A 56,398-nucleotide genomic window follows, 5' to 3' on the forward strand; every position below is an offset into this window, starting at 1 on the left:
CACCGACGGCGCCGGCAACACGCGTCGCCGTCTGGTGGCGCCGGCCAAGACCTATGTCGATGAGGGTGTCTACTACGTCGCCGTCTGGACGGATGTGGCCGCCGCGGCTCCGGAGGACAAGAAGAACCTGGTGTTGCGCAATCCGGCGATCAACAAGGCGAATGGCAAGCCTCGCACATGGCAGGTGCTGCGTATCGCGCGCATCGAGCAGGCGCGGATCGTCGAACCGGTCACGGCGCTCGACATTCCCGACATGCCGTTGAGCGAGTTGCGCAAGTGGAGCTTCGACAACGGCACCGCCGCCACGTTCATCACCGACGCGCCGGGTTCGGCGTTCGTGAAGAATCTACCCGGCGCGAACGTCGAACCGTACGGCAAGGGGGAGAAGGTCAATCTCATCGTGTCGTCCGATTCGTGGTTCGTGGCGTTCTGCATCGCGCACGCGCGCCATATCGTCGCGGTCGCGCCGGAGACGTTGCGCACGATGATCGCCGCCCGCGCGAAGCGGGAACTCAGCGTCATCGCCGGCGACGACGGTACGGAATGATAGGTCTCGGCTCTGCGGACAGTTACTCTGCGGACAGTTAGGGGAGTGATGGGCATGCCTTGGTGGATTTGGCTGCTTCTGGTCCTGTTCATGATCGCCGTGCTCGCCGCCGGAGGCACCTACGCCGCCCGTCGTGCGCTTGCGGCGTTGCACGTCGTATCGCATACGGGCGAACGGATATCCGACAGACTGGAACGGATGACGGCACCCACTGACGACGTGGATGAGACTGCACGGCCGATATTCACCGAGCCCTTGCACGTCGCCGCCGAACGATACGAGCAGGCCCACGCCACAGTCGTCCGGCGCAGGCAGGAGACCCGCGACAGGCATGTGCGGGCATGGAGGCGTTGGAGGGACGCCCTGTAACGGTTTATGACATCAGCACAACACAGCACGCGTACGGCACGGCATGGCGGCTCCCAGGCCGCTTCTTCCCCGGCGGCACGGTACGCTTCGTTCAGAAAACGTCAGAAGCAGCGTTCGAGCATAGCCGCAAGGTTCGCCGCGACGCTGCCTTTCGAGCTTGATGATTTCCAGATTCAGGCCGATGAGGCTCTTGAGGCGGGCAAAAACGTGCTCGTGGCCGCGCCGACGGGCGCAGGCAAGACCGTCGTCGCCGATTTCGCGGTGTTCCTCGCGCAGGAGCATAACGTGAAGGCGTTCTACACGACACCGATCAAGGCGTTGAGCAATCAGAAATACCATGACCTGGTGGACGTGTACGGCTCCGACCGGGTGGGTCTGCTGACGGGCGACACCTCCATCAACTCCGAGGCGGACATCGTCGTGATGACCACCGAAGTGCTCCGCAACATGCTCTACGAGCATTCCACGACGCTTGACGCGCTGCACTACGTTATTCTCGATGAAGTGCATTATCTCGCGGACCGTTTCCGCGGACCGGTCTGGGAGGAGGTCATCATCCATCTGCCCGAACGTGTCCGCATCGTGGCGCTGTCCGCGACGGTATCCAATGTGGAGGATTTCAGCCAGTGGATATCCTCCGTACGTGGAGAGACGGAGCTCGTCGTCTCGGAACGCCGTCCGGTCCCGCTCGAACAGCATGTGATCGTGCAGAAGGACGACCATACCGAACCCGAGATCATCGACCTCTACCGCCGCGACGGCGCCGGCGCGCAGACCACGAAGCTCAATGCCGGTCTGGCGGACAGGCTTGAACAGTTCGACCGCATCGCCGAACGCCGGCAAGGCGCGGAACGTCCCCGCAGACACGGCCGCAAGTCCGCGCGCGGGCAAGGGGACGCACGTTCCTCAGGGGGCAACCGCAAGCCCGAACGCCACGTGCCCCGCCGCTGGGCCGTGGTGGACGAGCTCAACTATCTCGACATGCTCCCGGGCATCTACTTCATCTTCTCCCGCAACGGGTGCGATCAGGCGGTTGAGCAGTGCATCAACGCCGGCCTTGAACTCACGACGGAAGACGAGATGCGGCGCATCCGCAGCATCGTGGACGAGATGGTCGCGGGTCAGCTTTCGCAGACCGATCTCAAGGCGCTGGGATTCTCCCGGTTCCGCTTCGCGCTCGAAGAGGGATTCGCCTCCCATCATGCGGGCATGATCGCGTTGTTCCGCCAGATCGTCGAACGGCTCTTCGAGGAGGGGCTTGTCAAAATGGTCTTCGCCACGGAGACGCTGGCGCTCGGCATCAACATGCCGGCACGCTGCGTCGTCGTGGAGAAGCTCGAGAAATTCAACGGGACCGGGCACGTGGCGTTGACGCCGGGGGAGTTCACGCAGCTCACCGGCCGTGCGGGCCGGCGCGGCATCGACACCATAGGCCATGCGATCGTCGTGGACCATCACGGGTTCGTGCCTGCCACAGCGGCGGCGCTCTCCAGCAAACGCGTCTATCCGCTGCATTCGAGTTTCAAAGCCACGTTCAACATGGCAGTGAACCTGCTCAACTCCAGCGACTATGAAACCTCCCGCATCACACTTGACCATTCGTTCGCGCAATGGGAGGCGAACGCCTCCGCCTGGCAGCTCGAATCGCAGATGAACACGTTGCGGCAGGCGCTGGACGGCTACGAGCAGGCGTTCCGCTGCGATCATGGCGACTTCCGGCAGTTCATGGAACTGCGCATGCGGTTGAGCGACCTGGAGAAGGGGGAGCGCAACGAGCTGAAGCATACGGCGTTCCGAACGGACGCCGAGCGTTCCGCGGCGTTCAGGGATCTCGACAGGCGCATCGGCGAACTGCGCAAGGAGGACCAGCAGCATCCCTGCCGTACATGCCCCGACCTGCAGCAGCACCTCAAGTGGGGGCACCGCTGGGTCAGGGAAATGCGGGAGATGCAGCGCACCCGGGAACGCTACGAATCGCGTACCGGCTCGGTCGCACGCCAGTTCGACCGCATCTGCGGAATCCTCGAAGAACTCGGCTATCTGGAGGAGACGAACTCCGCGGCCACGCGCCAGTCCGGTCCTCATGCGGACGGGAAGGACAGGGACCTGACGCTGACCGCCAGCGGGCAGTTGCTGCGCCACCTGTACAGCGAACTGGACGTCGTGCTCGCGCAGGCCATCCTCACCGGCGCATTGGACCTGTTGCCGCCGGCCGGCCTGGCTGCGGTGCTGTCGTCCATGATCTACGAGGCGCGGCGCGGGGCCGGGGGAGAGCCACGGTACTACCCGGGTTCGGTGCATGGTCCCATCGCCGTCGCCGCGCAGGAGCTCAAGGCGATCCGCAATCAGGTCGACATGCTGTGTGAGGATGCCGGGCTCGACCCGCTGCCCGACATCAATCCGGGCATCCTCGACATCATGTACGAGTGGGCTGACGGACAGGACCTCGCGGATGTGCTTCGTGGCAGCGATCTGACCGGCGGCGATTTCGTGCGCAACGCCAAACGTCTCGTCGACGTGCTGCGCCAGATAGCCGCGGCGGAACCGTATATCGGCGACGATCACGCGGATCTGGCACGCAGGGCCCGTCTCGCGGCGGATATGGTGAACCGTGGCGTGGTGGCGTATTCCGGCGTCGACTGACGGTTCGTCAGCGGTGCCGCATGCGGACGGACTTCCCGCAAGCCTCTTGCGGGAATAACCGGCACGTCCCCACGGTTGCATAATGTGTATATGTCGAAAAACAAGGAGGAACCACCGATATGGCCGAACGCAGTCTGCGTGGTATGAGCATCGGCGCGAAATCACTGGAGTCCGACAGCAATGTCGACTTCGCCGCGCGTGAGGAAGTCGCCTACGTATGCCCGAACGGGCATCGTACGATTCTGCCGTTCGCGGAAGGCGCGGAGATTCCGGACGAGTGGGAGTGCCGTTGCGGTTCCACCGCGCATCGCGAGGGCGAGGACGCTTCCGCCAACGAGATCACCAAGCCCACGCGCACGCACTGGGACATGCTGCTCGAACGGCGCAGCGAAGACGAGCTCAAGGAATTGCTGGAAAAGCGTCTGAAGATGCATCGCGAGGGTTGGATTCCGGATTACGAGTGATGCACAAGTCGGTGGGTGAGTCGGTGAGTGACATGGCCTGCCGGTGAACGACACCTGAATGGTATGCCCGGTCAACTCGACCGGGCATACTTGGCTGTACGTGTGCTTCGCATACGTAACCGGAATGAACAACTATGTCGACCACATCAGCGTCGACCATATCAACGTGTAGGGGAGAGGCACCGATGACCGAACATCCGAGAAACGTGGTTCTGCTTGATTTGGACGGAACCCTGACCGATTCCGCACCGGGCATCTATCTGTCGGTCATCGAGACGTTCAAGTATCTCGGCATGCCGGTTCCGGACAAGGCCGAACTGCAACGTTTCGTAGGCCCCGCAATCATCGAGTCGCTGCGGCGGAACCATGTTCCGGCCGAGCGCCTCGATGAGGCGGTCGAAGTGTACCGTGACTATTACGCGAACCACGACATTTTCGACGATCCGAACAATCCGGGCGGACCGAAGGTGCCGGGACGCTATGTGAACATGCTGTTCGACGGCATCGCCGACCAGCTTAAGGGCCTGCTTGCCGACGGGTATTATCTCGCCGTCGCCACGTGCAAGCCCGAGTATCAGGCGAAGCCGATCTGTGAACGGTTCGGCGTGACGCCGTTGGTCTCGGGAATCTACGGTGCCAGCAGGGACAATTCGAGGCTTGACAAGGATCAGGTCATTCGATACTGCTTCGAGCACATCGGATTCGACGCGGCTGCCGGCGACCGTGCGCTGATGGTCGGCGACCGTTGGACGGATGCCGACGGCGCCATTGCATGCGGGCTCGATTGTCTCGGCTGCGGATGGGGCTATGCGGAACCCGGCGAGCTTACCGGCCACGGATGCTACCGGGTCATCAACGAAGTATCCGAACTGCGCGGAGCGGTGAACGAATACTTCGCGAAGTAGGTTTGCGGCGTCCAACGTAACGGCGTATGGCATGCGGCTTGTGTTCCGGTATGACCGGCGCGAGCTGTATGCCATATATATGCATACGCACATGCATACCGTGCAGATATTGGCATACGTGTGTGCATATATCTTTAGAGCCGATAATGTACGTTATGTCAGATTACGTCTATCCAATAGGATAGACGCCGTTCCGGTTCCCTCAAGTCACATACCTTGACATACTTCAGTACCAGAGTATTTGTTCCAACCATGCACCGCCGGCAATCATCGTCTACCCTGCCGATTGGACTGCACATCTGAAACCAACCGTCATTTACCGATGGCCCTATGTAACCGTTCATCCATTTCGGTGCGCATCGCACGCTTCGCCTGCATATACATGCAGAGAATCTGCACCATGATCAGCAGGATGATGACGCACGCCGACGGCCACCCGTACTGCGAGTAGAAATCCTTGACATCCGCGTCGAATCCGCCATCGGCGAACCACAGGTATGTCAGATATGGTGCAAGTCCCAGCAACGCCGACACCACATGGCATATCACCACCGGCCAGCTGACGCGCGACACATGCAATGCGGATGAATACGGTGCCGTCAATCGGCCGCGGATCACGCACAGACCTATGATGTTCAACGCCATCACCACATCGATGCACCACAACAAGGCGGGGAGCATGTCTATCATGGTCGGAACGTCCTTTCCTCATCCTTCCGGGTCATGACGAGTCTCTGGATCGCACGAAATCGCATCACGAATCGAATCACATCGTCATACGGATTCCATCGGCGCCCATCCTCCGTCACACGCCGCTCCCCTGCCGTTCACGCCGCTTGCGCCGGACCTCAAGGGTTCGCCGCATCCGTTCAGCCGTCAGATCATCGATCGGCCGGCCTGTGGAACGCTTCGCCGGCGAATGCGTCAAATCGACGAAGTCCTCATGTTCCAACGCGTCTTTGATCTGGTGCCACAACGAACCGACCGATACGGCGAATACGGCTTTGCCGCTCTGCAGCAGTTCCAGCATCTGCTCGCTCGTCATGCACTCATGCACCTGCTGACCGTCGCACATGATGGTGATATGTTCAAGCGCCCCCACCGAACGTTGGGTGAGAAAACTGATTGCGGTGGTCACGTTCTGCAGATTCACTCCGGCATCCAGCAGACGCTTGGACACGGCGAGGATGACGACGTCCTTGAACGAATACAGGCGTCTGGAACCGGAACCGTGCGAGGGTGTGATCGACGGTTCCAGAATCTGTTTGCGCGCCCAATAGTCGAGCTGACGATAGGTGATGCCCGCGACTTTGGAGGCGATGGAACCCCGGTAGCCACGGTTCATCTCCTCGTCGTCGGGAGTGGCGAACAACTCCCCTTGCACGGCTTCCTCGTTGAGATCCATACGGTTGCGCAGAGGAACATGCAGATGAAGCTGGAGTCTTTCCTCATTCATAGCCGCTCCCCTGTCGCCCGCATCACGTCGGCTTCGGTTCAGGAGATGACCGCCGACTTCGTGAAGAACACAAGTCGGAATTTGCCGATCATGATTTCGTCGCCGTTCTTCAGGGTCGCCTGGTCGACACGCTGACGGTTCACATACGTGCCGTTCAGAGAGCCGGCATCCACGACGGTGAACACTCCCCCGACGCGCCGGAACACGGCATGCGAACGGGAGACCGTGGAATCGTCGAGCAGGATATCTGCACGGGGATCGCGCCCCACCGTCACCTCATCCTCATCGAGGAGGTATCGTGAACCGGAGACCGCGCCACGCGTCGAAATCAGCAACGCCGTACCCTCCGAAAGACGGGCGATGGTGTCGAGATCCTCCGTGGTGAGCGGACGGTCTCCGGTTGCGGTCACGGGAATGGTGATTGCAGGCAGACCGATGATCGTGGTCTCGCCTGCGCTAGGAATTGGTTCTGTCATAGTTGCCTATTCTACCGTCCTTGCGTACTTATATTGCTTTTCGCCGCGCACGGCCGTGATGACGACATCGTCGGATTGTTCGACGGTGACGCGAGAACCGTACATGACCTTAAGTCTTGAGCCGATGCCGCCCGCGATGTTGACGGCGTTCTGGAGGTCGCCCGGGTTGCCGATGGCGCGGACCACATACGGCGTGTCGAGCGTGATGCCATCGCATTGCAGCTGACCGTCCTGCCCCTGGGTGATCGACGTGGAGGTGATCACCCTGACGTCTCCTACGGAGATGACCTCGGCGCCCGCGTTGCGCAGTTCCTCGATGAGAGTGAACATCGTCGCCGCGTCGATGTTCTGCTTCGAGCCTTTGGTGATGCGGATGACCACGCCCTGGCCTTGCGCGGGAAGTCTGCCGGAGATGATGCCGCTGGTCTCCTCGTTCTGCTTGGCGATCTTCTCCGCCTGGTCGCGCTGGTCCGCCGCCGCTTTGAGGCTGGTGAGCTGACTGGTCAGCTCGTTCTTGCGCTGCTCGAGATTGGTGGCCTGCGTACTGGTCTCGTTGATGAGGCGAACGAGCTCGTCCTCGCTCATCGTCTCGTATGTGGACTGTGTGTTGTTGATCTGCGTCATATAGCCGAAACCGAGCAGGGCGCACATGAGCATGACCAGCAGCGATGAGAACAGTTTGGTCTTCAATCCGCTGCCGGCGAGACCGCGTTTGCCCCTGCGGGAGCCATCCACCTGCGGGAACGATCCGGTCTGCGTGGAGTCGTTGCGTTTCTCGGCGGCATCCCGGGCCTTCATTTCACCGATGGTGCCGCAGTTCCTTCGATTGCGTCTCGCCATGTCAGCCTCTGAAGATGAACCTGCGGATCGCGGAGACGTTCGAGAAGATGCGGATGCCGAGCACCACGATGACGGCCGTCTGCAGCTGCGAACCGACGCCGAGCTGGTTGCCGAGCAGCACCAGGAGGGTGGCGGTCAGAACATTCGCGAAGAAGGAGATGATGAACACGCGGTCGGAGAACCGGCGCTCGAAATAGGCGCGTGCCGCGCCAAGCAGGGCGTCGAGTGCGGCGACGACCATGATGGGGAGATAGGGCTGCACCCAGACGGGTATGTCCGGTTGAACGAACACGCCGATCACCACGCCGATGACCAGTCCAAGCACTGCTGCCATCACTCCGCCTTCCTTGCATAGCTGATGTCGCCGACCACGGCCGCTTCCAGTGTAATCGACTTCGATTGCTTCACCTGCAGCGTGATGCCTGCTCGTTTGTAGACATCGTACAGAGCGCCCAACGTGTCGGGCTCCGCCACCTGCGCGAGCGTACGCCGCTCCCCTATGGCCTCGATGCGATACGGGCTGCCGACGGCGTCAAGACCGACGAGAATCGTTCCTCCCGCCGCACGGATGGAGGTCTGCACGCCCAGTCGGTGACCGTTGATCGCGATGGCTTCGGCCCCGCTGCGCCACAACAGGGAGACGAGCTGCTGGAGATCGGCATCGGTGACGACACGCAGATGGTCGCCCGCCTTCTCACGCGGCGTCGCCCCTGTCGAGGAGTCGTTGGCCGCAGCGATGGGGTTGGCGACGGTGAGCGTGATGCCCTCCCCCGTCACTTTCACTTGTCCGCTGACCATCTCGTCGGCACGGACCGTTTCGGACGCTCCGGCAACATCAAGCCGCTTTGACTGCCGTTCGATGTTCGAACGCAGTGCGGCGACGTCCTTGGTGAGGGAATCCACGTCGTTTCGCGATGTCTCGAGCTGCGAGGCGAGAGACGCCCTGACCGCTTTGCGCGGATCGGAGTGCAGCTGTTGGACGAACAGGCACCCGAGGAATCCGACCGCGATGCACACGATGAAGCATATGATGCGCATCGTCCACTTCGTCACCGGGGACTCGCGATGGGTGGACAGGTTCGAATCCAGATAGATGGGGTCGAGCGGACGGTTCGTCAGGTCATCGATGAGCCTGAGCGAATCGTCCTGACGAATCCGTCTGCGACGTTCACGTTCATTGGCGGTGACCGCGGTCTGCACCGTGTGATGCGACAGGAGGCCGGTGTACGCTCGCGAAAAGACGGATCGTCTTCTGACCGCAGGCTCCTCCTTCCGCTCCTCCACAGGGTAGGATGCCGGCATCCCGTCCGTATCCATACCTGCCGTCATGCATCGGCCTTCTCTCGACGCTCCTGTTCCCTGCGTTCGTGTCGTTGGGGAATCTCACGCCTGAGGACGGTGACGCCCTGCCGGAAGTAGATATACCCGGCAAGCCAGTACATCGCGACGCCCCAGATGCCCGTCGCCAGTGCGGCGAGATGCAGCAAGTGAAACAGGGGCGCCGTTCCCAAATCGGCGACGGTGAGTGCGACGATGGCCATCATCAGCAACGCCGTCCCTGCCTTGCCGACGAAATGCACCGGCAACGGACCGTACCCGTATTGGGCGAGCCACACCACCTGGATCGCCATGAACAGGTCACGCACGCCGACGACGATGAGCATCCACCATGGGATGATTCCTGCCACGCCAAGGGCGATGATCGAGCAGAAAATGAGCAGACGATCGGCCAGAGGGTCAAGGATCTGACCAATCTTGCTCACCTGATTGAGTTTGCGCGCCAGTATGCCGTCAAGCCCGTCGGACACCGACGATATGGCGAGCACCGTCAACGCGGCAACCATCTCGTGGTCCGAAATCAACCACGAGATGAAGGGAATGGAGATGATTCTGAACAGGCTGAGCAGGTTCGGAACCGTCAGGTAGATGTCCCGAGGTTCCGGACTATACGTCGAATTGGCATCATGCTCGGTCATGTCTTCGAATCCACACGTTCACAGTCAGATGCGGGAGGCGGTCAGAGATGTGACGATGATGCCTCGGGCGCCGACCTCGTACAGCTTGTCCATGAGCTGGTTGACCTTCGCCTTGGGAACCATGACGCGCACGGCGTTCCACTGCTTGTCGTGCAGCGGAGAGATGGTGGGGCTTTCGAAGCCGGGCGTGACCGCGACCGCGGCGGAGACCTTCGAGATCGGAATGTCATAGTCCATGAGCACATAGCGCTGCGCGGTGATGACGCCTTCGAGACGGCGGCTGAGGATGGTGAGACGCTCGTCGTTCTCGTCCAGACGCGGGGACCGGATGAGGCACGCCTGCGAATGCATGATCGGGTCGGCGAAGATGCGCAGGCCGGCGTTGCGCAGGGTGGTGCCCGTCGAGACCACGTCGGCGATGAGATCGGCGACGCCCAGCTGCACGGAGGATTCGACCGCGCCGTCCAGGTGGATGGTCTCGGCGTTGATGCCGTGCTCGACGAGATAATCATGCACGAGCTTGTCGAACGAGGTGCCGACGCGCTTGCCTTCGATGTCTTCGAGCTTGGAGAAGGAGGACTCGTTCGGCGCGGCGAAACGGAACGTGGAGGCTCCGAAACCGAGCGGAAGATGCTCGAGCGCCGCGGTTCCGGAGTTCTTCAGCAGATCCTCGCCGGTGATGCCGCAGTCAATGGTGCCGCTGCCCACGTAGACGGCGATGTCGAGCGGACGAAGGTAGAACAGTTCGATCTGGTTGTCCGGATCCTCGACGACGAGCTGGCGCGGATTGGAGCGCAGACGGTAGCCCGCCTCGGAAAGCATGTTCCAAGCGGGCTCGGACAGCATGCCCTTGTTGGGCACGGCGATTCTCAGCATGGTTTTCCCCTTTAATCCCTTGAATAGCGGAATGACGACCCGGGTGTGATTTACGCCCTCACAGGTGCTTGTAGACGTCCTCGAGGCTCAGCCCGTGCTTGATCATCATGACCTGCACGTGGTAGAGCAGCTGGCTCATCTCTTCGGCGGTGCGGTCCGCACCCTCGTATTCGGCGGCGATCCAGGTCTCGCTGGCCTCCTCGACGATTTTCTTGCCGATGAAATGGGTGCCCTTGTCGAGCTCCTCGACGGTCAGGGAGCCTTCGGGCCGGGTCTGGGCCTTCTCGCTCAGCTCGGCGAACAGCGATTCAAACGTCTTCATGTGTCTGTGTTGCTTTCTTCTTTGTGTGGGATTGCAGGAATCCGGGGTCTGAAATTCGTGTGTCGACGGTTCAGTCGCGATACGCGGCAGCGGCTTTCTCGCGGATGGAGTCGATGGCCGCCGCACGATCGTCGGCACCATAGACGGCTGATCCGGCCACGAGCACATCGGCACCGGCCTCGGCGACGATGTGCGCGGTCTTCGGGCTTACGCCGCCGTCGACCTGGATCTTGGTGGCGAGGCCGCGGCGGGTGATCTCGTCGCGCAGACGACGGACCTTGTTCATCTGGTTGTCGAGGAACTTCTGGCCGCCGAAGCCGGGTTCGACCGTCATGATGAGGATCATGTCGAACTCGTCGAGGATGTCGAAGATCGGCTCGACCGGCTCGACCGGACGGACGGCGAAGCAGGCCTTGCAGCCCATGTCGCGCAGCTGGCGGGCGAGACGCACCGGGGCGTGGGTGGCGCCCATGTGGAAGGAGACGGAGGCAGCGCCGAGCTTGGCGTATTCGGGCGCCCAACGATCCGGATCCTCGATCATCAGGTGCACGTCGACCGGCAGGTCGGTCACTTCGCAGATGCGCTTGACGATCGGCTCGCCGAGCGTCAGGTTCGGGACGAAGTGGTGGTCCATCACATCGACGTGGACGAGATCGGCGTTGGCGATGGCCTTGAGGTCACGTTCGAGGTTGCAGAAGTCGGCGGACAGGATGCTGGGGGCGATTTCAATCTTCTTCATGGTTCCATACCTTACTATCAACGGGGACTACGTCCGTGGTTTGGGTGGGTTGCGGCGATATGTTCAGTCGCCGTTCCCCGTGTGTTTGGTCTTGGCTCGCCGTTCCTCGTCCTGGCGTTGGCGTTCGAGCTCATCGGCGGTGATCGCGGTGAGGCGGTCGGCAAGCTCGCCGGTCTCGCGCCCGACGCGGTGCAGCACGACGAACAGGACGCATCCGGCGAGGAACACGAGCATGGCGGTCCACACGTTGGTCCTCAGACCGAGAATCACCGTGGAGTAGTTGATGCGCACGTTCTCGATCCATGTGCGGCCGAGCCCGTACCACATCATGTACATGGCGAACTGCTGCCCGGCCTTGAGCTTCGATGCGAACCTGCGTCCGATCCACACGATGAGCGCGGCGCCGATGAGATTCCAGATCATCTCGTAGAGGAATGTCGGGTGGAACAACGTGCCGGTCGGGCATGCCGTGCCCTGCCAGCACACCTCGGTGCGGCCAATCGCGTCGGACTCGTAGTTGAGCTTCAATCCCCACGGCAATGTGGTGGGCCACCCGTACAGCTCCTGGTTGAACCAGTTGCCGAGTCTTCCGATGGCCTGGGCCACGAGCAGTCCGGGGGCCAGACAGTCGGCGAGCAATGCGAATGGATAACGCTTGTGACGGCACCACAGGAACGCGGCAAGCGCGCCTACGCCGATGCCGCCGAAGATGGCCATGCCGCCTTCCCACACCTTGATGATGTCGGCGGGGTCGCCGGTCGGAGGGAAGTACATGGCCGGTGTGGTGAACACGTGGTAGAGGCGCGCCCCCACCAGTCCGCAGGGCACGGCCACCAACGTGGTGTCGAGCACCTGGTCGAAAGTGCCGCCGACCCGCTTCCACCTGCGGGTGAGAATCCATACGGCGAAGCACACGCCGATGAGGATGCACACCGCGTACATGCGGATGGTCACCGGGCCGATCTCGAATTTCGAGAACGACGGGGAGGGAATGTATGCGAGGTTCATGCTTTCATCCTACGCGTGTCCATGCGGACCGGTGCGGAAGCGATCCCGCCCCACACCGGTCCGCATGGACACGGACATGGTCATCTGTCAGGGTCGTCGTCCGTTTCAGGCGCGCGCGCCATGGATGCCGGCGGCGAGTTCCTCGCTCTTGGCCGCGAGCAGCTTCAGCCCTTCGGCGGCGTCACGTGCGGAACGGTTGTCGTCGGCGAGCAGCGTGTGCACGAGGGCGGAGCCGACGATTACGCCGTCCGCGTAGGAGCCGACCCGCGCACCCTGTTCGGCGGTGGACACGCCGATGCCGACGCACACGTTCTCGGCGCCCGCCTTGCGTGTGCGTTCGACGAGACGTTCCGGGGAGGCGTCGAGCTGTGCGCGTTCGCCGGTGACGCCCATGCGTGCGGCCGCGTAGACGAATCCGCGCGCGTTGCGGGCGACGACTTCGAGACGCTCGTCGGCCGAATCCGGGGAGACCAGGAAGATGCGGTCAAGGCCATGGCGGTCGGAGGCCTCGATCCATTCCCCCGCCTCGTCGGGAATGAGGTCGGGCGTGATGAGACCGGCACCGCCGGCGTTCTCGAAGTCGGTGGCGAAACGTTCGACGCCGTAGTGGTAGATGAGGTTCCAGTAGCTCATGACCAGCGGCACGCCGCCGGCGTTGGCCACGGTCTCGACGGCCTCGAACACGCGCTTGATGGTCTCGCCGTTGTTCAGGGCGATCGACGATGCGGCCTGGATGACCGGGCCGTCCATCACCGGGTCGGAGTACGGCAGGCCGATCTCGACGGCGTCGACGCCGTGCTCGACCATCGTCCTCAGCGCGTCGAGCGAGGTTTCGGGGTCCGGGAAGCCGTACGGCAGGTAGCCGATGAAGGCCGGTTTGTTCTCGGCCTTGAACTTGGTGAACATGGCCTCGGTCTGGCTGGGCTTGTGGCTGATGCCCAGCGGCTGACCGGAGGGTGTGGTTGCGGTGGTTGTCATGATTGTCGTTCTCCTCTTCTCGTTCAGGCGACCGTGTCGCCGTGTGCACCGGTGACTTCGAGCGCCTTGGCCTGGTCGTCGGTCAGGTAGCCGAACCACTTGCCGGCGGTGGCCATGTCCTTGTCGCCGCGGCCGGAGATGTTGACGATCATGACGGCCTTGTCGTAGCCCTTGGCCTTGAGATCCGCAGCGGCCTTGTAGGCGCCGGCGACCGCGTGCGAGCTTTCGATGGCGGGAATGATGCCTTCGGTCTGGCTCAGGTCGCGGAAGGCGTTCATCGCCTCCTCATCGGTGGCCCACGAGTAGTTCACGCGGCCGATGTCTTTGAGCCAGGAGTGCTCCGGGCCCACGGACGCATAGTCGAGGCCGGCGGAGATGGAGTACGTGTCGAGCGTCTGACCTTCGTCGGTCTCCAGCAGGTAGCTCTTGGCGCCCTGGAACATGCCGAGCTGGCCGGTGCCGGGGGCGAAGCGGATGGCGTGTCTGCCGGATTCGGGGCCGTTGCCGCCGGCCTCGTAGCCGTAGAGGTTGACGCGTTCGTCGTCAAGGAAGGCGTTCATCACGCCGATGGCGTTGGAGCCGCCGCCCACGCACGCGCACACCGCGTCCGGATGGTCGATGCCGTACCATTCCTGCAGCTGCTGCTTGGCCTCCTCGCCGATGATCTTCTGGAAGTCGCGCACCATTTCGGGGAACGGGTGGGGGCCCGCGACGGTGCCGAGCAGGTAGTGGGTGTCCTTGACGTTGGTGACCCAGTCGCGCAGGGCCTCGTTGATGGCGTCCTTGAGGATGCGGTCGCCGAGCGTGACCTCCACGACCTCGGCGCCGAGCATGCGCATGCGGGCCACGTTGAGGGCCTGACGGCGGGCGTCGATCTGGCCCATGTAGATGCGGCACTTGAGACCCATCATCGCGCACACGGTGGCGGTGGCGACGCCGTGCTGGCCGGCGCCGGTCTCGGCGATCACGCGGGTCTTGCCCATGCGCTTGACAAGCAGGGCCTGGCCGAGCGCGTTGTTGATCTTGTGCGCGCCGGTGTGGTTGAGGTCCTCGCGCTTGAGGAAGACGCGCGCGTCGAGGCCGGTCCTCTCCTTGACGAGCGCGGAGAAGCGCGGAGCCTCGGTCAACGGGCTCGGACGGCCCACGTAGCGCTGTTGGAGGGTCATGAACTCCTTGTGGAATTCGGGATCGGCCTTGGCCTCATCGTAGACGCGCTCGAGCTCGTCCAATGCGGTGATGAGCGCCTCGGGCACGTAGCGACCGCCGAACTGGCCCCAGTACGGGCCGTGGTGTTCGCTCAACGGGGTGGTTTCGGATGCCTTCACTCTTGCTCCTGCCTTCACTAGTCGTTCGACCGCCAGCTCGTGGTCGTCGGCGGTGGCCACGCCCTCGCCGACCAGCACCGCGTCCGCGCCCGCCCGGCCGTAATCCTCGACCTCGACGGCGCCGAACACGCCGGACTCCGCCACCTTGATGACGTCGTCCGGCAGGTCCGCAGCCAGTTCGTTGTATTTGTTGACGTCCACCCTCAGGTCCTTGAGGTTGCGGGCGTTGATGCCGATCACCTTCGCTCCGGCGGCGACCGCACGCTCGATCTCCTCGCGCGTGTGCGTCTCGACGAGGACCGTCATCTTGAGGTCGTGCGCGAGATCGAGCAGATGCTTGAGCGTCGCGTCGTCCAGCGCGGCGACGATGAGCAGCACCAGGTCGGCGCCGTGGGCGCGCGCCTCGTAGATCTGGTAGTCGGTGACGATGAAGTCCTTGCGCAGCAACGGGATGTGCACCGCTGCACGGACCTTGTCGAAGTCGTCGAGGGAGCCGAGGAACCGGCGGCCTTCGGTGAGCACGGAGATCGCGCTCGCTCCGCCCTTCTCGTATTCGCGGGCCAATGCGGCCGGGTCGGGGATGTCGCTCAGATGACCCTTGGACGGGGAGGCGCGCTTGATCTCGGCGATCACGGGGATGCCGTCGGCGCGCTTGAGCCATCGGGTCGCATCGATCGGGGCCGGGGCCGCCAGCGCGGCATTCCTGATTTCCTCCAATGACACGGCATGCTCGCGAGCCTGCTGGTCCTCCAGCGCGCCCGCCACCAATTCGTCCAGTACCGACATGGTCCTCCCCTTGTATGTGTAAGTCGACCATGCGCCACAATAGGACGGTCGCCGTATCTGCGGATACCCGCGTCCTACATTCTGGGCGATTTCGGAGCCTGTAGAATTCCCCGCCTTCACTCCCCGCGCAGCGCCGCGGTCGGCGCGAGCCGCGCGGCCCTCGACGCCGGATAGATGCCGGCGAGCGCGCCGACGAGCACGGCCGCGCCCCATGCGGCGGGCAGCGTCCCCCAATCCAGCACGGTCGGCTGCCCCGCCCATACCGCGAAGCCGAACACCGTGCCGGCCCCGAGCATCGTACCGGCGAGACCGCCGAATGCGGAGAGCATGGCCGCTTCGGTGACGAACTGCATGCGGATCGCGCTGGGGGTCGCGCCGAGCGCGCGTCTCAGTCCGATTTCGCCGCGGCGTTCCATCACGGTGACGATCATCATGTTGGCGATGCTCATGCCGCCTACGGCCAGTGCGATCGCTCCGATCATCAGCCCCAGCGTGTTGAGGGAGTCGTCGGTGGTGTTGCGTGCTTCGGACAGGTCGACTGACGCGTTGACGGATACGTTGGCGCCGGTGAGGTTCGCCGCGTGGGCGAGCATGCGTCGCAGCGTTTCGGTGTCACCTGGTCTGGTGCGCACGTAGATCGCGCTGATCTGGCCGATCGTTTCGGCCTGGTCCGGGTGGCTCGCCTTCGCCTGTGTCGAGCCGATGATGACCGACGGGTCGAGGTTCTGCGCCTGCGGTGCCGGGGCGAGGATGCCGACGATCCCGTACCATGCGTCGTCGATGAGGATGCGGTCGCCGACCGTGGTGACGCCGAGTCGGTAGGCGGCCTCGGAGCCGAGTATCGCCACGGGCAGATGCTGGTTGTGCTCGTCGATGCCGTGCCCCTGCACGACCCTTGCCCCGACGGCGTCCAGCGCGTCCGGCCGCATGACCGTCAGCGTCAGGGCGTTGCCGTTGGATTTGGGTACGAACTCGTTCTTGAAGATCCTCACGTTCTCGGGTGCCGTGTCGAACACGCCCACCCGTTCCACCTGCGGCTGGCGTGCGATGGTTTCGGGCGCGTATGCGGGCAGGGGCACGGGCTGCTGTGCGGCGTCGCGTCCCGGTGACACGACCTGTAGGTTCGCGCCGAGCGAGTCGAGGCGGGCGAGCAGTGCGGCCTGGTTCGACGCGGCGATGCCGGAGAGTGCCACGTATGCGGCCACGCCGAGCGCGATGCCCAATGCGGCGAGCACCGTGCGGGACATGCGTCCGGTGGCCCCGATCCATGCCGTGTGCATGAGGTCCGCGAATCGTGTGGTCGGTGGGCGTCCTTTCGGCGGCCGCTCCGTTCGGGTGGTGACGGTCATGCGCCTCTTCCCTCGTTTCCGTCGTCGTCCGCGTCGTCGTGCCGTGTGTCCGGCGGCAGTTCGGTCACGACGCCGTCCCTCATGTGCAGCCGCCTCGGGAAGCGCGCGGCGATGGATGGGTCGTGGGTGACGACCACGAGGCTCGCCCCGTCGTCCGCCGCTCCCAGCAGCAGGTCGATGATCGCGTGCCCGGTGGCGGTGTCGAGCGCGCCGGTCGGCTCGTCGGCGAAGATCACGTCCGGGTTTTTGGCGAGCGCGCGGGCGATGGCCACGCGCTGTTGTTCGCCGCCGGAGAGCTGTGGCGGCCGGTGTCGCAGGCGTTCGCCCAGTCCGACCCGTTGCAGGGCGTCGATGGCGCGTGCGCGTCGGGTGTGGTGTGGGATCGTCGTGTATTGCAGTCCGGTCGTCACGTTCTCGATCGCGCAGACGGTGGGGATCAGGTGGAACTGCTGGAACACGAAGCCGATGCGTGTCGCGCGCAGGGCGCTTCGGTGCCGCTCCCCCATGGCCGCGACGTCTTCTCCGTCGTAGCGCAGGGTGCCCGTGGTGGGCATGTCGAGCGTGCCCAAGAGGGACAGGAGCGTCGATTTGCCGGAGCCGGACGGTCCGACGATCGCGATCCGTTCGCCGTGTTCGATTGCGAGCGATGTGGGGTGCAGGATCTCCAGCGGGCTTCCGTCGCGGCCCGGATAGCTTTTCGTGGCTTGGTCGAGTTCGAGCAGGGCGGTCATGAGACGACCACCTTGTCGCCGGCCTTGAGCCCGTCGGCGCGGGTCAGCTGCACCTGCGCGTTCGCGACGAGGCCGAGTTCGACGGGGATGCGTTCGAGCCGCTGACCGCGCACCACGTCGACCGCGTATGTGCTGCCGGCGGAGGCGATGATCGCGGTGACGGGCACGATCAGCGTCTCCGCGGTGTTCGTGTTCGTCGTGTTGGGGATGACGAGCTGCACGGAGGTCGCGCCGAAGCTCGCGACCTGCGTCTGGTCGGGGAAGTCGATGCGCGCCGACGGCGAGGTGACCTGCCCGTCCTTGCCGGTGGACTGGCCGCCCTGGTCGACGGCGGCGAGCGTGGTGTCGATGGTCGTGTTGTTCGGCAGGATGACCTGTACTGTGTCGCCCGCTTTGAACGTGGCTGCCTGTGTGGCGCTGAGCGTGGCCTCGACGTGCAGCGCGACGCCGGTGTAGGTGCCGGGGCTCACGTTGGTTTCGCCGAGTTTGGCGGTGACGGTGTTGATGCGGATGGGTGCGGTCGCGGCGAGCGCCACGGATCCGGGTTCGAAGACGCCGGTCACCTGGTCGCCTGTGAGCCCGAGGGTTCTGGTCTGCCATTGGCGTATGGCTTCGCGGGTGCGCCAGTCGAAATGCGTGTTGGGGGCGGCTTTGAAGTAGCCGAGTTCCTGCAGGTTCGTTTCGAGTTGGGTCACGTCGGGCCCGTCGGGCACGTCCACTTGGAGGGTGCGCCAGAACGGGCGTGTGCCGTGGAACAGCGGCACGGTCACGCCGTCCATCTCGTATACCTGTTGGCCGGTGGCGATTTCGGCGCCGGGTGTGGGCAGTTGGGTGATGGTGCCGGTCGCCGGTTGGAATTCGGATGGTTCGTCGTATTGGAGGGTGCCGCCGAGCCGGGTTTCGGCGTTGAGGACGCCTGTAGTGACCGGTTGGGTGCGCAACGTGCTCACGTCGACGGCAATGCCGGATGAGGCGTGCGTGCCCGTCGCCGTCGCCTTTCCCGTACGGTCGGGGCCGGTCATGTCGGCGATTAGTGTCCATGGTCGGGTGATCGCGCACACGGCGATGAGTCCCGCGACCGTGACGCATGCGGCGATCGTGGCGATGATCCTGCGCACCTTGCCGATCCGTCTTGTTTCCGTCCGTGTCATCGTGGCACCTCCTGTATGTGCTGTGTACAGTCGTCCGTGCGGCCCGCCGCTGCGACCGTCGTTGGTCGTCATCGTGCGGCCGTCGGGCTGCCGATGCCGTATTGCGTGGTCGTCCAATCGGCGGCGCCGTCCGCCTCGTCCATCACCTTCATGTAGTCGTAGCCGAACTCCTCGGGTGTGCCGTCGAATCCGAAGCTGATGCGCGCGTCCCCGACCGGGCATTCCTTGAAGAATCGTCTGAGCTCGTCGGCCGTCACGGTCCGTGGGATGAGAATCGTGGTCGGCTCGTCGCCGCTCGGGTCCGCGACCCAGCTGAAGCCTTTGCCGCGCGCCTTCCTCGCGAAGTCGAGCGCGGCGCGTTTGTCCTCCTCGCTGTATGTGGGTTGCCCCGAGGAGAGGTCCTGCGCGGGTTGGGTGAAGTTCGGGTGTTTCGCCTCGCAGTCCGCGTAGTCGGCCTGTTTCGACTCGTATGGGGTGCCGGCGAGCGCGGTGGAGTCCTTGAAGGCGACCCATACGGTGCCGTAGTCGAGCGCGGTGAACATGGCGTTGGCGTAGAGCTGTTGGGTTGCGCTGTCGGTGCCTATGCTCGTGCCGGTGTCGTCGGTGGTGACGGGGTTGCCGGTGCGGTCGATCATGCGCAGTTCGGCCATGTTCCTGACGGTGGGGGCTTTGGCTTTGCCGGATGCGTCGGGTGCGCCGGGGCCGACAGCGGTTCTCGCGTCGAGGCCTTTGGATGTGAGGCAGGCGACGAATTTGCGTGCGGTTTCGTCGACGGGGAGGTTGCTGGTGGTGTCGGTGGCGTTGGTGTCGGTGCCGTCGCCGGTGGTCGTGGTGTCGGATGCCGGGCCGGCGCAGGCGGCGAGCGTGAGGAGGAGGGTGGCGGATATGATGGCCGCCGTGCTTGCGGTGAGGAGTCGGTTGCGGGTCATCACGAGTCTCCTTGGGTGGTGTCCAGTGTCCGTTGGGACGGGTGGTCGGGTTGTCGCGTCCCATTCAACCGGGTGCTTCGTCGCGTGTCGGTGTGGGTCGGGTTTACCTTCGGCTTACCTGCGTCGGATGGCCGATCGGGCTCAGCCGATCCGGGACAGCTCCTGCTGCACCGAGTGGATGTCGTATGGGTAGTCGCCGTGCCACGAGTAGGTGACCGGCGCGTCTCCGGGGTCGCATTCCCTCAGGAACCGGCGCACGTCGTTCTCCGGCACGTAGGCGGGGATCACGATGCGTAAGGGGTGCTCTCCGCTCGGATCCGCCACCCAGTCGAATCCCTTGGCCCGTGCGGCGCGTGCGAAGGCCAATACCGCGTTCCGGTCCGTCTGGGAGGCGTTCTCGTCGGCGGTGAGGCGTTGCACGCCTTGCGTGAAATCGGGGTCGGCCCGTTCGCAGGCCGCATAGTCCTGCTGCTTCGCCGCGTACGGGGATCCGGCCAGATCGGCGGAGTCGCGTGCGATGATGTACGGGAAGTCGTCGCCGGTAAGGCCGTTGCTGAGGATGCCCGTCGACATGATGTTCGGGTACAGTGCCGGGTCCGTGGTCCAGTCCTGGGTGGTGACGCCGTCGTCGCCGGGGATGAGCCTGGGCTGTTTGGGATTGCCGGCGGCGTCGATTTCGAGCAGTGCGACCTGATCGTTGCGTTCGCCCACGATGCGCGCGTCGAACCCTTTGGACACGAGGCAGGCGGCGAACCTGCGCACGATCGTACTCGCCGGATAGCCGGTCTCTGCGGTACAGTCTGCGCCGGCCGGGGCGGCCCCGCAATCGTCGGAGCCGTCCGACGCCATGGCGTCTCCGCCGACGGCATGCGAATGCGATGATGCCGTGCCGGTCGAATCGGCGTCGCCGCCGTAGCCCGCGCATGCGGCGAGCGCCAGCAGCATCGCCGACGCCATGGCCGCGGCAAGCAGCCGGATGATGATGGAATGGCTCTTCATGATAATGCCCTCCTTCACTTCCCATTGCACTCCGCTGACGGTGCCGTATCGGTGTGAACCCTCCTTACCCTCGCCTTACCGTCGCCGCGGGAGGATAATGACGATACGGAAGGACGGATCGCAAAGTGCCGTCGGAAGCACGGGGACGAGGAGCGTGGGGACGCATGCGAATACTGATCGTCGAGGACGACCGCGATCTGGCGGCCGCATTGGATGACGCGCTGCGCTACGAAGGGTACGCGACCGACGTGGCCATGACGGGAGTCGAGGCGCTCAAGGCACTGGCCGACACGGACGTCGACATCGTCCTGCTCGACCGCGACCTGCCCGTCCTGTCCGGAGACGCCGTGATGGCGACGATCGCCGCGAACCGCATCCCCGTCGCCGTGATCATGCTCACCGCCGCGGCCGACGTCAGCGACAGGGTCAGCGGGCTCGACTTGGGCGCGGACGACTACCTGACCAAACCGTTCGCCTACCCGGAGCTCCTCGCGCGCATCCGCGCCCTGCAGCGCCGCGCCGGCAAGGGCGCCGCCACGGCCGCCGTGCTCACCCGCGGCGACCTGACGCTCGACACCACGCGCCGGCTCGTGTTCCGCGACCACGGACGCACGCTCGTCAAACTCACCCCCAAGGAGTACGGCGTGCTCCTGGAGCTCATGCGCGCCGACGGCGGCTACGTGAGCGTGGACGAACTCCACCGGAGCGTGTGGGACGCCGACCCGGACGTCGAGGCCGCCGACGTGGTCAAGACCACCATGTACTCGCTGCGACGCAAACTGGAGGACCGCGACCTGATCGTCTCCACACGCGGGGAAGGATACCGGCTCGCATGACCCGCAACCGAGACCAGGAACATAACCGGCCGCCGGCCAAGGCACAGACACGGATCCGAGGCCGTGTCGCCCGCCGCCTGCGCCGGGTCGCCGACCGGCTCACCCCGCGCACGTTCCGCGCCAAGCTCACCATCGCGATCAGCGTCGTGTTCCTCATCGCCCTCGGATCGGCGGCCATCGTGCAGACCGTCATCATCAACGGCATGTTCTCCTACGCGATGACCGTCTCCTACGAGAACGGACAGGACGGCGGACAGACCGGACAGCCGAACGGCGGCGACAATACCGGGAAGGCCCCGTCGGACGACGACTTCCTGTCCGTCGAGGGCTGGTCCGTGGACCCCGACCCACGGACATGGCAGGAAACGCACCAGCAACCGTACATGGACGCCCCGCAATTCCTCGGCAGCGCCAGCAACGGCAAAGGGGCCGGCTCCGCCACCGGCCGGACCAACGGCCAACCCTACCGCGTCGAATGGGGCGACGACGGATCGTTCACCATCACCACGCCATACGGGATCTCCATATGGAACCAGGACACCATAGCCAACGGACTGCGCATCAGCGCCGCCGTCATCTTCGTGTTCTTCGGCGCCACCAGCATCCTCGTCATCTGGATCGTCACCTCACGAATGTCCCGCAGGCTCAAATCCATCAGCGAGCAGACGGCCACGCTCGACCCGAACGACCTCGGCACGCGCATCGACACGGACGGGACGGGACGTTCACGCCCAGGCGACGAGATCACCAGCCTCGGCGACTCCATCAACGGCATGCTCGACCGCATCCAGGCCGCCTCCGAAGCCGAGCGACGGTTCGTGTCCAACGCGTCGCACGAACTGCGCACCCCCATCGCCGCCGTCGAGACGAACCTCGACGCGCCCCTGGCACAGGGGAGGTTCCCCGAGGACGTCGCACCATCCGTCCGCCGGGCGCTCGCCGCCAACCGGCGCGGCGCCGAACTCGTCGACGCGCTGCTCACCCTCTCACGCATCCAAAGCGGCGCATACGGCAAACTCGCGCCGGCCGCGACTGGAACGGGGAACGGGACGCACGACGCAACGGGCGCATCGGCAGCGGGGACGACGGACCTCGCCGCATGCGTGGACGACGCGCTCGCCGACATGGATCACGGCATCCGCGAGCGCCGCATCGACGTGACGTTCGACGCCGCCGATCACGTCACGGCGAAGGCCGATTCCGCGCTGATGCGTCTCGCGGTCGGCAATCTCATCCGCAACGCCGTCGTGCACAACACCGACGGCGGGTCGATCACGGCATCCATCGACGCGACCGGCGACGGCGAGGTGACGCTCACCGTCACGAACACCACCGACGAGCGGCTGCCGGACAATCTCGACGACCTCGTCCAGCCGTTCCACCGCGGCGTGAACTCGCGCATCAGCGCCGTCTCCGGCGTGGGACTCGGCCTGTCCATCGCCGACGCCGCATGCACCGCGATGGGCGCGCGGCTGCGCCTGTCTAAGACGTCGTCGGAGCCGCGACCTGGAACCGACGTCTTCAACGCCGGGATAACCGGACTGTCCGCATCCTGAGTGGCGCGTCCTGCCGCTCAAGGACCGTTCGCCGTCGACCGCAATCACATTCCGATGACAATCCAGCTGGCACAATCAGGTGGTATGAGGCAATTCATCACACGTTGGCTGATACTGACCGTTGCGGCGGGCGTCATGGTCGCGCTCTTGCCCGGCATGAGGGCGGTCGGTGAGCCGCCGATCCTCGGCATCGCCGCGTTCTCCCTGTTCATGGCGCTCATCAACGCGTCAATCAAACCTGTCGTGCATCTGGTGGCGCTGCCGATCTCCATCCTGAGTCTCGGCGTGTTCGCGCTGGTCATCAACTGGCTGTTCATGGAGCTTTCCTCGTGGCTGGCGTTCTCCCTGTTCGACGTGGGCGTCGTCATCGACGGGTTCTGGTGGTCGGTGGCCGGTTCGATCATCATGTCGATCGTCTCCGGCATCGTCTCCTCCATCATCGGCGAATAACCGCACGGGCCGGCATTCGATTATGCCGTACCAGGCACGCTCCCCCTACGACGTTTCCTCTCCGCCAGCTTTATGTGCCATATCGGCGCAACACAATCGGAGCGAGCGAGCGAGCGAGCGAGTTGATTCGTCGCCGTACGTCAGGATATAATCGTCTCACCAATGGGAAAACGCCAATGACGGACGTTCCCCGTAAACCCGCATTGAACCGTCGCACTGCTGCTTTCACCGCAAAGAGGTCTTCATGTACCACGTTCTGGTCTCGTTCGCATACGACTAGCAGGAAGGACGCTTCCGCCGTCTTCCCGCCGATCATGCCCGTCCCGCCTGCTATCGGATCGGGCATGTCGTCTTGTCATGCGACATTCCGGAACACCGCCTCGAGAATCAGACGCATCGAGAAACGTCGTCCGTCGATAGGCCATCGAATCCGCTGCCATCGGCGGATTGCCCACCGGCATCATTCCCGCCGGTACTATCCGACCGTTTCCGACCGTCTTGGCTCATCGGGGCACGTCATGAAAGAAGCTCCTCATGCACGCCCGCAATCAACAATCCGACTCACCTGCCCCTGCCGATCCCGCCGGCGCCGCGGCCGGCACCACCGATTCACCGAAAACCGACATCCGAACGCGATCATTGTGGCGTTCGCGAACCTACCGGAACTGGTTCGCCGCCGACACGGCAGACGTGTTCGCGGTCAGCCTGCGCACATTCGCCATACCACTGATCGGACTCGCCGTGTCCGGCTCGCCGTTCGTCGCCGGTCTGCTCGTCGCCGTCGAGTCGACGATCGGGCTGGTCCTGATGACGATCGGTGGAGCGCTCGCCGACCGTCACGACAAGCGGACGCTGATGATCCTGCTGGGCCTGGCAGGACTCGCCTTGTCCTCGATCGCGGCCGTCCTGCTCGCGGCAAACGCGATGGGCACGTCCATGTTCTCCATACTGGTGGTCTTGTTCGCGGTGATGAACGGGCTGCTGGGTCCGGCCAATGACGCGATGCTCAAGTCGATCGTGCCGCAGGAACGGTTCGCGAAGGCGCAAGCCGTCCGTGAGGCTCGCGAATCCTGTGTGGAACTGTCCGGCGGGACGCTCGGCGGACTGTTGTATCGGATCGCCGGCTGGGGTCCGTTCCTCGTCTCCGCCATCCTGTACCTGGTCGCGGCGATCACGGCTCTCACGTTGCCGAAACGCGGCATTCGCGCCGTTGCGGGCATCGAATCGGCGGGCAGGTCCGATGAATCATCCACAAGACCTTCCTCCGGTTCGTCCGACCCGTCGTTTCTCCGCCAGTTCATGGACGGTTGGCGTTGGACGTTGTCCAGACGCATCGTGCTCGCCGCCATCATCCAGGGCGCCGTCATCAACGTCGCCTGTTACGGAAGCATCATCGGCGTGCAGATCATGCTCGCCGCCCGTGGTACGGATGCGGCGCTCATCGGACTGGTAGGCACGGCCACCGGCGTCGCCTCGCTGATTGGCTCGCTGGCCGCCGGAAGACTCGTCGAACACATGCGCACCGGCCGTCTCATCATCCTCACGTTCACGGTGTTCACCATCGCGATGATCCCGCTCGTGTTCACCGACTCCTATGCGGTGGCCGTCATCTGCATGAGCGTCGCGTCCGTGTTGTTCCCCGCATTGAACGCCGGCGAACTCGGCTTCATCTACGGGCGTACGCCGGAGCACATGCAGGGCCGGGTGTCCACGGTGTTCGAGACGACGATCGGCGTGCCCGGCGCGCTCACCCCGGCATTGGTCGGATGGCTGTTGCAGGTACCGGGATTTGGGTTCCATGCGGCCATGCTGATGGTCGTCCTGTGCGCGGCTCTCGGACTGCTGCTCGCCTGTGTCACGCCGACGAGACGCATACCGAAGCCGGACCGCTGGGAGCAGGTCGAACTGTAGCGGGACGGCGGGCCCCCATAACGCGAAAGTGGATGCGGCCCGGTCCTGACGGACCGGGTCGCATCCACTCACATCGTTCGCGGCATATCGTTCATGCCAGGGAGGCGCCCAGCTGCCTGATGCGGTCGAGGTGGCGGGCGGCGGCCTCGCGCTTGACCGGGTCGTCGTCGCCCATCGACAGGCCGTCGACGTAGACGAGCTCGGCATCCTTCACGCCGCAGTACTTCATGAGGGTCTGGCGGCGGATCTGGTTGTCCAGCGCCTCGCCGATGCCGTCGGACTCGTACCAGGATTCCGTGCCGCCGGTCAGGAGGATCACGCGCACCGTCTTGCCGGCGAGCGCTCCGGGGGTGCCGTCCGCGTGGTAGGCGAAGCCGCGGCAGATGACGCGGTCGAACAGGCCCTTGACCATGGCGGGCATGGTGTACCAGTAGACGGGGAACGCGAGGACGATCACGTCGGCTGCGGCGAGCCTGTCCTGGATGGCGGCCACGTCGGCGGGGACGGGCCCCTTGCCGAGGTAGTGGGCGCGGTCGGCGGACGAGTAGACGGGGCTGAATCCGGTGTCGTAGAGGTCGAGGACGTCCGCCGTGCCGCCGCGCGTGCGGAATCCTTCGGCGAAGGCCTTGCCGACGGCGTTGGTGAGGCTGGCGTGTTCGGGATTGGAGGTGATGACGAGTGCGGTGTTGCTCATGCTTCAATCCTTGTCTCCAATCTGGACGATGAGGGGTGTGGGAGGTCGGTTTCGTTCGCCTGCTGGTCACGTGGCTTCCCCGCTTCCCCCGTAATGTGATCGCACCGGCCGAATCGGGAATCACGGCGTCATGACGACGGGTGTCGGGAATATTTCGCCATAAGCAGGATGAATACCGGCATCGGCATAGCGCATGTGTCGAAACGCCATAATGTTGAAGGCAAGGGCGGCAAAGGAACCGTCCGGCACCCGCCGGGGACGACGGGCGAACGAAGGCATGAACTGAAAGGACGATCATGAGCGATACGCGTGTGAAGGTCGGCGACAGCGACCTCGAGGTGTTCCCGCTGGTATTGGGCGGCAACACGTTCGGTTGGACCAGCGACGAGACGACGAGCCGCAAGGTGCTGGACGAGTACGTGGAGGCCGGCGGCAACTTCATCGACACGGCCGACGTGTATTCGGCGTGGGCGCCGGGCAACGCGGGCGGCGAATCCGAGATCATCCTCGGCCGCTGGCTCGCCGTGCGGAACAACCGCGACCAGATCGTCGTCGCCACGAAGGTCAGCGAGCACCCGCAGTACAAGGGCCTGTCCCACGACAATGTGATCGCCGCCGCGAACGAGTCCCTGCTGCGCCTCGGCGTCGACGCGATCGACCTGTACTACGCGCACTTCGACGACAAGGAGACCCCGCTCGAGGAGACGGCCGCCGCGTTCGACGAGCTCGTCAAGGCCGGCAAGATCCGCGCGATCGGCCTGTCCAACTACACGGCCGACCGCATCGAGGAATGGTTCCGCATCGCCCGTGAGCACGGCTACGCGCTGCCGGTCGCGTTGGAGCCGCACTACAACCTCGTCACGCGCGGCAACTACGAGCGCACGCTCGCGCCGGTCGCCGCACGCGAGAATCTCGCCGTGTTCCCGTACTTCTCACTGGCCGCGGGCTTCCTGACCGGCAAGTACCGTTCCGCCGCGGACGCGGAGGGCAAGGCGCGTCAGGGCATGGTCGCCGACTATCTCACCGTCGACGGCTTCGCACTGGTCGACGCGCTCGACGAGATCGCCAAGGCGCATGGCGCGGCGATCGCCACGGTCGCGCTCACGTGGCTGCGCCACCGCCCGCAGGTCGCCGGCCCCATCGCCTCGGCACGTACGCCCGAACAGCTGCCCGCCCTCCTCGCCTCCGCGGCTCTCGACCTGGCCGCGGACGAGGTCGCCGCGCTCGACAAGGCTTCGGAACCGTTCACGAAGTGAGATGCGGGGTGCCGGGAACCGCCGGTTCCGGCGCCATCTGCGCGACCATCGGCGAATAGCGCACGCCGGCGCATACAATGCTTGAGGCCGGCATCCGTCCTGGAACGGATGCCGGCCTCAAGCATGACCCAGGGAGGAGAAGGAAGTGGACAGCGAACTGTTCGAGAAGGCGCCGATTCCGAAGGCGTATTTCGCGCTGACGATGCCGGTGGTGCTCAGCATGCTGGTCACGCTGGTGTACAACATGATGGACACGTACTTCGTGGCGCACACCGGCGACACGAACATGGTCGCGGGCGTATCCCTGACGGCTCCCATGTTCACGGTGATGATCGCGCTCGGCGACATCTTCGGGCTCGGCGGCGCCTCGGTCGTCTCCCGCCTGTTCGGTCGCAAACGGTACGACGACGGCCGACGTCTGAGCGTGTTCTGCTTCTGGGGCGCCATCGCGACCGGTCTCGTCATCGTCGCGCTCGGACTCGTGTTCCGCGACCAGATGCTCACCCTGCTCGGCGCCACGGCCGACACGTGGACGCATGCCAGCGCGTTCTACACGCTCATCATCATCGGCTCCCCGTTCATCATCGTCTCGATGACGCCGACGAACCTGCTGCGCACCGAAGGCCATGCCGTGCCCTCGATGATCGGATCGGTCATCGGCACCGGCGTCAACATGGTGCTCAACCCCCTGTTCATCCAGGGGCTCGGCTGGGGTGCCGCGGGCAGCGCCGGCGCGACGGTGATCGCGAACATCTGCACCGACGCGTATTTCGTCTGGTTCCTGCTCAAGCACAGCCGCAACCTGTCCATCGACCCGCGGCTCATGTTCGGCGACGCGACCGCGCCCGCGCCCGGAGCGACATCCACGACGGGATTCCTCCGCCGTCCCGACATCACGGCGCTCGAGGTGCGCAACATCCTCGCCATCGGCATCCCGTCGGCCGTCACGAACCTCACGCAGAGCGTGGGCATCGTGATGGTGAACCTGTTCCTGCTGCCTTACGGCACGGATGCGGTCGCGGCGATGGGCATCGCGCTGAAGGTCGTCATGATCGCCGTGCTCGTGTTCGTTGGGTTCGCGTTCGGCGCGCAGCCGCTCATCGGATACAACTACGGCGCGCGGGCGATGGCCCGCCTGCACGGCATCATGCGGTTCGCCTACGCGTTCCTATGCTCGTTCGCGCTCGTCATGACGGTGGTGTTGAGCGTGTTCGACCGTCAGCTCATGCGGTTCTTCATCCAGGACGAGAAGGTCGTCGCGCTCGGCGCCGGCATGCTGCGCGTGCAGCTGCTCAGCCTCGTGTGCGTGGCGATCGTGATGGTGACGACGTGCACGTTCCAGTCGACCGGCAAGGCGCTGGGCGCGTTCGTCCTGTCGATCAGCAGGCAGGGCGTGATCCTCGCCGTCACGCTCGCCGTGGGCTCCCGCCTGTTCGGCTACGACGGAGTCATCGCCGCGCAGGCCGTGGCCGATCTGGTCACCGCGTTGATGGCGGTCGTCCTGTTCGTGGTGATGCTTCCGGAGCTGCGTTCAGGCTCAGGCGACGGCAAAGCGCGTCAGTCCGTCTCCGCCGCCTGACGCGTACGGCGTCGAACATGCGTCACTCAGTCCAGCCTGTTCGCGTCGATGACGCGGCCGTCGAGGAACCAGTAGTCGTGGGGGTCTCCGCGCAGGGCGCTGAACGGCACCGGCGTCACCCCCGCAGCCGCGGCCTTGTCCAGCAGATAGCCGCGTACGATCCACGGGTATTCGAGCACTCCGGATCTGAGCCCGATGATGCGTTCGACGGTCTTGCCGTCGACACCGAAATCCGCACCGATGTCGTCGGCGGTCAGGCCGAGCAGACGCATGTTCTCCCGGAACTCCCGGATGGTGTTCTCCCGCTGCTGACTGGTCAATGACATACGCCTGCCTCCTTTGCTCCGAGCCTTCCGCCCGCAAGGCATACGCCCTTCACACGGGAGACGGCCGACGGCGGTCACCCCAACTCCATACGTTCCGCCGTCGCCTATCATAGGCCTCATAAGGGACTCCCGCACGAACGTCCCGCCGCACCATTCGAAAGGAGACGACATGACGAAGAAGGCGTTGATCGTGGTCGACGTGCAGCCGACGTTCTGCGAAGGAGGCGAACTCGGCGTCGAGGGAGGCAACGCGGTAGCCGAACGGATCGCCGCGTACGTCACGGCGCATCGCGACGACTATGCGGCGATCGCCACCACGCAGGACTGGCATATCGAACCGGGCGCGCACTGGTCCGAACACCCCGACTTCGTGGACACGTGGCCCGTGCACGGCAAGGCGGGCACCCCGAACGCGCTGCTGCACCCGGCCATCGCCGCGCTCGGCATCGAGCACCATTTCAAGAAAGGCCAGTATTCGGCCGCCTACTCCGGTTTCGAAGGCGTCGAGGACAACACGGACCGCATCCCCACGCGCGAAGAGGTCACCGCCGCACTGGAGGCGGGTCGTACGCTCGCCAACCTGCTGGAAGCCGCCGGCGTCACGCATGTGGACGTGATCGGCATCGCCGAATCGCATTGCGTCAAGGAGACCGCGCTCGACGCGGTCCGGCTCGGCTACCCGGTCACCGTGTACGAGGACCTCACCGTGCCGGTCAGCGAGGAACTCGGCCGCACGGCACGCCACGAAATGGCCGACGCGGGCGTCACGCTCGCCGATTCGCCCCGGTGAGCATGCGGGCGAAGAATGACCGGAGGAACGGATAGACGGGGAGAGCACGTGAATTCAGGGCATGAGGCGGGGCGTACGGCCTCGCCGTTCATCGGATCGCATCTTTCCACCAGCGGAGGTTGGGACGCGCTCATCGAACGCTCGCATGCGGAGGAAGGCTCCACGTTCGCGTTCTTCCCGCGTTCGCCGTACGGCAAACGGTCGAAGTCACTCGACCCCGCCGGCGCGTTCGCGTTCGGCGAGCGCCTGCTGGCGGAGCGGTACGGGCCGATCGTCGTCCACGCCCCGTATGTGTACAATCTCGCCGGCAAGGACGCGGCCAAACGCGGGTTCGCCATCGAGGCGCTCGCCGATGATCTTCGTCTTCTTGCGCCGATCCGCGCGGCCGGGCAGCCGATTTGTCTCAACATCCACCCGGGATCGCATGTGGGCCAGGGCTCCGAAAAGGGATGTCATCTCATCGCGGACGGATTGAACCAGGTGTTCGACATGCTCGCCGCCGATGGAGGCGTGGACGGGACCGTGCCGGTGCTGTTGGAGACGATGGCGGGCAAGGGCACCGAATGCGGGCGGTCCTTCGAGGAGCTGCGCGAGATCATCGACCGGTTCCACGGGAACGACGACGCCATCGGCGTCACGTTCGACACCTGTCACGTGTTCGACGCCGGTTATGACCTGCTCGACGATTTCGACGGCGTGATGCGCGAGCTGAACGATACGCTCGGATTGGACATGGTCAAGGCCATCCACGCGAACGATTCGATGTTCGGATTGGGGTCGCATAAGGACCGTCATGCGAACATCGGCAAAGGGCTGCTCGGCATCCGATTCTTCACCCGTCTCGTCAACGATGTTCGTCTGTCGTCGCTGCCGATGATCCTCGAGACCAAGGAGCTCACGCCGGACACGCATCGTGAGGAGATCGCGCTGTTGCGAGGGTTGCGAGAGGACTGAACTGCCGGTCGTCAACACCACAGAAGAGACATCTGCTGCCGCATTGACGATCCTGAATGTTCACACGGCTTCGATTCGCGCGCCGAACGGCCAAAGCGCGAGTTTGGCCATCTTGAACGATTGGATCCCGAACGGGATGCCGATGATGGTGATGCAGTTGACCACGCCGGCGGCGAGGTAGCCGAGTGCCATCCATACTCCCACGAGCACCACCCACACGATGTTGGCGAGCAGGGAGCCTACGCCGCCGCCGTAGACCACGGTCCTGCCGAATGGGGTGAGCGTGAGACCGGCCATTTTGAACGCCTGCAATCCCAACGGGATGCCGATGATGGACACGCACAGCACGCATCCGACGACGGCCCACCCGAAGGCGAGCTCCAATCCGCCGAGAACAAGCCATAGGATATTGCCGATCAGTCTCATGCCATCTCCTTCCGATGCCCTTCAAGACCCGTTCGCCCGTACCGCACATCCCGCTTCCCGTATGACGCGAGGATGGGGCCCGGTCTTCCATTATCGCATGCCTCATCCGGCCCGCCATCGGGGGATTCCCTGAACCCACCCCGGGCTTCCCCCGATATCCGGCCGACCGTCCCATCCCCTTTCCTCCGTCGTCATCCGGATGCGGCACGGCCCGCCTCCGTGGCGCACACGAGCTGCTCGCGGACCGTGGCGCGGCATAGACTGGGATGCCATGTGCCGAAGGTTCGCGCTTGATCTGGATTGGGATACGGTCGCCGCTTGGCTCGACGTGGATGCGGGAAACGTGCGTCGCGACCGGCTGCCCACGCCGTCGTACAATATCGCGCCGTCGAGCACGATCGGCGTCGTCGCGCAGGGCCGTGACGGGCACAGGTATCTGACCGGCGCGCATTGGTCACTCATACCACGGTGGAGCCGAAGCATGACGCTCCCCTACCCGACGTACAACGCGCGATGCGAATCCGCCGCACACAAGCCGACGTTCGCCGAATCCACGGCGTCGATGCGCTGCATCATCCCGGCGTCAGGCTATTACGAACGGCAAGGCAAGCGCCCGTTCTACTTCCATGCTCCGGACGGTGCTCCTCTCGCGATGGCGGGCCTGTACTCATGGTGGCGCGCCTCCGACGCATCGCCATGGCGCCTGACTGCGACGGTCCTCACCTGCGCGGCCGTGGACGGGCCGGCGAACGTGCACGACCGCATGCCGTTGCTCGTACCGTCAGACATGAGATCCGCATGGCTGGACCGGACGACGGACGGCGGCACGCTGATCGAACCGTTACGCGAAGCGGGAACCTTGATTTCGTCGGCGTTGCGCTTCCACGAGGTGGCGCCACTGCCACGCGACGGCGATGGCCGCAGGCTCGTCGCCCCGCTCGACCGCACCGAACCCATACGTTTGTTCTAAGACGCATGCAGGAATGGGCCATGTGCCCACTTCCGATATCACTATCGACAACATGGGATATCTCTATTGGTATTACGTGATGAACCGAGGGAACACACGCGCTTGCGGCGCCGCGATTACCGACGGCGTCGCCTGCCGATGCAAGCATGGAACGTTGGATGCCTGCAACACGCATCGCCGCACTCTCATATGATAGCTACTTACATATGAAAGAAAACAACCCGACTCAACGCCGTAACTTCTTGGCACGTATCTGCGTTTTTATTTCATATGTAATCGTCTATCATATGAAATAAACGGCCATCTGACGCCTACGTTGGCACCATTCTTACCACCGCATACCAAGGAAAGTCCGAACGCTTCCCCGCGTGGACAGATGGGCGAGAACCAACGTCACCGCACCGTGCGCATCGCCTCATCGGCCAGATCGGCCAACGAGTCAAGAGCGTCGATGCCGGTGACCACCGCCCCGTCCGACGATGCCGAACCATCATCGCCATCACAACGCCGCGACCATTCCAGCAGCGTCTCGACCACGACTCCGATCACCATGGTCATCTCCAACCGTACGGCGAACACGGCATCCGCGCCCGTATTCGACGTGCGCCCGGACGACTCGCCCAACCATAGCTCCACGCACATGTCCGACCACCGGGGCATGCGCGCATACAACGCAGCAAGCAACGCGGCATCGGACCGTACGACGCGAAGCCGCACACGCAATCCATCCAACTGCTCCGAAGACTCGACCGAGGCGAGCAGATCGGGAATCACATGCCGGGCGAACGCCGTCGGACTCTCGCCCGGCATCCGCTCGGCGACGGCGCGTCTCACGGACACGAACGGTTCGCCGTCCGTCGAGAGCCCGAGGACGAGATCCTCCTTGGAGGGAAAATACCGGAACAAGGTGATGGCGGACGTGCCCGACTCCTCGGCGATGCGCTTCGTGGTGACGGATGCATATCCCTCCTGCTCGAACAGCCGCAAGGCCGTGTCCAGAATCGTCCGCCGGGTGGCCGCCCGCTTGCGTCGTTGCCATCGGGTGCGCGCCACCGTGGCCTTGACCGATACGCCACGTCTTGACGGCGAGCGATCGGCCGCACCAGCCACCGTATCGACCGCCTGCACCACTCCCCCACCATCGGTCGTCATCGCGTCCCCTTCCATCACCATCGTACGGAACGTGCCCGTTCACCATTCTATGCGCGCTCCTGCGGGAGACGGGCACGACCCATCCGATCACTTCGTGGACTTCGCCGTACCGGCATCCGCATGAACCGTCTTCACCGGTTCCCTGCCGTCCTTGGTCTTGACGGTCTTGACTTCCACACGCTCCATGTCCATCGGCCTGTCGACGCCGCTCCAGATGGGCACCGTGTCGATGAGCGGATCGTTGGTCTCCAATCCGAACCATTCGACCGGACGGCTGATGGCGCGTTTGAGCCACTGGTAGCTGCGCAGCAACGTGCGGTCCGCGTCGGGCACGGACGATTCCGGGCTGACCACACGGTGCATGAGCACATAGCGCACGCTGCCGATGCCGAGACGCTCGTTCCTGTTCGCCAGCTTCGGCCACTGCGGTTCGATGCGGGCGATCTCCCCCTTGGAGAGCATGTCAGCCATGATGACGTTCATGTACTGGCGCAGATAGAACTGCGGCTCCTTGTACCCGAGACAGATGACCACACGATGGAGGTTGCGCCCATAGGAGACGACCTTCCAGCGGCGTTCGAACGGACGTTCGGATTGGATGATGGTGACGAGCCAGTACGCGTGCCCGCGATGGTGGATCATACTGACGGCCACGTCCTTCTCCACCTCCTTCATGCTCGGATCCGCCGTCAGATACACGAGATTGTCGGCCACCAGGTCGCGGCGCTTCTCCGCCATGGAGGCGGTGAGGATGTGCGACAAATCCTCCGCGTGCACATGTCCGCGGTCGGAGACTTCCAATTGGCTGCCGCGCGAGCAGATGTGGAACATGCCGAACAGCACGCCCCAGATGGCGACGGTGATGTAGCCGCCGTCCATGAGCTTGGCCGCCGCGGCGGACAGGAACAACAGCTCCACCAGCAGATAGACGAGGCACGGCAGCACGGCGCCGAACCTCCGTCCGCGCACGCGCCACAGGAATTCGAACAACAACACGGTGTCCATGAGCATGGCGATGGTCAACGCCAGACCGTAGGCGGCCTCCATCGCGGACGACGATCCGAAGTACAGCACGACCATCACGGTGAGCACGGCCAGCAGACCGCACGCGGAAGGAATGTAGATCTGCCCTTTGCTCACGCCCGGGTAGCGCATGTTGAGACGCGGCAGCCAGCTCAGACCATCGGCCGCGGCGGTCAGGGTGAACGCGCCCGCGATGAGCGCCTGCGACGCGATCACGCCCGCGAGCAGGGCGAGCACCACCCCCACCGGGCGAATCGTCTCGGGGATGATGTAGAAGAACGGCGCGGAATCCGCCACCCCGATATGATGCCCCTCAAGCATCCACGCACCCTGACCGAAGTACGAGCAGATGAGCATGACGTTGACCAGCGGCCAGCTCGCGCGAATGTTGCCGCGTCCCACGTGTCCCATGTCCGAATACAGCGCCTCGGCGCCGGTCAGCGCGAGGAACACGCTGCCCATGAGCGCCACGCCCGCCTTGTTCTCGTCGGAGAACAGGAACCGTATGCCGAGGGTCGGGTCGAGCGCCCGCAGGACGCTCCAGTCATGGCTCAGGTTCATCACGCCGATCACGCCCATGAACACGAACCAGATGGTCATGACCGGCCCGAACAGGGAGCCCAGACGATTCGTGCCGGCATGCTGGATGAGGAACAGCACCGCGATGATGGCGATGGCGATCATGATCGACAGTTCCTGCGACCAGTAGACGCTGCCGCCGATCACCGGAATCGACGCGAGACCCTCCACTGCGGAAGTGATGCTCACCGCCGGCGTGAACACGCTGTCCGCGAGAAACGCGGCCGCGCCGACCATCGCGAACACGCCGGCGGGTTTCCAATACCGGCGGACTGCGGCGAACAGGGCGAACACGCCGCCTTCGCCGTCGTTGTCCGCCTGCATGGCGGTCCACACGTATTTGATGGTGACCACGACCAGCATGAACCAGAACACCAAAGACAGCGACCCCAGAATCTGGAACCGGTCCAACGTGCCGCCCTGCGCGAGCATCAACGCCTTGGGCGCGTAGATGGGGCTCGTACCCAGATCGCCGTATACGATGCCCACCGCGATGAGCATGCCGCCCGGCGAGACCTTGTCGATGCTGCGTTTCTCCGTCGCGGCGCCCTTCGGGCGCCTACGTCCCCACAGTGGCATATGCCTTACTCCCCGTGCCTTGCCGACAGTGCGCGCCATGCGTGATGGCCGTGACGGAAGCGCCGCGGCGGATTGCGCCCCGGACCTCCTGCGGCCTCATTGTAGGGGGTTTGCGGCGAACGCCCCGTTTTCCGTAAGCAAACCGTTAGGAACTCCCCCGAGCCGGGCGCCTGTCCACCCGCACACGGCGAACGGGTCCGCGCCACGCCCACCGACCCCGACCGTCATCCCCGCACGAGCGATGTCAGGGTCGCGAATCAGGGTTTTCTCCGGGAGCCTCCTGCCGCATCGGCACGACGCCGCTGGTAACGTGAGACGCGACGGACGACATGCATCACGAACGCATCGGGCCCGCGCCCGATCGACACAGGAAGGAGCCGCGGCATGGCACGACGGACGCCCCGGAACACGACGCACGGCGATGGAACCCTCCGTCATGCGATGACAATCGTCGTCGCCACCATCTGCATCGTCATCGCCGTGATCGTCGGCGTCGCCAAACTCTCGGCGCAATGGCTCGCCGGATTGTCCTCCCCCACCACGAAGGACGATACGGGCGCATACTGCATGGCGAAGCAGACGGACGGCGTGATGAGCTATGCGCTGACCACGGAGCAGTCACGCAACGCCGCGCTCATCACCGCGATCGGCGTGACGCGAGGACTGCCCGATCATGCGGCGACGGTGGCCCTGGCCACGGCGATGCAGGAGTCGAAGCTCACGAATCTGGAATACGGCGACCGGGATTCGCTCGGATTGTTTCAGCAGCGGCCCAGCCAAGGCTGGGGCACGGTCGAACAGATCATGGATGAGACCTACGCGACGAACGCGTTCTACGACGGGCTGGTGAAAGTCGCCGATTGGGAGACGATTCCGGTGGAACAGGCGGCGCAGGCGGTGCAGCGTTCCGGCTATCCGGACGCCTACGCGCAATGGGACGGCCTCGCCCGCGCATGGGCGCAGTCGCTGACCGGCGAAGTGGCCGCCGGCGTGGGGTGCAGACTGCCCGACGCCGAAACATCCGATCCGAAAGGATTCATCACCGGGCTGCGCAACGCATACCCGTCCGTCGCCGGCGCACAGTCCGGCACAGACGACGGTGGAACCACGGACGGGAATACGACGGGCGGCGACGCGGACGCCGTGAGCGTCACCCTCACCATGCCCGACGGGCTGTCCGGCGACGATCTGCGGCGCACGGTCTGGCAGACGGCGACATGGGCCGTCACCAACGCACACCACTATGGTGCCGTATCGATCGCCGCGAACGGCATGACCTGGACGCGTGCCGGCACCGACTGGACCGGCACGGAGACAGCGGGGAACACGGTGACGGTGACGTTCGCGTGATCCGCCCGCTCCAGGCGGTATCGCGCGAACGTCACCGCGGCGGACTACAGCTCGCGAAGCTGCGCGGCGATCTGAATCGCCTCGACGCTCGCCTCGGCCTTGTTGCGGGTCTCCTGCCATTCGTTCGCGGGCACGGAGTCGAGCACGAGACCGGCGCCCGCCTGCACGCTCGCCTCATGATCACGCAGGAACGCGGTGCGGATGGCGATCGCCATGTCCATGTTGCCGGAGAAATCGAAATAGCCGACGGTACCGCCGTAGATGCCGCGGTCGGCGGGCTCCAATTCGTCGATGATCTCGATGGCGCGCGGTTTGGGAGCGCCGGACAGGGTGCCGGCCGGGAACGCCGACATGAACACGTCGAACGCCGTCATGTCCGGATTGACCTCGCCGGTGACGGTCGAGCAGATGTGCATGATGTGGCTGAACCGTTTGATGTCCATGAGGGACACCACCTCCACGGTCTCCGGACGGCACACCTTGCTCAGATCGTTGCGGGAAAGGTCGACGAGCATGATGTGCTCACTGCGCTCCTTCGGATCGGCGAGCAGCTCCTTGGCGAGCCGCGCGTCCTCCTCCGGGGTCTTGCCGCGCGGGCGCGAACCGGCGATCGGGAAGGTGAGCGCATGGCCGTCGTCCACCTTGATGAGCGTCTCCGGGCTGGAGCCGATCACGTTGAAGTCGCGCCCCTGCGCGTCGGTGAGCGCCATGAAGTACATGTATGGGCTCGGGTTGAGCGTGCGCAGCACTCGGTACACGTCGAACGGGTCGGCGGGCGAATCGATGTCGAGCCGTTGGGAGATGACCGTCTGGAACACGTCGCCGTCGATGATATGGCGGCGGGTGGCCTCCACCGCCTTCTCATACACGTCACGCGGGGTGCGGAAACGCAGTTCCGGCTGTGGGACGGAAGCGTCGAGCGCGCTGACCCGCGCCTCGCCGGGGGTGGGCGTGGCGGCGTTCTCCTGCATGCGGTCCAGACGGCCGACGGCCTGGTCGTAGGCGATGTCGGCACGGGTGGGCTTGTCGTCCACGTTCACCGCGTTGGCGATGAGCCACACCGAACCGGAGACATGGTCGACCACGGCGATGTCGGTGGCGAGGGCCAGCACCATCTCCGGCTGTCCGGTCTCGTTCGGCGCCGTGGCGCGCAGCGTCGGCTCCCAGTGGCGGATCGCATCCCATCCGACAGTACCGACCAGACCGGAGGTGAGGTTCGGCAGTCCCTCGACACGCGGCGCCTTCAGCGTCTTCAACGTGGCGTGCGCGACCTCGACCACGTCGCCGTGCGTGGGCACGCCGGCGGGCACGGTGCCCAGCCAGTCGGCGTTGCCGTGCTCGTCAGCGCGAAGCTGCGCCATCGAGTTCACGCCGATGAAGCTGTATCGGCTCCACGAGCCGCCGTATTCGGCCGATTCGAGGATGAACGTGCCGGTACGGCCTCCGGCCAGACGCTCATAGAAGCCGACCGGGGTGAGTGAATCGGCGAGCAGGCGCCGCACGATGGGGATCACACGGTAGCCTTCCCCCGCGAGTTCGAGGAACTGTTCGCGGCTCGGCCAGGTGCCGCCCCAGTTGAGATGTTCGACGCTGCACTTGCTCATGCCTCGGCCTCCTGCCCGTTCACCGTTTCCTGCACGTCCGGCCTGTGCCCTTCGACGACCGGCAGCGGCCCTCCTTCCAGGAAGCAGCTGCGCTTGCCCGTGTGGCATGCGGCTCCCACCTGATCGACCTCGACGAGCAGGGCGTCGCCGTCGCAGTCGAGGGACACGCCCTTGACGTACTGCACATGTCCGGAGGTGTCGCCTTTGCGCCAGTATTCCTGACGGGAGCGCGACCAGAAGGTCACGCGGCCCGTGGTGAGTGTGCGGCGGAGCGCCTCGTCGTTCATATAGCCGACCATGAGCACTTCCCGCGTGTCGTACTGTTGGATGACCGCGGCGACCAGCCCCTTCGCGTCACGCTTGAGGCGCGATGCGATGCGCGGGTCGAGTTCAGTCGTGTTGTCGTATTCGTTGTCTGTCACTGTCATGGATAATGTCATCCGCCTTCCGCGTCAATGCCCGCCCGTTCCCGCCTGATCCGTTGCGGCAGGCGGCGGGAGATGAAAACCGAATCGATGGAGCCGGCTACCTTACCGGACCGTGTAGCCGTGGCGCCTGAGCTCCGCCTTCACGTCGGCGATGGTCATGATGCCGTAGTGGAAGACCGACGCCGCAAGCACCGCGTCCGCTCCGGCCTCGATCGCCGGAGGGAAGTCCTCGACCTTGCCGGCGCCGCCGGACGCGATGATCGGAATCGAGACCTCCCTGCGGACAGCGCTGATCATCTCCAGATCGAAGCCCTGCTTCGTGCCGTCCGCATCCATCGAATTGAGGAGGATCTCGCCGGCGCCGAGCTGTTCGGCGCGTTTCACCCACCAGATAGCGTCGATGCCGGTCGATTTGCGCCCGCCCATCGTGGTGACCTCGAAACCGGACTTCGTATGCCGTTCGCCCTGCTCACGGCGCGCGTCGACGGACAGGACGAGCACCTGATTGCCGAACCGTTCGGCGACGCGGCTGATGAGCGTCGGATCGTTGATGGCGGCCGTGTTGACGCCGACCTTGTCCGCGCCGCAGCGCAGCAGCGAGTCCACGTCCTCGGGAGTGCGCACGCCACCGCCGACGGTCATCGGGATGAACACCTGCTCCGCGGTGCGCGACACCACGTCGACCATCGTGCCGCGATGCGAACTGGAGGCGGTCACATCGAGGAACGTGAGCTCGTCGGCACCTTGGCGATAGTATTCGGCGGCGAGCTCCACCGGGTCGCCGGCATCCTTGAGATTCTCGAAATGCACACCCTTGACCACTCGTCCGGCATCGACGTCCAGGCACGGGATGACTCGAACCGCCAGCGACATAACTTCACTCCCCTGTTTGCAAGGTCCTTCATTACCAATGCCATTCACACTAGCGGCAAGGTGGCCTTTCGGCCCCGGCCGTCTCGCTATGCTGAACGGGCGGCGGCGCCGAAGACGGCCGCCCGTTCAGCATCACCGGGAGCCGAACGACTCCCGGGTCTTCGCGGCGAGCTGGCCGCAGGCGCCGTCGATGTCCTGTCCGCGCGTATCACGCAACGTGGCGGTGATGCCGGCGGCGTGCAGGATGTCCAGGAACCTCGCCTCGTCCTCCGGTTTGGAGGCGGTCCAGCGCGACCCTTCGATCGGGTTGAGCGGAATCGGGTTGACATGCGCCCAATCGTCGCCGTAATGGTTGAGACGCTTTGCGAGCAGGCGAGCATGCTCCGCCTGATCGTTGATGCCGCGCATCAACGCGTATTCGATGCTGACGCGGCGTTTCGAGGCGAGCCAGTAGTCGTGCGCCGCGTCGAGCACCTGCGTGGTGTCGAACCGTCGGTTCATCGGCACCAGTTCATCGCGCAGCTCGTCGCTCGGCGCATGCAGGGAGACGGCGAGACGCACCGGAAGGCCTTCGGCCGCGAGTTTCCTGATGCCGGGCACGACGCCCACGGTGGACACGGTGATGTTGCGCGCCGAGATGCCGAACCCCTCCGGAGGCATCGAGGAGATCTGACGCACGGCGGACAGCACCGACCGGTAGTTGCCCATCGGCTCGCCCATGCCCATGAACACGATGTTGCTCAGACGCCCCGGACCTCCGGCCACCTCGCCGTCACGCATCATGCGCGCGGCCACGCGGACCTGTTCGACGATCTCGCCGGCGGACATGTTGCGGGTGAGACCGAGTTTGCCGGTCGCGCAGAACGGGCATCCCATGCCGCACCCCACCTGCGAGGAGATGCACAGCGTGGTGCGCGTGGGATAGCGCATGAGGACCGATTCGATGTGGGAGCCGTCGAACAGGCGCCACAGCGTCTTGATGGTGGTGCCCTCATCGGCCACCTGCCGGGTCACCTCGTGGATGAGTTCGGGGAAGAACGCGGCTGCGGCCTCGTCGCGCTTGGCGGCGGGGAAATCGGTGAACTCGGCGGCGTTCACGTCGAATCGGCCGTAGTAGTGGTTGGCGAGCTGCTTGACGCGGAACTTCGGCATGCCGAACTCCTTCGCCGTCTCGATGCGCTGCTCGTCGGTCATGTCCGCGAAATGCAGCGGCGGTTTGCCCCTGCGCGCGTGGTCCTTGGACAGGACGTCGCGGAACGCCCCCTTGGTGCCGCCCGGTGTGATGCCGGTCTCCGGAGCTTCGGAGATGGAATGCTGATCGACCATTGTGGCCTTCTTTTCGTTGTTTTCGATGTGCGTGCTGTTCGTGGTTGTGCGTGTCATGCCGTTGGACCATGCGGCACGACGCCATGCCCGGACGCGACGCGGGGCCGGACGATCGCGGCGGATCGCCCGGCCCCGGCTTCCGGAGTGGCCCGTGTGGGTCACAGACCCGTGAACCACAGCAGGATGCAGGTGAACGGCGCGGCCATGAGGATCGAATCCACACGGTCCATCACCCCGCCATGCCCCTTGAGCAGGTGGCCCATGTCCTTGATGCCGAGATCGCGCTTGATCATCGAGGCGCACAGGTCGCCGAAGGTGCCGGTCACACCGACGAGCACGCCTTCGAGAATCGGAACCCACCATTTGGCGGCCCACACGTCCGACGGATACGTCGAGAACAACACGGCGAAGGCGCCCGCCATCGCGAACAGCACGGATCCGGCGAGTCCCTCCCAGCTTTTCTTCGGCGAGATGCGGGGCGAAAGCTTGTGCCTGCCAAGCCATGCGCCGGCGAACAGTCCACCCGTATCGGACAGCGCCGGCAGGAACACGAGCATGATCGCATGCGCGACCGGATGCCCGTGGAACGTCAGCGGGATGACGATGCAGGCGGCGAGCACCGGTATGTAGAGCACCGTGAGCACCGAGACGGCCACATGGCTCAGGCGCGAATGATGCTGTTCGCCGCCCTCATGGTTGAACGACGACTCGAGACGCGCGCCGGCCTCCGTGTGCGACAGCTTGTCGGCGACCGCCAACGACAGGCGGTTGCCGAAACTGAGCTTGGCGGTCGCGGTCAGCGCGACGAACATGATCGACGCCATCGCACACAACGCCATTGCGACGACGTGGAGCGGCGCGTAGTACGTCGCCGACAGCGTCGCCACCGAGCATACGCACAACGCGATGAACGGGATGTGCAGTCCCACCGTGGCGAAATCGACGCGCAGCTCCCACAGCGCGAGAATCATGAACACGACGATCAACGCCACGAACAGGTCGATGCTCAGGAGCATCGCGGCGAGGATGATGGCGATCAGGACGACCGCCGTTCCGATCGCCTGCGGCATGTTCCGGCCGGTTTTCTTGTTGATCTCGTCAAGCGCGACCTCGGCCTCTTCGTGGAGTTGTTCGTTGCGTTCCATAACTCGTTCGGAGGATCAGACCTCCATGATCTCCTTCTGCTTGGTCTCCAGCAGGGAATCGATCTCGTCGGTGACGGACTTGGTGACCTTGTCGAGGTCCTTGAGGAGACGGTCGCCCTCGTCCTCGCCCATGTCGCCGTCCTTGACGGCCTTGTCGATGCCTTCCTTGGTCTTGCGGCGGATGTTGCGCACCGCGACCTTGCCGTCCTCGGCCTTGCCCTTGGCGAGCTTCACGTACTCCTTGCGGCGTTCCTCGGTGAGTTCCGGCATGGTGACGCGGATCACGTTGCCGTCGCGGTTCGGGCTCACGCCGAGATCGGAGTTGCGGATCGCCTTCTCGACGGCCGCGGCCTGCGAGACGTCGAACGGGGTGACGGCGAGCGTGCGGGGTTCCGGCACGCTGATGGAGGCGACGGCCTTGATCGGCGTGGGGGCGCCGTAGTAGTCGACCACGATGCCGTTGAGCAGGGCCGGGTTGGCGCGTCCGGTGCGGATGCCCGCGAAGTTCTCCTTGGTGTTCTCGACGGTCTTGGCCATCTGGTCCTTGGCCTGATCGATGACGTTTGCCATATTGTGCTCCTTGCTGTTCGTCTACGAACTGTTGGTGTTGACGTTGTTCTCCCCTACAGATTGTAGGGGTTCGGCGGGGGTGCCGGCTATTCCGCCACGCGCGATTCGGCGGTGGAGACGAGCGTGCCGATCTCCTCGCCGAGCAGTGCGCGGGTCACGTTGCCCGGCTCCTCGAGGCCGAAGACGCGGATGCGCTTCTTGTTGTCGCGCGCCATGGACAGCGCGGAGGCGTCCATCACGGCGAGGTTGTCGACCAGCGCGCGGTTGTAGCTCAGGGTCTCGAAGCGCTTGGCCTCGGGGTGCTTGCGCGGATCGGCGGTGTACACGCCGTCGACGCCGTTCTTGCCCATCACCACCTCGTCGCAGTGGATCTCCAGCGAACGCTGGATGGAGACGGTGTCGGTGGAGAAGTACGGCATGCCCGCGCCGGCGCCGAAGATCACGACGCGGCCCTTCTCCAGATGGCGGATGGCCTTGAGCGGGATGTACGGCTCGGCGACCTGCCCCATGGTGATGGCGGTCTGCACGCGGGTGGCCTGACCCTCCTGCTCGAGGAAGTCCTGCAGCGCGAGGCAGTTCATCACGGTGCCGAGCATGCCCATGTAGTCGCCGCGCGAACGGTCGATGCCGGCCTGCTGCAGCTCGGCGCCGCGGAAGAAGTTGCCGCCGCCGGTCACGATGGCCACCTGGACGCCCTGCTGGACGGCGGGCACGATCTCCTCGGCGATGCGACGGATCACCTTGGTGTCGATGCCGACCTTGCCGCCGCCGAACGCCTCGCCGGACAGCTTCAGCAGCACCCTGCGCGGCTTGTCTTTCGCATCATTGCCAGTCATACGTTAAACCCTTTCGTCCTTGGTTCATGGCGCAAGTCGCATGGACCCGCGAAAAATTCCGTCTAACAGGTTATCCGCAATTCGCGACAGCGGCCCCGCGGGCGCGACCGGCGTTCCCGAATCCGCAGTCAGCCGCCCGGTCGGGGACGCCGTCACCCGCGGAATCGGGACAAACGCTCGCCGAGCCAGTTCAGAATCGAGCCGGCGACGACCAGCAGCGCGCCGCACCAGAACGGCAACGACAGGGAGAGCCCGAGAATGAGGGCGCTCGCCGCGACCGACAGCACCGGCGTGGCATAGGACGCGACGGCGAGCGTCCTGAGACTGCCGTGCAGGATGCCGTAGCCCCAGCAGGCGTATCCGCCGCCGATGACCGTCGTGCAGGCGACGATCGCCAGCCAGTCGAGCGGACCGGGCATCGTCTGCGGCCACCCTTCGCCTGAGATGAAGTGGATGATCCACAGCATGACCGCCACCCCGGGGAAGAACACCGACGTGCCGTCATACCCGTGCGATATGGACGGCGTGATCACCGCGTAGACGGACCAGGCGAAGGCGCCGAGAAACGCGAGCAGGTACGGCAGCGGGTTCGACGCCACATGCCCGAGCGCCGCTTCGAGGCGCAGGCCGCTGTTGCCGCCGACCGCCAGCGCCACGCCGACGGTCGCCACGCCGGCGCCGGGCAGCGCGCGCCACACGGCGCCCTTGCGCCGTGGCCTGCCCAGGGCCGCGGCGAGCAGCACCATCAATGTCGGCCACAGATAGTTGACGAGGCTCACCTCGACGGATTGCTCCGCGGTGGAGGCCAGTCCGATGGACAATGATATGGACGACTCGTAGAAGACGAACAGCACCCCGCCGACGATGAGATACCGGCGCGGGCACAGACGCAGCGGCGCGGGCCTGTGGAAGACGAACAGCAGAACGACGCCGCAGGTGTAGATGAGCGCCGAGCCAAGCGTCGCGCCGAAGGATTCGGCGACGATGCGCACCAGCGCGGTCATCAGGCTCCATAGCGCGATGGCGAGCAGCCCGACCGCCGTCGCCTTGGTCGCCGGCACGTAGGCCGTCCTTCCGTCCTTCTCGCCCATACGCGTCTCCTTCCCGTTCATGGAGGGCGTTTCCGCGCCCCGTTGTCTCCGACTGGTCCAGTCCGGGCGCGTCACCGACGTCCCGGACAAACGATGGCGGCCGCGCACCCTGAAAGGCGCGCGGCCGCCATCCTGCTGGCGTGTCGTCGTCACCCGTACCGACGGGGACGACGACACGCTCTCAACGGGGTCCGCTCACTCCTCGGAGCCCTTGCCGACCTCGACGCGGGCGAAGGCCACTGCCTTGCCGCCCACTTCCTCGAAGAGCTTGCCGACGGTCTTGGAAGGATCCTTGACGAACGGCTGCTCGAGGAGGACGACCTCCTTGAAGAAGGCGTTGAGACGGCCCTCGACGATCTTCGGGACGATCTTCTCCGGCTTGCCCTCGGCGAGGGACTTCTCGGTGGCGACGCGACGCTCGGACTCGACCACATCGGCCGGGACGTCCTCGCGGGTCAGCCACTTGGCGCCCATCGCGGAGATCTGCAGCGCGGCCTCGTGCGCGACGGCGGCGCCGGCCTCGTCGGTGGCGATCATGGCGACGATGCTCGGCGGCATCTCGGCGGACTTCTTGTGCGCGTAGACCTCGACGTGCTCGCCGGAGATCTTCGCGAACTGGCCGACCTTGACGTGCTCGCCGAACAGGGCGGCGGCCTCCTCGATGGCCTCCTTGACGGTCTCGTCGCCGGCCTTGGCGGCCAGAACGGCTTCGGTGGAGTCGGCGTCGGCGTCGACGGCGTAGCCGAGGACGGTGTCGGCGAATTCGACGAACTTCGGGGTCTTGGCCACGAAGTCGGTCTCGGAGTTCAGCTCGACCGCGTAGCCGGTCTCGCCGTTGGCGCCCGCGACGACCTTGGAGGCGATGGTGCCCTCCTGGGCCTTGCGGCCTTCGCGCTTGCCGGCCGCGGCGATGCCCTTGGCGCGGATGATCTCCTTGGCGCGGGCGACGTCGCCTTCGGCCTCGGTCAGGGCCTTCTTGACGTCGAGCATGCCGGCGCCGGTGTCCTCACGAACCTGCTTGATCAGAGCGGCGGTAATTGCTGCCATGAAACTTGTCTCCTTGAGATAAAACTCGATTACGTTCCTCTAAGACAAGAGGTGCAATCATGATTGCACCTCCCATCCTAGCGGTTGGTGAACCTCGGCGGTTCACGGTTGGCGAACCCTTCAGCGGGGATTCACTCGGCCTTGGTCTCGGCCTCGGCGGCCGGGGCGGCGGTCTCCTGGTTCTCCAGGAGCTCCTTCTCCCAAGCGGCCATCGGCTGCTCGGAGGCGCCCTCCTCCTTGGCGGCCTTGCCGGAACGCTCCAGCAGACCGTCGGCGACGGCGTCGGCCATGAGGCTGGTCAGCAGCTCGATGCCGCGGATGGCGTCATCGTTGGCCGGGATCGGGTAGTCGACGGACTCCGGGTCGGTGTTGGTGTCGACGATGGCGATGACCGGGATGCCCAGCTTGTGGGCCTCCTCGACGGCCAGCGCCTCCTTGTTAATGTCGACGACGAACATCGCGGACGGGGTGCGGCCCATGTTGCGGATGCCGCCGAGCTGCTTCTCCAGCTTGTCCTTCTCGCGCTCGAGGAGCAGCAGCTCCTTCTTGGTCAGGCCGGAGCCGTGCACGTCGGAGAAGTCCATCTCCTCGAGCTCCTTGAGGCGGGAGACGCGCTTGGAGACGGTCTGGAAGTTGGTCAGCATGCCGCCGAGCCAACGCTCGGACACGTACGGCATGTTCACGCGGGTGGCCTGGCCGGAGACGGCCTCCTGGGCCTGCTTCTTGGTGCCGACGAAGAGCACGGTGCCGTTGTGGGCGACGGTGGTCTTGATGAAGTCGTACGCCTTGTCGATCATTTCGAGCGACTTGAACAGGTTGATGATGTGGATGCCGTTGCGCTGGGTGAGGATGAACGGCTTCATCTTCGGGTTCCAGCGGCGGGTCTGGTGGCCGAAGTGCAGGCCTGCCTTCAGCATTTCGCTCATCGTGATCTGAGCCATGGTAGTGACCTTTCTTGTCGGTTATTGCCTGGTCATGCGCACCTGCGTGCAGCGCTCCCCCGCATTCTCACGGGTTCGGGCCGACCGACACAGGCCGTCGCGGGCATGACGCGAATTCTTCGTGCGCCGGTAGACGATATCGGTTGGTTCGGGACGGCTGCGACTCCGCCCCTCGCCTGGTTGGCGCACGAATTGGCACAGTACCATACGGCATGGAAAAGCCCCGGGCCTTCCGGTCCGGGGCTCACGCCTTCGGGGCGGTGGCGGCTACTTGGCGTGCTCGCGCATGTATTTGAGCGCCGCCCTGCGCTCCTCCTTCTCGAGACGGTCGAGGTACACGTGGCCGTCGAGATGGTCGGTCTCATGCTGGAGCATGCGGCCCATGAGGCCGGTGCCTTCCAGCACGATCTCCTTGCCGTCCAGGTCGATGCCGCGCACGCGCGCATAGTCCGCGCGACGCGTCTTGTACCACAGGCCGGGCACCGACAGGCATCCCTCGTCGCCGTACTGTTCGCCGCGGGTCTCCTCCAGCACGGGGTTGAGCACGTAGCCGACCTTCCCGTCGATGTTGTAGGAGAAGGCCCGGAGCCCCACGCCGATCTGGTTGGCGGACAATCCGGCCCGACCGGGATCGTTCACGGTCTCCAGCAGATCGTCGACGAGACGTCGCACGGCCGGGGTGATCTCGCGGATCTCATCGCAGGGGGTGCGCAGCACGGGATCGGGGACGATGCGGATTTCACGGATGGCCAAGACTATTTCTCCTCGCTGTCGTTGTGTTCGGCATCGGCACGGTCGCTCGCGGCGTCGGCGTCGGGGAAAGCCGCCGCGGCGTCCTCCCGCGGTTCGACGGACTCGTCCTGCTGCCGCTTGATCTTCTCCGAAACGCTAGCAAGCGAATCAGACACGTTGCCCTTGGCTTGCTCGTATGCGGACCGCAGCGACTTCGTGTTGACGCTTTCCGAAGCCTGCTTGACCGTTTCCGCGGTGCGCTTGACCGATTCGGTGGTCCGGTCGAGGATGCGCACGGTGGCGGGCAACGGCTTGGCGGGGTTGCGCGGGGCGTAGATCTCGTCGTCGATGATGCGCTCGTAACGCTTGAGGATCTTGGCGCGCACGATCTTCAGACTCGGCGTCAGCGTGCCCGACTCCTGGCTGAACTGCTCGTCGAGGATGACGAACTTGCGCACCGATTCGGCGCGCGACACGTTCGCGTTCGCCTTGTCGACGTACTGCTGCACGAACGCGCGGACGGCGTCGTTGACGGCGATCTCATCCAGCGGGGCGTCCCGGTCGAGGCCCTGGGAGGCGAGCCAGGAACGGGTCATGTCCGGTTCGAGCTCGATGAGCGCGGCGATGAACGGCTTGCCGTCGCCGATGACGACGGCATGGTCGACGATCGGGCACGTGGCGATGGTCTCCTCCATCGGCGCGGGGCTCACGTTCTTGCCGCCGGCGGTGATGATGATGTCCTTCGTGCGGCCGGTGATGGTCACGAAGCCGTCGTCGTCGATCGAGCCGAGATCGCCGGTGTGGATCCAGCCGTCGGCCGTCTTCGTCTCGGCGGTCAGTTCGGGCTGCCTGTAGTAGCCGAGGAACACGTTCGGGCCGGTGAGGAGCAGTTCGCCCCCGTCGCCCTGACGCACGCCCATGCCGGGGCCGGGCTTGCCGACCGTGCCGACCTTGTTCGCTTCCTGCCAGTTGACGAGCATGGGGGCGGCGGTTTCGGTCATGCCGTAGCCCTGGATGAAGGTGATGCCGTCCATGCCGTTGAAGAAGTGCGCCAGATCGGAGTTGAGAGGCGCGCCGCCGCAGGCGAGCCACGAGAGGTTCGGACCGAGCGCGGAGCGGACCGACTTGCCGACGGTGGACATGAAGAACGAATGGCGCACGCGGGCCGCGAGACTGTGTCCGCGTCCCTCCTGCCCGTCCTTCGACCACTGCACGAAATGACGGTACGCCGCCGCGAACACGCGTCCGGCGATGCCGTTGCCGGCCTTCTGCGAGGCGGCGTTGTACACCTTCTCGAACACGCGCGGCACGCCGAGCAGGTAGGTGGGTTTGAACGAGCGCAGATCGGCGAGCAGGTGCTTGGCTCCCGGGATGTAGCCGACGACGCCGTGGCCGCCGATGGCGACGTACTGGATGTACCGGGCGAAGCAGTGGGCCAACGGCAGGAAGAGCAGCAGGCGGTTGGGGTTGTAGAGCATGTCCTCGAGGATGATGTAGCCGTTCTTCACGATATGCGTGAAGTTGCGGTTCGACAGCATGGCGCCCTTCGGCTTGCCGGTCGAACCGGACGTGTACACGATGGTGGTCATGTCGTCGGCCCTGACGCGCGCGATGGCGGCGTCGAGCTCGTCGTCGGAGACGCCCGCGCCGAAATCGGCGACGGCGTCGAGGCCGTTCTCCTTGAAGTTGAACACGTATTCCAGACCGTCGACCTCGTCGCGCACCTGTTCGAGGGTCTGCGCGTGCGCCTGGTCGCCGGCGAACGCGATCAGCGGCGACGTATCCGCGATGATGGAGGCCGCCTGCCGCTGCGAATCGGTCTCGTAGATCGGCACGCTCACCGCGCCGATCGCGGCGCAGGCGAAATCGGTGACGCCCCACTCGTAGCAGGTGGCGGAGTAGATGGCGACCATGGTGCCGGGGCGCACGCCCAGGGCCAGCATGCCCTTGGCGACCTCGCGCACCCGCGAGAGCATCTCGTGCGCCTTGACCGTATGCCAGCGGCGCTCGGAATCCTGGTATTCGGCGATGTCGTCGTCGGGGGCGCCCTCGGCGCGCGCGGCGAGCAACGAGAATATCGTGTCGCCGTCGTTGGTCACATATTCGGGGTCGGAAATATACTCACGCAACATGAATCCAAGACTATACCCGGTCCGGTATCAGCCATGGGGTGCCGCGCCGGACGCCTAGCCGATGTCGGCGACCGTGCACATCCAGCGCGACCCCTTGATTTCGAACCGCAGGTTCGACCAGTAGGATTCCCCTCCCACGGACAGATGCACGGCGAGTTCCAGCGCGTCGGCGTTGACCAGCATTCCGTATACCGAGAACGGCACGACCGGCAGGTAGCGCATCCTCGCGCGCAGCGCGTCGTCCGTCCGCATGGTGCTGTCCATCAGATAGGCCATGGTCTCCAGGCGCTCGATGCAGGACGGTTCGACGGCTCGGCGCAGCATCGACGCCGACAGCGTCCCGCGAATCACGTCGGCGGCCAGGCACGCGACCTTGCATCCGGACACGGCCATGCCGTGCATCTGCCCGTCGGTCATCGCGTCGTCCACGACCGCGACGATGCGGTACGGCACGGGTTCCGCGGAAAGCTCGACATGTATCCGTCCCTCGTAGACGGGAGGGGTGTCGCCGTGGATGAATCCCGCGGAAGGGAATATGACGTGACGCTGCGGTTGCATTGGAGGCTCCTTCGCCGATCGATGGCCGTTCGCGCGGACCGTCGTCGGCCTCGCACGAAGCCATCGCACCATATCCGAAGGCCCCGCGTCAACATGGGCGGGGCCTTGGTGCATGGGTGTGGACGACGCGGTGGATAACCTCCCCCCGCACGCCCCTATCGGTCAGCGACGGTCCACGTACGGCGAGACCACCACGCCGCAGCGCTGGAAGTTCTTCACGTCGACGTATCCGGTGGACGCCATCGCACGGCGCAGGGCGCCGATGAAGTTCGTGGTGCCGTCCGCGGTGTGGCTCGGTCCGAACAGGATCTGCTCCAGCGGCGCGACCGTGCCGACATCCGTGCGGAAGCCGCGCGGCAGCGTCTGGTGACGCGCCTCGGCGCCCCAATGCTTGCCGTGACCGGGAGCCTCGGTCGCACGGGCGAGCGGCGCGCCGAGCATGACGGCGTCGGCGCCGAGCGCCAGCGCCTTGACGAAGCTTCCGGAATCGCCCATGCCGCCGTCGGCGATGAGCTGCACGTAGCGGCCGCCGGACTCGTCCATGTAGTCGCGGCGGGCCTCGGCCACGTCGGCGATGGCGGTGGCCATCGGCGCCTCGACGCCGATGGTCTGGCGCGTAGCGGACACGGCTCCGCCGCCGAAGCCGACGAGCACGCCGGCGGCTCCGGTGCGCATCAGATGCAGCGCGGCGGTGTAGTTGGCCGCGCCGCCGACGATGACCGGCACGTCGAGGTCGTAGATGAACTGCTTGAGGTTCAACGGCTCGTGGTCCTGCGAGACATGCTCGGCGGACACCGCGGTGCCGCGGATCACGAACAGGTCCACGCCGGCGTCTACCACGGTCGAGTAGAACTGCTGCGTGCGCTGGGGCGACAGCGCGCCGGCGACGGTGACGCCGGCGTCACGGATCTCATGCAGACGACGGGTGATGAGCTCCGGTTTGATGGGCTCGGCGTAGATCTCCTGGATGCGCCGGGTGGCGTCGGCCACGGGAAGCCGCGCGATCTCCTCGAGATACGGTTCCGGATCGTCATAGCGGGTCCACAGACCCTCGAGGTCCAACACGCCCAGCGCGCCCAACTTGCCCATCGCGATGGCGGTCGCCGGGCTGGTCACGGAATCCATGGGGGCGCCGATCACCGGCACGTCGAACTCGTAGGCGTCGACCTGCCACGCGGTGGAGACGTCCTGCGGGTCACGGGTCCTGCGGGAGGGGACGATCGCGACATCGTCCAGCGAGTAGGCCAGACGGCCCTTCTTGCCCAAACCGATTTCAATTTCCTGAGACATGCCTCCGAGACTAATGCGCGCGCGGGACGGGGAGGGCGCGGCGGGGCGCCGTGTCTCACATACTCGAACCGGCCACGGGGACGTTACAATCCTGCGCTACGAATGACTGATGTCACAACAGCATCCGTCAGGAGGAAACATGGCCAGAATCAAGGTCGAAGGAAAGGTCGTCGAGCTCGACGGCGACGAGATGACGCGCGTCATCTGGAAGGACATCAAGGACCGCCTCATCCTGCCGTACCTCGACGTGGACCTCGACTACTACGACCTCGGCATCGAGAACCGCGACGCCACCGACGATCAGGTCACCATCGACGCGGCGCGCGCCATCCAGCGCGAGCATGTGGGCGTCAAATGCGCGACGATCACGCCGGACGAGGCGCGCGTCAAGGAGTTCGGCCTCAAGAAGATGTGGAAATCCCCCAACGGCACGATCCGCAACATCCTCGGCGGAACCATCTTCCGCGAGCCGATCGTGATGAGCAACGTGCCGCGCCTCGTGCCCGGCTGGACCAAGCCGATCGTCGTCGCGCGCCACGCATTCGGCGACCAGTACAAGGCCACCGACTTCAAGGTGCCGGGCGCCGGACGCCTGACCGTCACCTTCACCCCCGAGGACGGCTCCGCGCCCATCGAGCACGTCGTCTACGACTACGGCGCGGACGGCGGCGTGGCGCAGGTGCAGTACAACGTCAACGATTCGATCCGCGGCTTCGCGCGCGCCTGCTTCAACTACGGGCTCATGCGCCACTACCCCGTGTACCTGTCCACGAAGAACACCATCCTCAAGGCGTACGACGGACAGTTCAAGGACATCTTCGCCGAGGTGTACGAGACCGAGTACAAGGAACGCTTCGAGGCCGAGGGACTCACCTACGAGCACCGCCTCATCGACGACATGGTCGCCAGCTCGCTCAAATGGCACGGCGGCTACATCTGGGCATGCAAGAACTACGACGGCGACGTGCAGTCCGACTCCGTGGCTCAGGGCTTCGGCTCGCTGGGACTGATGACCTCCGTGCTCATGACCCCGGACGGGAAGACCGTCGAGGCGGAGGCCGCGCACGGCACCGTGACCCGACACTACCGCCGTTGGCTCAAGGGCGAGAAGACCTCCACCAACCCGATCGCCTCGATCTTCGCGTGGACCGGCGGGCTCAAGCACCGCGCCGATCTCGACGGCACGCCCGAGGTGCGCCACTTCGCCGAAACGCTGGAGAAGGTCATCGTCTCCACCGTCGAAGGCGGCCAGATGACCAAGGACCTCGCCATGCTCATCGGCCCGGACCAGCCCTGGCTCGACACCGAAGGCTTCATGGACGCGCTCGACGAGAACCTCGCCAAGGCGCTCGCGGACTGACCGGTTCGCGCATGCCGGCGGGTTCGCGCAATCAGCCGGCATGCTACTACAATCGACGGCAGTGCATCGACCGTCGATTGAAAGGAATCCCGTCACATGGCCCTGCGCAGCAGCAATACAGCAGCACGACTCATCGCCATGGCGGCGGGATTCGCCATGCTGGCGTCCTGCGCGGCATGCGGCGGGCAGGACGCCGCCTCCGGCACCACCGCAGCGCCGGGCGGGAACACGGCCGCGGGCACGACGGCGTCCGCAGGCAGCGCGGTCATCTTCACCCCGTCCGACGGAATCACCATCTCCCAGAGCACCCCGCTCAACAAATGGGCGAAACTGGTGCCGGAGATCACCGACGGGCTCGTCGCCAACGGCATGGCGAAGAAGTCCATCGAGACGAAGACATCCTCCGACCTCGACGACCAGAGCCGTGACGTACAGGACTGGGTCGTCGACCATATGGCGGCCGAGGGGCAGTCCGATTCCCAAAACGACGAGAAGAGGACGACGCTGATCGTCGCCCCGGCCGTTCCGGCGGGCGCGGCCACGCGCCAGTACGGCGACTACGTCACCCAACCGCAGGACGACGACGATACGGCAGAGGGGACCGACGACGGGACCGATGCCTATACGCGTCTCGCATCCGCGCTGAGTCTGGCGCAGGATTCGGGCATGCACGTCATACTGCTCGCCAACGGCGTGGACGGCGTCACACCGGACGCGTTCGCCCGCTTCTCCACCGCCGAACAGATCGGACGCATCGAAGCGCAGAAGCTCGTCACGAAACTCGATCTCGCCAAGGCGAGCAAGGACAACCCCAAGGCCATCGAAGTGCTCATCCCCTATACGGCGACGGCCTCGAACGACTCCGACGACAACGACTCCGACGAAGAGGTCGCCTCCCCGGCACGGGACGACGCGTTCTCGCGCGAGGCGTTCGCCGGCATGTGGAAGGTGCTCCAGCCGTATTTCACCCAAGGCAAGGCGTATTCCCCGTCCGGAACGCTCTCCAAGACCACCACGGATGACGACTGGCGTGACGTGGCCGTGGACGGATCCGACAGGAAGACGATCGCCGCCGAGGTCGACAGACGGCTTCCCACTCGCAAGACCTCGGACGGCACGGCCCATATGCGCGTCGACGGCGTCATCGCGATGAACGACTACGTCGCCTCGGTGGTCACCGAGGAACTCGGCGCGCTCGGCTACACGGGCTCCGCCGCGGACGTCAACCCCCAGATCACCATCTCCGGCATCGTCGACAACATCACCGGCAAGAAGGATCTGCAACGCGGCAGCGTGCCCGACCCGGCGAAGGCGCCCGAGACCGCCGATGACGCTCAGGACGATGCCGCTGCCGTCTCAGGCGTCGACGAGATCAACAGCCGTTGGCCCATCGTCACCGGCTTCGGCGCATATGTGGACACGATGCCGCAGATCGTGAACGGCAAACAGTGGATGACCGGACTGGAGAACCGCATGGCGTTGGCCTCGGACATCGCCGAGGTCACGGTGAGACTCAACCGAGGCGAGTCCCTCACCAAGCTCTCCTACATCACCAAAGCGAAGGTGGACGGCGCCGCGAAGCGCACGAACGTCATCGAGGAGGAGCCGCTCGCGGTGAGCGCCTCCAACCTCAAGGCGGCGCTCATTGATCCGGGGTACATCACCATGGCGGACGCCGGCCTGTGACGCGGCGCGCCTACGCTCCGCGCGAGAATCGTGCGCAAAACGGCCCTTACGCGCACGATTCTCGCGCGTAAGGGCCGTCGACGATGTGATGACGCGGAAGCCTGGAATCAGAATCCCAGTTTCTGCAGCTGCTTGGGGTCGGACTGCCAGCTCTTCGCCACCTTCACGTGCAGGTCAAGCAGGGCCTTGCATCCGACGATGCGGTTGACCGCGGTACGCAGGCGCTTCTTCACCGCGACGAGGTTGCCCGCCCCCCTGCCGATGATGATCGGCTTCTGCGAATCGCGCTCGACGTAGATCGAGACGCGCACGTCCGCCTTGCCGTCATACGCCTCACCGGTCTCGTTGTCCTCCGGATAGTCGATGGAATCGACGACCACGGCGAGGGAATGGGGCAGCTCGTCGTCCAGCTGTTCGAGGAACGCGCCTCGGACGAGCTCGGCGATGGTGTCCTCCGGACGCTCCTCGGTCACCTGCTCCTCGGGGTACATCTGCGGGCCTTCGGGCATGTGGCCGATGAGCACGTCACGCACTTCGTCGAGGTTGTCGTGTTCGAGCGCGCTCACCGGGACGATGTCCGAGAAATCCGCGAATCCGTCGATTTCGATGAGCTTCGACACGAGCCGTTCACGCGACAGTTCGTCGATCTTCGTGACGATGGCGATCAGCGGCACCTTCCAGTGAAACGTGCCGTCCTCGCGCTTGACGGCGAAATCGGAACGCAGACGCGACAGGATGCGTCGGTCGCCGGGGCCGATCTCCTGATTGGCGGGCAGCAGGAACGCCACTTCGTCCACGTCGGACAGGCTTTCGTCGACGATGTCGTTGAGACGCTGGCCGAGCAACGTGCGCGGACGGTGGATGCCGGGCGTGTCGACGAGCACGAGCTGTGCGTGATCCGTGGTGAGGATGCCGCGAATGGCCTTGCGGGTGGTCTCCGGCCGCGAGGACGTGATGGCGATGCGCTTGCCGATGAGCGCGTTGATGAGCGTGGACTTGCCGACGTTCGGCCTGCCCACGACCGCCACGAACCCCGAACGGTACGGCACCGGCCTGCCGGTGCCTTCGGACTCGTTCGTGTCGCTCCGGTTAGTCGCTGCGGCGGTATCGGTCATGTCACTCCTTGGATCGGTTGTGCGTGTCGTCATGCGCACGGCCTTCGTCGCCGTCGCGCTGCTGGTCCTGCGACGTCTCGTCGCCCCCGGCGTTGTCATCTTCCTCGTGCCCCTCGACGTGCGCCGGCTCCACGACGATCGTGGACACCTTCTTGCGCCGTCCGGCCGAATCGACCGCGGTGAGCCTCAGTCCGCGGGTCACGGCCGAGGCCCCGACGATCGGCACACGCCCTAGCAGCTTGGTGAGCAGACCGTAGACGGTGTCCACGTCGTCCTCGTCGATGTCGATCTCGAAAAGCTCCTCCAGATCCGCGATCGGCGTACGTGCCGGCATACGCCACTTGCGTTCGCCGATCTGCTCCGG

Annotated in this window: 55 protein-coding genes and 1 pseudogene (2 of these 56 running past the window's edge); 17 read left to right on the forward strand and 39 right to left on the reverse strand. The window is 65.0% G+C overall.

Annotated elements, in window-relative coordinates:
* The 5 genes and pseudogenes from BFAL_RS11860 to BFAL_RS04715 form a co-directional block, all read left to right on the forward strand.
* Positions 1-547, forward strand: a pseudogene (locus tag BFAL_RS11860) (helix-turn-helix transcriptional regulator); its annotated part reaches 578 nt to the left of the window's first position; the annotation flags it as partial.
* Between the two features lie 54 nt (positions 548-601).
* Positions 602-916, forward strand: coding sequence for a hypothetical protein (locus BFAL_RS04700; RefSeq protein ID WP_055427352.1), 315 nt, complete (start codon positions 602-604; stop codon positions 914-916).
* 6 nt (positions 917-922) lie between these two features.
* Positions 923-3,559 carry a DEAD/DEAH box helicase gene (locus BFAL_RS04705; protein WP_055427272.1) on the forward strand — a complete coding sequence of 879 codons (2,637 nt, stop codon included), beginning with the start codon at positions 923-925 and terminating at the stop codon, positions 3,557-3,559.
* Between the two features lie 119 nt (positions 3,560-3,678).
* Positions 3,679-4,023: an RNA polymerase-binding protein RbpA gene (locus BFAL_RS04710; RefSeq protein WP_055427273.1), complete on the forward strand. Its 345-nt coding sequence runs from the start codon at positions 3,679-3,681 to the stop codon at positions 4,021-4,023.
* A gap of 185 nt (positions 4,024-4,208) precedes the next feature.
* Positions 4,209-4,928: an HAD hydrolase-like protein gene (locus BFAL_RS04715; protein WP_055427274.1), complete on the forward strand. Its 720-nt coding sequence runs from the start codon at positions 4,209-4,211 to the stop codon at positions 4,926-4,928.
* A 312-nt stretch (positions 4,929-5,240) separates the two neighbouring features.
* Here the strand turns inward: BFAL_RS04715 and BFAL_RS04720 are convergent, their stop codons facing one another.
* From BFAL_RS04720 to BFAL_RS04805, 18 genes are all read right to left on the reverse strand, one after another.
* Complete coding sequence (locus BFAL_RS04720; RefSeq protein WP_055427275.1) at positions 5,241-5,618, reverse strand: hypothetical protein; 378 nt, start codon at positions 5,616-5,618, stop codon at positions 5,241-5,243.
* Positions 5,619-5,733: 115 nt separating this feature from the next.
* Positions 5,734-6,384 (reverse strand): MerR family transcriptional regulator, encoded by a 651-nt coding sequence (locus BFAL_RS04725; protein ID WP_055427276.1) that lies wholly within the window; start codon positions 6,382-6,384, stop codon positions 5,734-5,736.
* A 38-nt stretch (positions 6,385-6,422) separates the two neighbouring features.
* Entirely contained in the window at positions 6,423-6,860 is a 438-nt protein-coding gene (locus BFAL_RS04730) for an FHA domain-containing protein (RefSeq protein ID WP_055427277.1), read from the reverse strand.
* Between the two features lie 6 nt (positions 6,861-6,866).
* A complete protein-coding gene (locus tag BFAL_RS04735; protein WP_055427278.1) occupies positions 6,867-7,700 on the reverse strand; it encodes a DUF881 domain-containing protein in 834 nt (277 codons plus the stop codon).
* A 1-nt stretch (position 7,701) separates the two neighbouring features.
* A complete protein-coding gene (locus tag BFAL_RS04740) occupies positions 7,702-8,034 on the reverse strand; it encodes a small basic family protein (protein ID WP_055427279.1) in 333 nt (110 codons plus the stop codon).
* On the reverse strand, positions 8,034-9,029 hold the full coding sequence (locus tag BFAL_RS04745) for a DUF881 domain-containing protein (protein ID WP_370696059.1): 996 nt from the start codon (positions 9,027-9,029) through the stop codon (positions 8,034-8,036). Before BFAL_RS04745 ends, BFAL_RS04740 begins: the two co-directional genes overlap by 1 nt.
* On the reverse strand, positions 9,026-9,676 hold the full coding sequence (locus BFAL_RS04750) for a CDP-alcohol phosphatidyltransferase family protein (protein WP_055427281.1): 651 nt from the start codon (positions 9,674-9,676) through the stop codon (positions 9,026-9,028). Before BFAL_RS04750 ends, BFAL_RS04745 begins: the two co-directional genes overlap by 4 nt.
* Before the next feature lie 24 nt (positions 9,677-9,700).
* The gene (hisG, locus tag BFAL_RS04755; RefSeq protein ID WP_055427282.1) at positions 9,701-10,552 is read right to left on the reverse strand and encodes an ATP phosphoribosyltransferase; all 852 of its coding nucleotides are present in this window, start codon (positions 10,550-10,552) and stop codon (positions 9,701-9,703) included.
* Between the two features lie 58 nt (positions 10,553-10,610).
* Positions 10,611-11,042, reverse strand: coding sequence for a phosphoribosyl-ATP diphosphatase (locus BFAL_RS11960; protein WP_503089871.1), 432 nt, complete (start codon positions 11,040-11,042; stop codon positions 10,611-10,613).
* Positions 10,945-11,613, reverse strand: coding sequence for a ribulose-phosphate 3-epimerase (gene rpe, locus BFAL_RS04765; protein WP_055427284.1), 669 nt, complete (start codon positions 11,611-11,613; stop codon positions 10,945-10,947). The genes BFAL_RS11960 and rpe overlap by 98 nt, the downstream gene beginning before the upstream one ends.
* Before the next feature lie 63 nt (positions 11,614-11,676).
* Positions 11,677-12,621 carry a prolipoprotein diacylglyceryl transferase gene (lgt, locus tag BFAL_RS04770; protein WP_055427285.1) on the reverse strand — a complete coding sequence of 315 codons (945 nt, stop codon included), beginning with the start codon at positions 12,619-12,621 and terminating at the stop codon, positions 11,677-11,679.
* A 105-nt stretch (positions 12,622-12,726) separates the two neighbouring features.
* Positions 12,727-13,599 (reverse strand): tryptophan synthase subunit alpha, encoded by an 873-nt coding sequence (gene trpA, locus BFAL_RS04775; protein ID WP_055427286.1) that lies wholly within the window; start codon positions 13,597-13,599, stop codon positions 12,727-12,729.
* 23 nt (positions 13,600-13,622) lie between these two features.
* Positions 13,623-15,710, reverse strand: a complete 2,088-nt coding sequence (locus BFAL_RS04780) for a bifunctional indole-3-glycerol phosphate synthase/tryptophan synthase subunit beta (protein WP_055427287.1) — start codon at positions 15,708-15,710, stop codon at positions 13,623-13,625.
* Between the two features lie 116 nt (positions 15,711-15,826).
* Positions 15,827-17,059, reverse strand: coding sequence for an ABC transporter permease (locus tag BFAL_RS04785; protein ID WP_055427288.1), 1,233 nt, complete (start codon positions 17,057-17,059; stop codon positions 15,827-15,829).
* Entirely contained in the window at positions 17,056-17,790 is a 735-nt protein-coding gene (locus BFAL_RS04790; protein WP_055427289.1) for an ABC transporter ATP-binding protein, read from the reverse strand. Before BFAL_RS04790 ends, BFAL_RS04785 begins: the two co-directional genes overlap by 4 nt.
* Positions 17,787-18,941, reverse strand: a complete 1,155-nt coding sequence (locus BFAL_RS04795; RefSeq protein WP_055427290.1) for a peptidoglycan-binding protein — start codon at positions 18,939-18,941, stop codon at positions 17,787-17,789. The genes BFAL_RS04790 and BFAL_RS04795 overlap by 4 nt, the downstream gene beginning before the upstream one ends.
* A 68-nt stretch (positions 18,942-19,009) precedes the next feature.
* Positions 19,010-19,870: a hypothetical protein gene (locus BFAL_RS11230; RefSeq protein ID WP_055427291.1), complete on the reverse strand. Its 861-nt coding sequence runs from the start codon at positions 19,868-19,870 to the stop codon at positions 19,010-19,012.
* A 141-nt stretch (positions 19,871-20,011) separates the two neighbouring features.
* Positions 20,012-20,869 (reverse strand): hypothetical protein, encoded by an 858-nt coding sequence (locus BFAL_RS04805; RefSeq protein WP_055427292.1) that lies wholly within the window; start codon positions 20,867-20,869, stop codon positions 20,012-20,014.
* A 164-nt stretch (positions 20,870-21,033) separates the two neighbouring features.
* Between BFAL_RS04805 and BFAL_RS04810 the strand changes: the two genes are divergently transcribed.
* The 4 genes from BFAL_RS04810 to BFAL_RS10645 all read left to right on the forward strand — a co-directional run bounded on the left by BFAL_RS04810 (position 21,034) and on the right by BFAL_RS10645 (position 25,622).
* Positions 21,034-21,705: a response regulator transcription factor gene (locus BFAL_RS04810; RefSeq protein WP_055427293.1), complete on the forward strand. Its 672-nt coding sequence runs from the start codon at positions 21,034-21,036 to the stop codon at positions 21,703-21,705.
* Positions 21,702-23,261 carry a sensor histidine kinase gene (locus BFAL_RS04815; RefSeq protein ID WP_055427294.1) on the forward strand — a complete coding sequence of 520 codons (1,560 nt, stop codon included), beginning with the start codon at positions 21,702-21,704 and terminating at the stop codon, positions 23,259-23,261. The genes BFAL_RS04810 and BFAL_RS04815 overlap by 4 nt, the downstream gene beginning before the upstream one ends.
* An 84-nt stretch (positions 23,262-23,345) precedes the next feature.
* Positions 23,346-23,711, forward strand: coding sequence for a phage holin family protein (locus BFAL_RS04820; RefSeq protein ID WP_055427295.1), 366 nt, complete (start codon positions 23,346-23,348; stop codon positions 23,709-23,711).
* A 639-nt stretch (positions 23,712-24,350) separates the two neighbouring features.
* Positions 24,351-25,622 carry an MFS transporter gene (locus tag BFAL_RS10645; protein ID WP_160319034.1) on the forward strand — a complete coding sequence of 424 codons (1,272 nt, stop codon included), beginning with the start codon at positions 24,351-24,353 and terminating at the stop codon, positions 25,620-25,622.
* Between the two features lie 91 nt (positions 25,623-25,713).
* On the opposite strand, the gene BFAL_RS04830 is transcribed toward BFAL_RS10645, so the two are convergent.
* Positions 25,714-26,316 (reverse strand): NAD(P)H-dependent oxidoreductase, encoded by a 603-nt coding sequence (locus BFAL_RS04830; protein ID WP_055427296.1) that lies wholly within the window; start codon positions 26,314-26,316, stop codon positions 25,714-25,716.
* 296 nt (positions 26,317-26,612) lie between these two features.
* Between BFAL_RS04830 and BFAL_RS04835 the strand changes: the two genes are divergently transcribed.
* Both BFAL_RS04835 and BFAL_RS04840 read left to right on the forward strand, forming a co-directional pair.
* Positions 26,613-27,572: an aldo/keto reductase gene (locus BFAL_RS04835; RefSeq protein WP_055427297.1), complete on the forward strand. Its 960-nt coding sequence runs from the start codon at positions 26,613-26,615 to the stop codon at positions 27,570-27,572.
* A gap of 145 nt (positions 27,573-27,717) precedes the next feature.
* Positions 27,718-29,151 (forward strand): MATE family efflux transporter, encoded by a 1,434-nt coding sequence (locus tag BFAL_RS04840; RefSeq protein ID WP_055427298.1) that lies wholly within the window; start codon positions 27,718-27,720, stop codon positions 29,149-29,151.
* A gap of 26 nt (positions 29,152-29,177) precedes the next feature.
* On the opposite strand, the gene BFAL_RS04845 is transcribed toward BFAL_RS04840, so the two are convergent.
* Positions 29,178-29,477 carry a DUF2316 family protein gene (locus BFAL_RS04845; protein ID WP_082440370.1) on the reverse strand — a complete coding sequence of 100 codons (300 nt, stop codon included), beginning with the start codon at positions 29,475-29,477 and terminating at the stop codon, positions 29,178-29,180.
* Between the two features lie 169 nt (positions 29,478-29,646).
* Between BFAL_RS04845 and BFAL_RS04850 the strand changes: the two genes are divergently transcribed.
* Together BFAL_RS04850 and BFAL_RS04855 are read left to right on the forward strand one after the other, a co-directional pair.
* Positions 29,647-30,267 (forward strand): isochorismatase family protein, encoded by a 621-nt coding sequence (locus BFAL_RS04850; RefSeq protein WP_055427299.1) that lies wholly within the window; start codon positions 29,647-29,649, stop codon positions 30,265-30,267.
* A gap of 48 nt (positions 30,268-30,315) precedes the next feature.
* Positions 30,316-31,221, forward strand: a complete 906-nt coding sequence (locus BFAL_RS04855) for a deoxyribonuclease IV (protein ID WP_055427300.1) — start codon at positions 30,316-30,318, stop codon at positions 31,219-31,221.
* Between the two features lie 60 nt (positions 31,222-31,281).
* Here BFAL_RS04855 and BFAL_RS04860 read toward each other — a convergent pair whose 3' ends face one another.
* The gene (locus tag BFAL_RS04860) at positions 31,282-31,647 is read right to left on the reverse strand and encodes a YccF domain-containing protein (RefSeq protein ID WP_055427301.1); all 366 of its coding nucleotides are present in this window, start codon (positions 31,645-31,647) and stop codon (positions 31,282-31,284) included.
* A 271-nt stretch (positions 31,648-31,918) separates the two neighbouring features.
* Between BFAL_RS04860 and BFAL_RS04865 the strand changes: the two genes are divergently transcribed.
* Complete coding sequence (locus BFAL_RS04865; protein WP_055427302.1) at positions 31,919-32,617, forward strand: SOS response-associated peptidase; 699 nt, start codon at positions 31,919-31,921, stop codon at positions 32,615-32,617.
* Positions 32,618-33,010: 393 nt separating this feature from the next.
* Here BFAL_RS04865 and BFAL_RS04870 read toward each other — a convergent pair whose 3' ends face one another.
* Together BFAL_RS04870 and BFAL_RS04875 are read right to left on the reverse strand one after the other, a co-directional pair.
* The gene (locus BFAL_RS04870; protein ID WP_055427303.1) at positions 33,011-33,769 is read right to left on the reverse strand and encodes a TetR/AcrR family transcriptional regulator; all 759 of its coding nucleotides are present in this window, start codon (positions 33,767-33,769) and stop codon (positions 33,011-33,013) included.
* A gap of 87 nt (positions 33,770-33,856) precedes the next feature.
* Positions 33,857-35,950: a KUP/HAK/KT family potassium transporter gene (locus BFAL_RS04875; RefSeq protein ID WP_055427304.1), complete on the reverse strand. Its 2,094-nt coding sequence runs from the start codon at positions 35,948-35,950 to the stop codon at positions 33,857-33,859.
* 384 nt (positions 35,951-36,334) lie between these two features.
* On the opposite strand from BFAL_RS04875, the gene BFAL_RS04880 reads away from it, so the two are divergent.
* A complete protein-coding gene (locus BFAL_RS04880; protein ID WP_236691672.1) occupies positions 36,335-37,300 on the forward strand; it encodes a cobalt transporter in 966 nt (321 codons plus the stop codon).
* Positions 37,301-37,344: 44 nt separating this feature from the next.
* Here the strand turns inward: BFAL_RS04880 and trpE are convergent, their stop codons facing one another.
* The 14 genes from trpE to BFAL_RS04950 all read right to left on the reverse strand — a co-directional run bounded on the left by trpE (position 37,345) and on the right by BFAL_RS04950 (position 51,873).
* Positions 37,345-38,904, reverse strand: a complete 1,560-nt coding sequence (gene trpE, locus BFAL_RS04885; RefSeq protein WP_055427306.1) for an anthranilate synthase component I — start codon at positions 38,902-38,904, stop codon at positions 37,345-37,347.
* Positions 38,901-39,326: a phosphoribosyl-AMP cyclohydrolase gene (gene hisI, locus BFAL_RS04890; RefSeq protein WP_055427355.1), complete on the reverse strand. Its 426-nt coding sequence runs from the start codon at positions 39,324-39,326 to the stop codon at positions 38,901-38,903. The genes trpE and hisI overlap by 4 nt, the downstream gene beginning before the upstream one ends.
* Positions 39,327-39,434: 108 nt before the next feature.
* On the reverse strand, positions 39,435-40,205 hold the full coding sequence (hisF, locus tag BFAL_RS04895; RefSeq protein WP_055427307.1) for an imidazole glycerol phosphate synthase subunit HisF: 771 nt from the start codon (positions 40,203-40,205) through the stop codon (positions 39,435-39,437).
* A gap of 132 nt (positions 40,206-40,337) precedes the next feature.
* A complete protein-coding gene (gene rlmN / locus BFAL_RS04900) occupies positions 40,338-41,531 on the reverse strand; it encodes a dual-specificity RNA methyltransferase RlmN (protein ID WP_055427356.1) in 1,194 nt (397 codons plus the stop codon).
* Positions 41,532-41,689: 158 nt separating this feature from the next.
* Complete coding sequence (locus BFAL_RS04905) at positions 41,690-42,676, reverse strand: phosphatidate cytidylyltransferase (protein WP_055427308.1); 987 nt, start codon at positions 42,674-42,676, stop codon at positions 41,690-41,692.
* 15 nt (positions 42,677-42,691) lie between these two features.
* A complete protein-coding gene (frr, locus tag BFAL_RS04910) occupies positions 42,692-43,246 on the reverse strand; it encodes a ribosome recycling factor (RefSeq protein WP_055427309.1) in 555 nt (184 codons plus the stop codon).
* 86 nt (positions 43,247-43,332) lie between these two features.
* The gene (gene pyrH, locus BFAL_RS04915; protein ID WP_055427310.1) at positions 43,333-44,082 is read right to left on the reverse strand and encodes a UMP kinase; all 750 of its coding nucleotides are present in this window, start codon (positions 44,080-44,082) and stop codon (positions 43,333-43,335) included.
* A 152-nt stretch (positions 44,083-44,234) separates the two neighbouring features.
* Positions 44,235-45,173, reverse strand: coding sequence for an aromatic amino acid DMT transporter YddG (gene yddG, locus BFAL_RS04920; protein WP_055427311.1), 939 nt, complete (start codon positions 45,171-45,173; stop codon positions 44,235-44,237).
* Between the two features lie 195 nt (positions 45,174-45,368).
* Entirely contained in the window at positions 45,369-46,220 is an 852-nt protein-coding gene (tsf, locus tag BFAL_RS04925; protein ID WP_055427312.1) for a translation elongation factor Ts, read from the reverse strand.
* Positions 46,221-46,351: 131 nt separating this feature from the next.
* Complete coding sequence (gene rpsB / locus BFAL_RS04930; protein ID WP_055427313.1) at positions 46,352-47,161, reverse strand: 30S ribosomal protein S2; 810 nt, start codon at positions 47,159-47,161, stop codon at positions 46,352-46,354.
* 267 nt (positions 47,162-47,428) lie between these two features.
* Positions 47,429-47,914: a peptide deformylase gene (gene def / locus BFAL_RS04935; protein ID WP_055427314.1), complete on the reverse strand. Its 486-nt coding sequence runs from the start codon at positions 47,912-47,914 to the stop codon at positions 47,429-47,431.
* Positions 47,915-47,916: 2 nt separating this feature from the next.
* Positions 47,917-50,025, reverse strand: coding sequence for an AMP-dependent synthetase/ligase (locus BFAL_RS04940; protein ID WP_055427315.1), 2,109 nt, complete (start codon positions 50,023-50,025; stop codon positions 47,917-47,919).
* A gap of 54 nt (positions 50,026-50,079) precedes the next feature.
* Entirely contained in the window at positions 50,080-50,583 is a 504-nt protein-coding gene (locus tag BFAL_RS04945) for an Rv3235 family protein (RefSeq protein ID WP_055427316.1), read from the reverse strand.
* 162 nt (positions 50,584-50,745) lie between these two features.
* Positions 50,746-51,873 (reverse strand): GuaB3 family IMP dehydrogenase-related protein, encoded by a 1,128-nt coding sequence (locus BFAL_RS04950; protein ID WP_055427317.1) that lies wholly within the window; start codon positions 51,871-51,873, stop codon positions 50,746-50,748.
* Between the two features lie 139 nt (positions 51,874-52,012).
* Between BFAL_RS04950 and BFAL_RS04955 the strand changes: the two genes are divergently transcribed.
* Positions 52,013-53,233: an NADP-dependent isocitrate dehydrogenase gene (locus tag BFAL_RS04955; protein ID WP_055427318.1), complete on the forward strand. Its 1,221-nt coding sequence runs from the start codon at positions 52,013-52,015 to the stop codon at positions 53,231-53,233.
* A gap of 96 nt (positions 53,234-53,329) precedes the next feature.
* Positions 53,330-54,919 carry a type 1 periplasmic-binding domain-containing protein gene (locus BFAL_RS04960; protein WP_055427319.1) on the forward strand — a complete coding sequence of 530 codons (1,590 nt, stop codon included), beginning with the start codon at positions 53,330-53,332 and terminating at the stop codon, positions 54,917-54,919.
* 107 nt (positions 54,920-55,026) lie between these two features.
* Here the strand turns inward: BFAL_RS04960 and era are convergent, their stop codons facing one another.
* Together era and BFAL_RS04970 are read right to left on the reverse strand one after the other, a co-directional pair.
* On the reverse strand, positions 55,027-56,034 hold the full coding sequence (gene era, locus BFAL_RS04965) for a GTPase Era (RefSeq protein WP_055427320.1): 1,008 nt from the start codon (positions 56,032-56,034) through the stop codon (positions 55,027-55,029).
* A gap of 1 nt (position 56,035) precedes the next feature.
* A protein-coding gene (locus BFAL_RS04970; RefSeq protein WP_055427321.1) for a hemolysin family protein crosses the window boundary here: on the reverse strand, positions 56,036-56,398 show its end. The gene runs 1,083 nt beyond the window's last position; the window shows 363 of its 1,446 coding nt (coding positions 1,084-1,446); its start codon lies off the right edge, out of view — the gene reads right to left on this strand; its stop codon occupies positions 56,036-56,038.

The sequence above is a fragment of the Bifidobacterium aesculapii genome, assembly GCF_001417815.1.
In the GTDB taxonomy this organism is placed as follows: Bacteria; Actinomycetota; Actinomycetes; order Actinomycetales; family Bifidobacteriaceae; genus Bifidobacterium; species Bifidobacterium aesculapii.

What these genes read in the sequence shown, in the direction of transcription:
- BFAL_RS04870 (WP_055427303.1), bottom strand. Translation starts at nt 33,769, where the DNA reads ATGACGACCGATGGTGGGGGAGTGGTGCAGGCGGTCGATACGGTGGCT.
- BFAL_RS04810 (WP_055427293.1), top strand. Translation starts at nt 21,034, where the DNA reads ATGCGAATACTGATCGTCGAGGACGACCGCGATCTGGCGGCCGCATTG.
- BFAL_RS04805 (WP_055427292.1), bottom strand. Translation starts at nt 20,869, where the DNA reads ATGAAGAGCCATTCCATCATCATCCGGCTGCTTGCCGCGGCCATGGCG.
- rpsB (WP_055427313.1), bottom strand. Translation starts at nt 47,161, where the DNA reads ATGGCTCAGATCACGATGAGCGAAATGCTGAAGGCAGGCCTGCACTTC.
- hisG (WP_055427282.1), bottom strand. Translation starts at nt 10,552, where the DNA reads ATGCTGAGAATCGCCGTGCCCAACAAGGGCATGCTGTCCGAGCCCGCT.
- hisF (WP_055427307.1), bottom strand. Translation starts at nt 40,205, where the DNA reads ATGTCGCTGGCGGTTCGAGTCATCCCGTGCCTGGACGTCGATGCCGGA.
- BFAL_RS04955 (WP_055427318.1), top strand. Translation starts at nt 52,013, where the DNA reads ATGGCCAGAATCAAGGTCGAAGGAAAGGTCGTCGAGCTCGACGGCGAC.
- BFAL_RS04905 (WP_055427308.1), bottom strand. Translation starts at nt 42,676, where the DNA reads ATGGAACGCAACGAACAACTCCACGAAGAGGCCGAGGTCGCGCTTGAC.
- BFAL_RS04830 (WP_055427296.1), bottom strand. Translation starts at nt 26,316, where the DNA reads ATGAGCAACACCGCACTCGTCATCACCTCCAATCCCGAACACGCCAGC.
- BFAL_RS04795 (WP_055427290.1), bottom strand. Translation starts at nt 18,941, where the DNA reads ATGACACGGACGGAAACAAGACGGATCGGCAAGGTGCGCAGGATCATC.
- BFAL_RS04740 (WP_055427279.1), bottom strand. Translation starts at nt 8,034, where the DNA reads ATGGCAGCAGTGCTTGGACTGGTCATCGGCGTGGTGATCGGCGTGTTC.
- BFAL_RS04745 (WP_370696059.1), bottom strand. Translation starts at nt 9,029, where the DNA reads ATGACGGCAGGTATGGATACGGACGGGATGCCGGCATCCTACCCTGTG.
- BFAL_RS04860 (WP_055427301.1), bottom strand. Translation starts at nt 31,647, where the DNA reads ATGAGACTGATCGGCAATATCCTATGGCTTGTTCTCGGCGGATTGGAG.
- BFAL_RS04950 (WP_055427317.1), bottom strand. Translation starts at nt 51,873, where the DNA reads ATGTCTCAGGAAATTGAAATCGGTTTGGGCAAGAAGGGCCGTCTGGCC.
- rlmN (WP_055427356.1), bottom strand. Translation starts at nt 41,531, where the DNA reads ATGGTCGATCAGCATTCCATCTCCGAAGCTCCGGAGACCGGCATCACA.
- BFAL_RS04945 (WP_055427316.1), bottom strand. Translation starts at nt 50,583, where the DNA reads ATGCAACCGCAGCGTCACGTCATATTCCCTTCCGCGGGATTCATCCAC.
- BFAL_RS04700 (WP_055427352.1), top strand. Translation starts at nt 602, where the DNA reads ATGCCTTGGTGGATTTGGCTGCTTCTGGTCCTGTTCATGATCGCCGTG.
- BFAL_RS04820 (WP_055427295.1), top strand. Translation starts at nt 23,346, where the DNA reads ATGAGGCAATTCATCACACGTTGGCTGATACTGACCGTTGCGGCGGGC.
- trpE (WP_055427306.1), bottom strand. Translation starts at nt 38,904, where the DNA reads ATGAGCAAGTGCAGCGTCGAACATCTCAACTGGGGCGGCACCTGGCCG.
- frr (WP_055427309.1), bottom strand. Translation starts at nt 43,246, where the DNA reads ATGGCAAACGTCATCGATCAGGCCAAGGACCAGATGGCCAAGACCGTC.
- BFAL_RS11960 (WP_503089871.1), bottom strand. Translation starts at nt 11,042, where the DNA reads ATGTGCTCGTGGCCGGATCAGCCGTCTATGGTGCCGACGATCGTGCGG.
- BFAL_RS04730 (WP_055427277.1), bottom strand. Translation starts at nt 6,860, where the DNA reads ATGACAGAACCAATTCCTAGCGCAGGCGAGACCACGATCATCGGTCTG.
- BFAL_RS04710 (WP_055427273.1), top strand. Translation starts at nt 3,679, where the DNA reads ATGGCCGAACGCAGTCTGCGTGGTATGAGCATCGGCGCGAAATCACTG.
- rpe (WP_055427284.1), bottom strand. Translation starts at nt 11,613, where the DNA reads ATGAAGAAGATTGAAATCGCCCCCAGCATCCTGTCCGCCGACTTCTGC.
- BFAL_RS04845 (WP_082440370.1), bottom strand. Translation starts at nt 29,477, where the DNA reads ATGTCATTGACCAGTCAGCAGCGGGAGAACACCATCCGGGAGTTCCGG.
- pyrH (WP_055427310.1), bottom strand. Translation starts at nt 44,082, where the DNA reads ATGACTGGCAATGATGCGAAAGACAAGCCGCGCAGGGTGCTGCTGAAG.
- BFAL_RS04780 (WP_055427287.1), bottom strand. Translation starts at nt 15,710, where the DNA reads ATGTCGGTACTGGACGAATTGGTGGCGGGCGCGCTGGAGGACCAGCAG.
- era (WP_055427320.1), bottom strand. Translation starts at nt 56,034, where the DNA reads ATGACCGATACCGCCGCAGCGACTAACCGGAGCGACACGAACGAGTCC.
- trpA (WP_055427286.1), bottom strand. Translation starts at nt 13,599, where the DNA reads ATGACAACCACCGCAACCACACCCTCCGGTCAGCCGCTGGGCATCAGC.
- BFAL_RS04735 (WP_055427278.1), bottom strand. Translation starts at nt 7,700, where the DNA reads ATGGCGAGACGCAATCGAAGGAACTGCGGCACCATCGGTGAAATGAAG.
- tsf (WP_055427312.1), bottom strand. Translation starts at nt 46,220, where the DNA reads ATGGCAGCAATTACCGCCGCTCTGATCAAGCAGGTTCGTGAGGACACC.
- BFAL_RS04785 (WP_055427288.1), bottom strand. Translation starts at nt 17,059, where the DNA reads ATGACCGTCACCACCCGAACGGAGCGGCCGCCGAAAGGACGCCCACCG.
- yddG (WP_055427311.1), bottom strand. Translation starts at nt 45,173, where the DNA reads ATGGGCGAGAAGGACGGAAGGACGGCCTACGTGCCGGCGACCAAGGCG.
- BFAL_RS04875 (WP_055427304.1), bottom strand. Translation starts at nt 35,950, where the DNA reads ATGCCACTGTGGGGACGTAGGCGCCCGAAGGGCGCCGCGACGGAGAAA.
- BFAL_RS04750 (WP_055427281.1), bottom strand. Translation starts at nt 9,676, where the DNA reads ATGACCGAGCATGATGCCAATTCGACGTATAGTCCGGAACCTCGGGAC.
- BFAL_RS04940 (WP_055427315.1), bottom strand. Translation starts at nt 50,025, where the DNA reads ATGTTGCGTGAGTATATTTCCGACCCCGAATATGTGACCAACGACGGC.
- BFAL_RS04835 (WP_055427297.1), top strand. Translation starts at nt 26,613, where the DNA reads ATGAGCGATACGCGTGTGAAGGTCGGCGACAGCGACCTCGAGGTGTTC.
- BFAL_RS04850 (WP_055427299.1), top strand. Translation starts at nt 29,647, where the DNA reads ATGACGAAGAAGGCGTTGATCGTGGTCGACGTGCAGCCGACGTTCTGC.
- BFAL_RS11230 (WP_055427291.1), bottom strand. Translation starts at nt 19,870, where the DNA reads ATGACCCGCAACCGACTCCTCACCGCAAGCACGGCGGCCATCATATCC.
- BFAL_RS04815 (WP_055427294.1), top strand. Translation starts at nt 21,702, where the DNA reads ATGACCCGCAACCGAGACCAGGAACATAACCGGCCGCCGGCCAAGGCA.
- BFAL_RS04865 (WP_055427302.1), top strand. Translation starts at nt 31,919, where the DNA reads ATGTGCCGAAGGTTCGCGCTTGATCTGGATTGGGATACGGTCGCCGCT.
- BFAL_RS04720 (WP_055427275.1), bottom strand. Translation starts at nt 5,618, where the DNA reads ATGATAGACATGCTCCCCGCCTTGTTGTGGTGCATCGATGTGGTGATG.
- BFAL_RS04790 (WP_055427289.1), bottom strand. Translation starts at nt 17,790, where the DNA reads ATGACCGCCCTGCTCGAACTCGACCAAGCCACGAAAAGCTATCCGGGC.
- BFAL_RS04725 (WP_055427276.1), bottom strand. Translation starts at nt 6,384, where the DNA reads ATGAATGAGGAAAGACTCCAGCTTCATCTGCATGTTCCTCTGCGCAAC.
- BFAL_RS04705 (WP_055427272.1), top strand. Translation starts at nt 923, where the DNA reads ATGACATCAGCACAACACAGCACGCGTACGGCACGGCATGGCGGCTCC.
- BFAL_RS04960 (WP_055427319.1), top strand. Translation starts at nt 53,330, where the DNA reads ATGGCCCTGCGCAGCAGCAATACAGCAGCACGACTCATCGCCATGGCG.
- BFAL_RS04880 (WP_236691672.1), top strand. Translation starts at nt 36,335, where the DNA reads ATGGCACGACGGACGCCCCGGAACACGACGCACGGCGATGGAACCCTC.
- lgt (WP_055427285.1), bottom strand. Translation starts at nt 12,621, where the DNA reads ATGAACCTCGCATACATTCCCTCCCCGTCGTTCTCGAAATTCGAGATC.
- BFAL_RS04715 (WP_055427274.1), top strand. Translation starts at nt 4,209, where the DNA reads ATGACCGAACATCCGAGAAACGTGGTTCTGCTTGATTTGGACGGAACC.